Raw genomic sequence first — 57,671 nt, forward strand, 5'->3', positions numbered from 1 at the left:
TCTCGAAATGGTAGTCGGTTGCAACATCATTACTCACAAATGACACCTTATAAGTCTTCTTCCATTGTCCATCTTGAGAGGTTACTGTATAGCTCTGAGGCTGTGTAAAGTTTAATGCCGTACCGCTTTCTGGTTCAATCTTTGCACCCTCTGTAACATGAAACTTGGGTGCCAAGTGGGATAGGTCTTCCCATCCATTAACATAGAAAATTACTTCATTATTTGTTATAACAGGCTTACGGACAAGTGTTGTACCGTCAACCGTAACATCTGTAATATCTGCTTCCGCATTTAATGCTTCTTCTCTAATACAGGAAGAAAGTGCGAGTCCTGCTAACGTAGCAAGCATCATAGACTTAAATAACCTCATAAGATTATACTATTAATAATTAAATATAGACGAATTCTTTGCACAAAGATACGTAAAAAAAACTGTATAAAAGAATAATTGAGGATTATAAAGACTAATGTAAAGGAGATTTATGAGGATATTATATACAGAATAAGCTCTTTTTCGTAATTATATATCATCGTTAAAGTATATTCTATCAATAAAATAATGTATCTTTGCAGCAAAAGTATCACACCGATAAATATAAAAAAACAAATATGGCAAAAGTATTGGTAACAGGTGCCAACAAGGGTATTGGCTATGGTATCTGTAAGTTTTTAGGTAAGAGTGGCTGGCAAGTAATCGTTGGTGCACGTAATAATGAGCGTGCCGAGGAGGCTGTAAAAGCATTGAAGGCTGAAGGCGTAGACGTAATAGGCTGGCAATATGTCAACCTCTCAGACAACAAGTCATTGGAACAAACAGCAAAAGAAGTGAAAGAGAAATATCATGACTTAGCACTTTTGGTAAACAATGCAGGTATTCCTGGCAACATGGAAGTGGCAAGTTATGATTCAGCCATGCATGATGTGACCGATACGATACAAGTAAACTACATCGGAACATTCTGCTTGACAAAGGCACTTGTTCCTTTACTCGTAGCCAACAAAGGGCGAATTGTAAACATCACTGTGCCTTCTGAGGTGAGTCCCTACTGGCATCCAATGGCGTATGTAGCCAGTAAGGCAGCGCAGAACGCAATGACCAGTATTATGGCCATGGAGTTTGAGAAGAATAACTTACCTGTTGAGATATTCAATATACATCCTGGTGCAACGACTACCGACTTGAATAATCATTATACAGGGCCTGGTGCGCATTCGATAGACGTAGTCAGTGAGAAGATTTCAGCCGTTATCAATGATGGTAAGAAGCACCAAGGTGAGTTCATTGAACTGTATCCTATCGTAGACGAAGGACGATAAGCTAAAGAAAAGGAACTGTTTATTCTGAATTATCTTCATGAAAAGAAATATTTTTTTTCATGAAGATAATTATTTTTTTTCATGAAAATAAATTCTTCCAGTCATGAAAATAAATGTAAGTCATAATCTTCTTTTAGAAAAGAATACATATCTCTTCTATTTTATTCTTACTTATCTCCTTATTTAATAAGTACATATACGACTCGAATTATGACCCTTTTACGTGCCTATTTACGGTTAAAAAAGGAACATATAAAGTTTGTTTTGATAGTTTTACATCAAAAGTTTTGAATTACAAAAACTAATTTGTATTTTTACACTCGAAACCTAAACAATCATTGTTTAAACCTATCTTAATTATATATGGCACGAGAAAAACAGATTATCGAGTGTGTTCCTAATTTTAGTGAAGGACGAAACAAAGACGTAATCAAGCAGATTACTGATGAAGTAGAAAGCGTTAAAGGTGTTAAATTGCTGGATGTTGACCCAGGAGAAGCAACTAATCGTACGGTTGTAACCTTTGTTGGCGAACCATCAGTAGTTGTTGAAGCTGCTTTCCGATGCGTGAAGAAGGCTGCACAGCTTATTGATATGCGGCAGCATCATGGTGCTCACCCTCGTATGGGAGCTACGGATGTTTGTCCACTTATCCCTGTTGCAGGTATTACTTTGGAGGAGTGTGCTGTGTTGGCACGCCAGTTGGCAGAGCGTATCGCCAATGAGTTGCAAGTTCCTTGCTATTGCTACGAAGCTGCAGCGAAGACTCCAGAGCGTAAGAACTTAGCTATTTGTCGTAAAGGAGAGTATGAAGGACTTCCACAACGTATGACAGAACCAGCAGAGGCACCAGACTATGGTGCACGTGAATGGGATGAGCAGTTAGCACGAACAGGCTGTACAGCAGTCGGTGCACGTGATTTCTTGATTGCAACAAACTTCAACCTCAATACAACTTCTACACGCCGTGCCAACGCAATAGCATTCGATGTTAGAGAGAAAGGTCGTCCTATGCGTGAAGGAGGTTCGCCTGTTGGTAAGCCAATGAAGGATGAGAAGGGTGAAGTCATTATGCAACCTGGTACGTTGAAAGCTACAAAGGCTATTGGCTGGTTCATTGATGAGTATGGAATAGCACAGGTGTCAATGAATATAACAGACATCAATATTACTCCTCTCCACGTAGCCTTTGACGAGGTTTGTCGCTGTGCACAAAACCGTGGCATACGTGTTACGGGTACAGAAATAGTAGGTCTTATCCCTAAGCGTACGCTCCTTGAAGCTGGAACTTATTTCCTAAAGAAGCAGCAACGTTCAACTGGTATTCCAGAAGAAGACATCATTAAGATTGCCATTATGTCAATGGGTTTAGACGACTTAAAGCCATTTAATCCACGTGAAAAGGTGATTGAATATCTGTTGGAAGATGCCGATAAGACTCCAAAACTCATTGACTTGACAGTCAAAGAGTTTGCTAATGAGACTTCACGTGAGTCTCCAGCCCCAGGAGGCGGTACAATCTCTGCTTATATGGGCACATTAGGTGCTGCTTTAGGTACAATGGTAGCCAATCTTTCCAGCCATAAAGCAGGATGGGATGCATGCTGGGAAGAGTTCAGTAACTGGGCTGAAAAGGGTCAAGCAATACAAGCAGAACTGATGGTACTCGTAGATGAAGACACAGAAGCATTCAACCGTATTATGTCTGCTTTTGGCCTCCCTAAGGGTACTGATGAGGAAAAGGCAGCACGTTCACAAGCGATACAAGAAGCAACACTCTTTGCTACGGAAGTTCCACTGCACACCATGAAGGCCTCATACAAAGTGTTTGAACTTTGTCGAGCAATGGCAGAAGAAGGTAATCCGAACAGTGTCTCAGACGCTGGCGTTGGTGTCTTGGCAGCTCGTGCGGCTGTACTCGGTGCTGGTCTAAACGTGAAGATTAATGCTTCTGGCTTGAAAGACAAAGAGACAGCAGCACGATTAGTGGCCGAAGCAAACCAGTTGATTGAGAAAGCTAATGAGGCAGAGGCTGAGATTATGAAGATAGTTGAGGCTAAACTGTAAGGTGTCTTATTATATTATAAGGTTTCTTACACCTTATATATAATAGACATATACTACGCTCCAGCTACCTTTAGTAAGGTGAATAATATATCATTAAAAGGGCAGGTGTACTATGCCTGCCCAACTAAAAACCTACAATAACATAATGATATATAGTGATAGCTTAGTCTGTTATAGGCTTTCGCTATTACCTTTCATTTTCGTAACCTATTTAAATAACTACAACCCAAATAGATCTACTACGTAACTATGACAAAAGAAGAATTTGTAAAAGACATTTGCACAGGTATAGCTGACACGCTACCTGAGCCACAAGCATACGATACCTCTATCAATCATGCTCCAAAGCGTAAGGATATTCTTACACAAGAAGAGAAGAAATTGGCTCTGCGCAATGCCCTTCGTTACTTCCCTAAGAAGTTTCATGCAACATTAGCACCAGAATTTGCAGAGGAGTTAAGGCAATATGGCCGTATCTACATGTACCGTTTCCGCCCTACTTATGAGATGTATGCACGTCCAATCGGCGATTATCCGCATAAGTCACAACAGGCAGCAGCAATCATGATGATGATTCAGAACAACCTTGATAAGGCTGTTGCACAGCACCCTCACGAGCTGATTACATACGGTGGTAATGGTGCTGTGTTCCAGAATTGGGCACAATATCGCTTGGTGATGAAGTACTTGAGTGAGATGACTGACGAACAAACGTTAGTGATGTATTCGGGTCATCCACTCGGACTCTTCCCTTCTCATAAGAATGCTCCACGTGTAGTGGTAACGAATGGTATGGTAATACCTAACTATTCTAAGCCAGACGATTGGGAACGAGATAATGCTTTAGGTGTTAGTCAGTACGGACAAATGACCGCAGGTTCCTATATGTATATCGGACCACAGGGTATCGTTCATGGTACAACCATCACTGTTTTGAATGCAGCACGCAAACGATTGAAGGCTGGAGAGACAAGTATAAAAGGTATGCTCTTCGTTACTTCTGGCTTAGGCGGTATGTCTGGTGCTCAACCAAAGGCTGGTAACATAGCAGGTGTAGTAAGTATTACGGCTGAAATCAACCCATTGGCAGCACAGAAACGCTATGACCAAGGTTGGGTTGACGAACTTCACACCTCACTCGATGAACTTATCCCTGCAGCATTAAAAGCTGTTGAGGAAAAGCGAACAGTCTCTATGGCCTATGTGGGTAATGTCGTTGACCTTTGGGAACGCTTAGCAGCAGAAGATGTACACGTAGACTTAGGAAGTGATCAGACCTCCCTCCACAACCCTTGGGCAGGTGGCTATTACCCTGTAGGACTTTCTTTGGACGAGTCTAAGCGTATGATGGCAGATGAGCCAGCGGTGTTTAAGGAGAAAGTGCAGGAGTCTTTACGTCGCCAGGTGGCTGCTATTAACAAGCTGACTGCGAAAGGTATGTATTTCTTCGACTATGGTAATGCTTTCCTTTTAGAGTCAAGTCGTGCGGGAGCAGACATCATGAAGGAAGGTGGTAAGTTCCGTTATCCATCTTACGTACAGGATATTATGGGTCCGATGTTCTTTGATTATGGCTTTGGACCATTCCGATGGGTTTGCTCATCAGGTGACCCAAAGGACTTAGAAACATCCGACCGCATTGCAACAGAGGTGTTAGAAGAAATACGTAAGACGGCAACTCCAGATATTATCGGTCAACTTGATGATAATATTCATTGGATAAAAGAAGCAGGAAAGAATCACTTGGTTGTTGGCTCTCAGGCTCGTATCCTATATGCTGACTCGGAAGGTCGCACAAAGATAGCCTTAGCCTTTAATGAAGCAATACGTAAAGGAGTAATCTCACGACCCATAGTTCTGGGACGCGACCACCATGATGTGTCAGGAACAGACTCTCCTTTCCGTGAGACATCAAACATTTATGACGGCTCACAGTTCTGTGCTGACATGGCAGTACAGAATGTTATTGGCGACTCTTTCCGTGGTGCTACATGGGTATCTATCCACAATGGTGGTGGTGTTGGCTGGGGAGAAGTTATCAATGGTGGCTTCGGTATGGTGATTGATGGTAGTGAAGACGCCGACCGTCATATCCGTCAGATGCTCCTCTGGGATGTTAACAACGGCATAGCACGTCGTAGTTGGGCACGCAACACTGGTTCTATTGATGCTATCCGTAGGGAGATGGAACGTACACCAGGACTCTGTGTTACACTCCCTAACATCGTTGAAGATGACATTATTAATACAGCCTTTTAATCAATTAAATCTATTATTATAATCCGTAGAAACTATGAACAAAATTCATCAGATTAGTGCTGCACATCTGACAATAGAGCAGATTGGCGAGATAATAAAGAATGGCACAAAGCTTGAACTTTCTGAAGATGCACGTCAACGAATTATTCGTTGTAGAGAGTATCTCGATAATAAGATTATAGAATCAGAAACTCCTATCTATGGTGTGACAACAGGCTTTGGCTCTCTCTGTAAGATATCTATTGATAAGGATAGCCTGTCACAGTTACAGAAAAACCTTGTGATGTCTCATGCTTGTGGTGTGGGCGATCGTGTCCCTAATGAGATTGTAAAGATAATGTTGCTGCTCAAGATTCAGTCGCTCAGTTACGGCTACTCTGCTTGTCAGTTGAAGACCGTCGAGCGACTGATAGACTTCTTCAATAACGACATCTATCCTATTGTGTATATGCAAGGTTCATTGGGCGCATCGGGCGACCTTGTCCCATTGGCTCACCTTTCTCTACCACTTATAGGAATGGGAGAAGTAGAATATCAAGGCAATATCTTCTCTGGTGCTGACATCTTGAAGAAGATGAATTGGGATGCAATAGAACTTGTTTCTAAGGAAGGTCTTGCCTTACTCAACGGTACACAGAACATGAATGCCTTTGCTGTATGGGCACTCTTACAAAGTGAACGTTTGAGTGAGTGGGCTGATGTCATCGGAACAATGTCTCTTGAGGCTTACGATGGACGCATAGAACCATTCACACATGCCGTTCATGCTGTTCGCCATCACAAGGGACAGATTGATACTGCAGCACGAATAAGAGAATTGTTAGAAGGCAGTGAGCTTATTAAACAGCCTAAAGTCAATGTACAAGACCCTTATTCATTCCGTTGTATGCCGCAGGTGCACGGTGCTTCAAAGGATACGATTGCATACGTTAAGTCTGTGATAGACATTGAAGTGAATGCTGCAACCGATAACCCAACCGTTTGTCCTGATGAAGATCTTGTTATCTCAGCAGGAAACTTCCACGGAGAACCAATTGCACAACCAATGGACTTCCTTGCTATAGCACTCTGTGAATTAAGTAATATATCTGAGCGTCGAATCTACAAGCTCGTTTCTGGCACACGAAACCTACCAAGTTTCCTTGTAGCTAAACCTGGTGTAAACAGTGGTTTTATGATTCCTCAGTACACAGCAGCATCTATCGTTAGCCAGAGTAAGACTTATTGTACGCCTGCCTCTGTTGACAGTATTCCATCTTCACAAGGACAGGAAGACCATGTTAGCATGGGGGCAAATGCCGCAACAAAACTCTATCAGGTTGTATTGAATACGGAGCGTGTACTTGCTATTGAGCTCTTCAACGCTGCACAAGCACTTGAGTTCCGTCGTCCGTTGAAATCTTCTCCTACGATAGAAGCTATCCATAAGGCTTATCGTGAGTGTGTTCCTTTTATTGATACGGACGAGTTTATGGCTCCACACATCGCTAAGTCGGTTGAATTCCTGCGTAAATAAATAAGGTAAAAGGGGTTACGTCAAGATTAAATACTATCTTGATGTAGCCCTATTCCTTTTGAATATCTTATATTATTATACTTTCATTGATTAGAGAAAAAGCTTGAAATGAAAAGACTAATAGTTAAAAACATTGGCTTACTTGCTGGTATAGGTCATGAAGGAAAGCTATGTTTAAAAGGTAAAGAGATGGCAGAACTTAACACACTGTCAGATGCTTATCTTGTGATAGAGGATGGATGCTTTGTTGATTATGGTGAGATGAATGATTGTCCACCAATTTCTGATAATGAGGAAGTTGTTGATGCGAATGGAGGAACCGTTCTCCCTTCATGGTGCGACTCCCATACTCATATTGTCTATGCTGGAAGTAGAGAGCAAGAGTTTGTTGATAAGATCCGTGGGCTTAGTTATGCTGAGATAGCAAAGCGTGGTGGTGGTATCCTAAACTCGGCAGACCGCCTTCATGAATTGAGCGAAGACGAACTTTACCAGCAGGCTATGAAGCGTGTTGATGAGATTATTAGGAAAGGAACAGGTTGTGTGGAGATAAAGAGTGGGTATGGACTTAACACAGAAGACGAGCTGAAGATGCTTCGTGTTATTCGTCGTATCAAAGAGACAACACGACTGAAAGTTGTTGCTACATTCCTTGGTGCACATGCTGTTTCACGTGAATATAAAGGTAGACAAGATGCCTACGTTGATTTAATTATCAACGAAATGATACCAGCTGTGGGTGATGAGAATTTAGCAGAGTTTATAGATGTATTCTGTGACACAGGCTTCTTTACGCCAGAAGAGACTGCTCGGATTCTAAAAGCTGGTGCTGTATATGGCATGCGACCTAAGATTCATGCTGACGAGTTAGCGTCGTCTGGTGGTGTAGAGGTAGGTGTAGAATACAAGGCACTGTCAGTTGACCATTTAGAAAGTATGACAGAAGAAGAAATAGATATCCTTAAGAACAGCGAAACTATGCCAACAGCACTTCCTGGAACGTCTTTCTTCCTTAATCTTCCTTTTGCTTTGGGTCGTAAGATAATAGATTGTGGTCTACCGCTTGTCCTTGCAAGTGATTATAACCCAGGTTCTACGCCATCAGGAGATATGAAATTTATAGTTTCGCTTGGCTGTATCAAGATGCGACTAATGCCTGCAGAAGCAATTAATGCAGCAACATTAAATGGAGCATGTGCAATGGGACTGAGCAAAGAGTATGGCTCTATCACACGTGGAAAGGTTGCTAATTTCTTTATTACAGACACGATTCCTTCTATTGAATTTATTCCATACGCCTATACAACACCTATCGTAAAACGTGTATTCCTACAAGGAGAAGAGTATGTTTAGATAGTATTTAATGATAAATATACTAAGCCACTTCTTCCTTGACGATATTCATTAAGGTGTCCAAAACTCAACGTCAGTGCAGCTAATGACCGCTGTCTTGAATTAAAAAGGAGGAAGTTTCTTATTATATTCATTATCATTATAATAGCTTACTTGAAAGAGGATGTCCACTGTACGGTATCATTTTAGAAACTAATACAAAAGAAAAAGTCCATAAACTCGTGCTGAGTCTATGGACTTATACTTTAATAGCGAGCGAGGATTATGCCTCTGCTGGTGCCTCCTCTGCAGGAGCTTCAGAAGTAGTGTCCTCAGCAGCCTTAGCTGCCTCAGCCTCAGCCTGTACTGCAGCGGCAGCAGCTTTCTTGTCTGCAACCTTCTTAGCAATAGCTTCGTTTACTTTCTTCTCAGCTTCAAGGTTCTGAGCAGCAGCAGCCTTCTTCGCATCGGTTACCTTCTTCTCGACAGCTTCTGTAGCTGCAACCTTAGCTTGCTTCCATGCATCGAACTTCTGCTGGCATGCAGCCTCGTCGAATGCACCCTTCTTAACACCGCCACGGAGATGCTTCATCATGTAAACACCCTCACCCTTAAGGATGTTACGAGCAGTGTCTGTTGGCTGAGCACCTGTCTCAACCCAGTAAAGAGCACGTTCAAAATTCAAATCTACTGTGGCTGGATTGGTGTTTGGGTTATAAGTACCAATCTTCTCAGTAAACTTACCATCACGTGGTGCACGAGCGTCAGCGATTACGATGCTGTAGAAAGCATAGTTCTTACGACCACCGCGCTGCAATCTGATTTTTGTTGCCATAATTGTTTAATAAATATTTTAAAGGTTTGAATTTAATGCTATCATCTCGTGATAGCGGATGCAAAAGTACGTCTTTTTTTTCTAACAACCAAATAATCTGATGATTATATTAAGACTATAACGAGTATTCCTCATATCCTAATGCTTTATTATATGAAAGCGTCTTAGAACCATTGTAGCCTATATTGCTAAATCATCTAACCGTAATATGGAAGCAACCTTGATGTTTCTCGTGCTTTATAAAACATCTTCCTTGCGAACGGAGGTCGTTCAAAACCTCACTTAAAACCCACTTAAGTGTATCATTCCTTACCGGACGAGTAACAGCTGCATATTTATTGTACGCAATATCAAAGGTTGTTCCATATAGATGGCAACTATTTTCTGTTGCATTATGATTGTGTTTACGAAGTTTATCAACGTCTTCTTTGGTTCTTAAAACACTTGATACAAGGAACTTATTTATAGGTACGCCCTTTGTTTGCAAGCTATCCATGAAATTATGTGCAATATCTTGAAGCAGGATGGCAGCACGTGGAACAAGATATGGAATACTATTATTCAACTTCTTTAGATTGTAATAAGGATTACAGCCTATATATACTAACTCCCCTTTTCGCTTCTCTGCATCAGTGCGGTTAAGGACAGGTTTCACCCCATAACGTAGTGCTGCTTCAAGTTGTTGTGGTTGAGAGTCTGGGAAACTCTCGTCATAATCTCGAACACCTACAATTCTATTCCTCTTTTGTGAACCATCCGATTTGAAGAAATGAGATATGGTTGTGTTACTTGGAGTTGATTGCTCTTTAATCTTAGCAGAATCCGCTTTTTCAGTGACACGAGTACTATCAACATTAGATAAAGCTTTCGTCTTATCTTGTGCAATAGACGGAAACAGTAACCTAATGATGGCTAAGAATAAAGTTATTGTTATGAAACCTAATAAATAGCGCTTCTTTGTTATCTTTGATTTTCTTTTCATTGATACAAAGGTAATAAGTTTTTGCTAATTGATAATTATGAATTAGGAATAATTTGCAAGTATCATTATTTTATAGTAACTTTGCGAACAAATATAAAATAGAGGAAATTGATAGAAAAGCATATAGTTCTTGAAGATATAGACCCAGTAGTCTTCTATGGAGTTGGCAATGGTCACCTCCAAATGATAAAGTCACTCTTCCCTAAGTTGAGGATTGTTGCAAGAGACAATGTTATACGTATCTTAGGTGACGAAGAGGAGATGGTTAAGATAGAAGAAGACATTGAAACCATGCGTAAGCATGTAGAACGGTATAACACCATTACAGAAGAGGACATCCTTGATATCGTGAAAGGTCGTAAGACCAAAGCTGATGCGGTAAAGGACGTCCTTGTTTATTCTGTATCAGGTAGACCTATTAAAGGTCGTTCGGAGCATCAGCAGCAACTGATTGATGCCTTCGAGAAAAACGATATGATATTTGCTGTCGGACCAGCGGGAACGGGTAAGACTTACCTTAGTATAGCTTTAGCAGTAAAAGCTCTTAAGGAAAAAGCTGCAAAGAAGATTATCTTATCCCGTCCAGCCGTTGAAGCTGGTGAGAAACTTGGCTTCCTTCCAGGTGACATGAAGGATAAGATTGACCCCTATCTGCAACCACTTTATGATGCTTTAGAGGACATGATTCCAGCTGTAAAGCTACAGGATATGATGGATAAGCATATCATTCAGATTGCGCCATTAGCTTTCATGCGAGGAAGAACATTGAGTGACGCTGTGGTAATCCTTGATGAAGCACAGAATACAACACCAGCTCAAATCCGTATGTTCTTAACACGTATGGGCTGGAATACAAAGATGGTAATCACAGGTGACTTGACTCAGATTGACCTTCCACATGCAGAGAAGAGTGGACTAAAAGAAGCTCTTTCTATTCTGAGTGGCGTAGATGGTATCTCTGTCATCAATCTTGATAAAAAAGACATTGTAAGACACAAACTAGTTACGCGTATCGTGAATGCATACGAAGCACACGATAAAGCTAACAAGAGATAGGACTCTATAAACATAAAAACAATGAAAGCATTAACAAAAACTGAATTCCATTTCGATGGACAGAAGAGTGTTTATCACGGAAAAGTACGTGATGTGTATGACATCAACGACGATCTTATCGTCATGGTTGCTACCGACCGAATCTCTGCATTCGACGTTGTACTACCAAAGGGAATACCGTTTAAAGGACAGGTATTGAACCAGATTGCTGCCAAGTTCCTTGACCTGACAACAGACATCTGTCCTAACTGGAAGTTAGCTACTCCTGATCCAATGGTAACTGTTGGTCTGAAGTGTGAAGGCTTTCGTGTTGAAATGATTATCCGCTCAATCCTTACAGGTTCTGCATGGCGTGCCTACAAGGACGGATGTCGTGAGATTTGCGGTGTGAAACTCCCTGATGGTATGCGTGAGAACGAGCGTTTCCCAGAACCAATCGTAACTCCAACTACTAAGGCTGACGAAGGTCACGATATGAACATCTCTAAGGAAGAGATTATTAAGCAGGGTATTGTTTCTGCAGAAGACTATGCAATCATCGAAGACTGGACCCGTAAGCTCTTTGCACGTGGTCAGGAGATTGCTGCAAAGCAGGGCTTGATACTCGTTGATACTAAGTATGAGTTTGGCAAGCGTGATGGTCAGTGTTACCTCATTGATGAGATTCATACACCAGACTCAAGCCGCTACTTCTATGCTGATGGGTATGAAGAGAAACTTGAGAAGGGCGAACCACAGAAGCAATTATCAAAGGAATTTGTTCGTCAATGGCTTATCGAGCATAATTTTATGAATGAACCAGGACAGACAATGCCTGAGATTACAGACGAATATGCCGAGAGTGTAAGCGAACGTTACATTGAGTTGTATGAACATATCACTGGTGAGAAGTTCGATAAGGCTGCTGAAGATGGTGATATTGCTGCACGCATTGAGAAGAATGTAAAGCAGTACCTTGCTTCAAGAAAGTAAAAGGATAAATATGAATTCATAATCCTAAATTCATGTTTTTGATAAATTCTATACACTGATATATGTCTAATATGTTATTAGAAACTATTTAGGCTATCAAGATATAGTTATCAATATTATGAATTTAGGGTTGTGGATTATGAACTAAAGTAAGAATATGTACGAGCAGGAAAAGATTAAACCCTACGATGGTAATGGTGAGAAAGGTAAACTTATAGAAGAGATGTTTGATAACATCGCACCAACCTATGACACACTGAACCATCGTCTCTCTGGAAATATAGATAAAGGATGGCGTAAGAAGGCTATCCGACAGCTTCTACCCTATCGCCCTAAGCAGATGCTTGATATTGCTACAGGAACTGGTGACTTTGCCATTCTTGCTGCCAACGAGCTGAAGCCAGAACATCTCATCGGTGCAGATATCTCTGAAGGAATGATGGCTATCGGTCGAGAGAAAGTTAAGGCTGCAGGATTAAGCGATGTTATTTCTTTTCAGAAAGAGGACTGTCTCAACCTTTCTTTTCCTGATAATACCTTTGACGCAGTGACTGCAGCCTTTGGTATTCGTAATTTTCAAAACCTTGACAAGGGACTTGCCGAGATTTGTCGTGTACTGAAGAAGGGTGGTCATCTGAGTATTGTTGAACTAACCACACCTGTTAAGTTCCCAATGAAACAACTCTTCCGCTTCTATTCTAACACATTCTTGCTTAACTATGCTAAGTTTATCTCAAAAGATAAAAGTGCATACGAATATCTAAATAAGACTGTTGAGGCTTTCCCACAAGGCGAGAAGATGATGGAGATATTTCAAAAAGCAGGCTTCTCAAAAAGCTCTTTCCGCAGGTTGACATTCGGTATCTGTACGATGTATTTCGCAGAAAAGTAAATTATAAAATCAACTACTATTATATCTCAGTGTGAGATGTATGTCGCAGAATAAGCTCTTCCAAAACTTAGATAGACAAAGTCTACTAAAATAAGAAGATTTTCTTTCAGATGTTACCATAGCGGTATTGATTCCTTTTATTGTCATAATTAACATCTCATGTTATCTTATAAGTCATTCAACGCATTTAGCGACTGACTTGAATGAAGCCAGATATAGAGAATGTTAGTTTGTGAGTGAAATACTGACTGAGACAGTGGATGAACAAAAGAATAATTTATAGAACAAGGTTAAGATATGGATAAGTACGGACTAATTGGCTACCCATTAGGGCATTCTTTCTCAATTGGCTATTTCAATGAGAAGTTTGAGAACGAACACATCAATGCCCAATATATCAACTTTGAAATCCCATCTATAGAGGATTTTAAAGAGGTAATTGATGCTAATCCTCAATTACGTGGACTGAATGTGACCATTCCTTATAAGGAACAGGTAATTCCTTATCTTGATAGTCTTAGTCCAGAAGCTAAAGCTATTGGTGCTGTGAATGTTATTCGTGTCACTCATAAGGGTAATAAGACGATACTTAAAGGTTTCAATAGTGATGTGATTGGTTTTACACGAAGTATTGAACCTTTGCTTGAACGCCATCATAAGAAGGCACTTATCCTTGGTACGGGTGGAGCATCAAAGGCTATAAATTATGGATTAAAGTCACTTGGGTTAGAAACAATGTTTGTTTCACGTACAAAACGTCCTAATGTCTTAACATACGAAGAGATAACACCAGAGGTAATCGAAGAGTATAATGTTATTGTTAATTGTACTCCTCTTGGTATGTATCCTAAGACAGAAGAGTGTCCTACCCTCCCCTATGACGCAATGAATAGTCACACTCTACTTTACGACTTACTTTATAATCCAGATGAGACCCTCTTTATGGCCAAAGGACGTGAGCATGGAGCAGTTGTAAAGAACGGTCTTGAAATGCTTCTCTTACAGGCTTTTGCAAGTTGGGAGTTCTGGGAAGGGGAAGAACAAATATAATTTCTCGTTATGTTATCTTCTTTACGAAGCGTTAGATTAGTTCTACTTAGACCTAACTTAGTATGATCTATTGGGTTTAATAAGGAAAGTATGATATTTACATAAGTCTCTATTTAAGGTCGATACTACCCTATATTGATCACCTTATGTCAAAAGATTTGTACATTTGCGGCGTTGGTACCTTATTATATATGTGTCGTGTAGAAATATTCTAACGTAGTCCTAAACTTGTGTTTATATTTATCACGCTTAGTGTTAAGTATAAACATCAACTTATGCTGATAGCTAAAATTTCACAATCCTTTGCTCCAAAATATATCAACTTGTTGTTAATAATAAGTTGATATACTGATGTCAAGTATAAAATATCTATCTAATATCATTTTACAACTATACCCTTTCTTTCTTAGATAGCCTTTAGCTCCCTCTATTATAGAGGCTTACAAAAAAGTTAGAGAAACCTAAGTAATTACTATTTTCACGTGTTACATGTTTGTAATTAAACGAAATAAGTAATTATTTAACTTCCCCTAACCCTCTGTTTTATAACACTTGATAGATAAAAGACCGCTTAATCATCAAGCAATGTTGATGACCTAACACGGCTTAATGTCTCTGGTGTCATTTGTAAATAACTGGCTATATAAACCAATGGTGCACGTAAGACAACTTGTGGATTGAGTTTACACATTCTTTTGTAACGGGCCTGTGCAGTTTCAAAACGTACGAGGTCGGCATGAATTTGCGATGTTATAAGACTCTCTTCCAATATCTTGCGATAAAGAATCTGAATATTAACATTATGTAATGCCACCTGTTCAAGCTTCTGCTTAGGTAGTGCGTAAACCCATGTAGGCTCTAAAGCCTCTACCTGTAACTTTGTAGGTTCTTCACGGAAAAGGCTCTCTATACACATAAAGATACTTCTGTCCTCTCCTAAATGTTCGGTAATTTGCTTACCATTCTTAAAGTAGAACTGACGAATAAGTCCTTTTTCTATGTAATAGAAATGCTTACAGATTTCCCCTTCGCTGAGAATCATCTGTCCTTTGGCGAATTTCATGGGCACAAGGATACTCTCAAGTACATCTAACTCGTCATGAGTCATCGTACTATATTTACGTGCCAATTCACGTGCAATATCTCTTGTATCATTAACCAAATCCTTCATATTCCTTTCCTTTCTTATTACTTTGACTTTAATCCAACTTCAATACGGCAAGGAATGCTTTCTGTGGAACTTGTACGTTTCCAATCTGTTTCATACGTTTCTTACCTTTCTTCTGCTTCTCTAAGAGCTTACGCTTACGGCTAATATCACCACCATAACACTTTGCGGTAACATCTTTACGTACCTGCTTAACGGTTTCTCGTGCAATGATTTTAGCACCGATAGCAGCTTGTATAGCGATGTCAAATTGCTGGCGTGGTATCAAGTCTTTCAGCTTCTCACATATCCTTCTTCCAAATCCGACAGCATTACTCTCATGTGTCAGAGTAGAAAGGGCATCAACGGCCTCTCCATTCAGAAGAATATCAAGCTTTGCTAACTTGGATGAACGGAAAGAATCAATGTGATAATCAAATGAGGCGTATCCTTTAGAAATACTCTTCAATTTATCATAGAAGTCAATCACAATCTCACCCAATGGTATCATAAAGATGAGTTCCAATCTATTTCCACTCACGTAGTTCTGACTGACAAGCTCACCACGTTTATCAAGACACAACGTCATAATAGGTCCAATGTATTCACTGGAGGTAATGATAGAGGCCTTAATATAAGGTTCTTCAATATGATCAATCATAGTCTGATCTGGAAGGCCAGAGGGGTTGTGAACCTCTTTAACATTCCCTTGTTTGTCATATACCATGTAGCTAACGTTAGGTACGGTGGTAATAACATCCATATTGAACTCTCTATCTAATCGTTCCTGCACAATCTCCATGTGAAGCAATCCTAAGAAGCCACAACGGAAACCGAATCCCAAAGCTTGCGAACTCTCTGGTTGGAACGTAAGTGAAGCGTCATTAAGTTGAAGTTTCTCTAAGGAAGCACGCAACCCTTCGTAGTCATTTGGGTCGATAGGATAGACGCCCGCAAAGACCATTGGTTTTACCTCTTGGAAGCCTTCAATGGCATGTTTGCAAGGATTGACAATGTGTGTTACTGTATCGCCCACCTTTACCTCAGTAGCATTCTTAATACCAGAAATGATATATCCTACCTCACCTGTTGACAGTTGTTGGGTTGGCATCATCTCCATCTTTAATACGCCAACTTCATCAGCGGTATATTCCATACCAGTCTGTACAAACTTAACCTTATCACCTTTTTTTATGACTCCGTTCTCAACCTTGCAAAGCGTGATAATACCACGGAAAGAGTTGAAGATAGAGTCAAAGATGAGGGCCTGAAGTGGAGCGTTGACATCTCCTGTTGGTGAAGGGATGCGTTTTATGATAGCTTCAAGTATGTCTGGTACGCCTTCCCCCGTCTTTCCACTTGCTCGAATGATGTCCTTTGGGTCACAACCAATAAGGTCGACAATCTCATCCTCGACCTCTTCAGGCATTGCGTTAGGCATATCTATCTTATTGATAACAGGGATAATCTCCAAATTATGGTCGATAGCCATATAGAGGTTAGAGATAGTCTGCGCCTGTACGCCCTGCGTTGCATCAACGATAAGCAATGCACCTTCACACGCTGCAATGCTTCGTGACACCTCATACGAGAAGTCAACATGTCCTGGAGTATCAATAAGATTAAGTACATATTTCTCCTTACCTAATGTGTACTCCATCTGGATAGCATGACTTTTGATAGTTATACCACGTTCACGCTCCAAATCCATATCGTCAAGCATCTGCCCTTCAGTAATTTTTATCGTCTGTGTGTACTCTAAAAGACGATCAGCCAAGGTTGATTTACCATGGTCAATATGGGCAATAATGCAGAAATTCCTTATATGATTCATTCGTTTGTCTATATTTTCAATCTGCAAATATAATGATTTTTATTGAGAATTAAGAACGTTAAAATAAGAAATTGTTTATTTTTTCTTATCTTTGCATTGGATATATAGTTAGAAAGAAAGTTAAAAGACTGTTCTTGGTTAGATAGTCCTAAACTGTAATTAACATTAAATTAAAAGGAATGAAACATTTATTTTATGCAGCTTTATTGCTACTTTCACTCTCTGCCTGTCGTAATAGTTTAGAGGAAAGGGCAGCACAAGAATGTAAAGAATATACCGAGAAGAAATGCCCGACTCCTGTTGTTAATGACACGAGAATGGATAGCATGGTTTTTGAGGCACCTTCTCGCACTATCCATTATTACTATTCACTTGTTGGTAAAGCTGATAACGAGCAGGCTGTCCACGCTAAGAGAGCAGAGCTCAGAAAGGCTTTACGTGATGCGTTGAAGGCTGACCCTGGTTCGAAAGGGTACAAGGATGCTGGATTTAATTTCCAATATACCTATCGTTCTGGTGCTACTCCATCAAAAGTATTGCTAGATGAGACTTACACTAAAAAGGATTATTGAGCCTTGTTAGGCTTCTTGAGTAATCTCTTCTACTAATATTTATTCCAATTACTTGCCATTTAATTGAATAGCAAGTAATTGGTTAATCGTTATAACCTGCTTAGAATTTCAATTGGTTTTTCTACGAACAGAGAGCCTCCATGCTCTATTAAGAAGTCTTTATCACGAAATCCCCAAAGCACACTAATACAAGGTAAGCCACAATTCTTTGCTGTCATGATATCTACATCACTATCGCCTATATACACGGCATCTTCTTTTGATACATTTAGTTGACGCAAAGCTTCTAATACAGTGTCGGGAGCTGGTTTCTTCCTAATGTTCTCTCGCTCTCCTATTGCTACCTCTATCGTATCCGGGAAAAAATGTTTTGCAAGGTCTTGTGTGGCCGCATAGAATTTGTTACTTACAATAGCAAGGTGCTTACCACGTCGTTTTAGTTCATGTAACAGTTCTGGTACACCATCGTATGGACGTGTTGTGTCAAGATTATGTTCCATATAATGTTCTCGGAATTTTGCGTATGTTTCCTCGAACTTAGGGTTATTAACTCCCTCTGGGATAGCTCGTTCCATTAATAGCTTAACACCATTACCAACGAACATACGTACTTCCTCTATTGTTCGTTCAGGCATGCCAGCCCAACGAAGCGCATAATTTGTACTTGATGCTAAATCGTTTAGCGTACTAAGTAATGTACCATCTAAATCGAAGATATAAGTCTTAAAATCTCTCATTATCCTTTTATTAATCTCAGACAAAAGTACATAATAATATAGACATTAGGTTACTTTTTCCCTTAAATTTCGAAAAAGAGGCTATCAAAGTTGCTTGTCATTGCTCAATTAATACTTAAATATTGTACCTTTGCACCTTAGAAGAATAAATTTAAGACAATGAGTAAGAATAAAAAGAAGGGAAAAGGAACAACTTCCCGTTGGATTTTAATATCAGTTCTTGTCGTATTAGCTGGTGTAACATATTTTCTTTTCTTCTCTGGAATGTCTCGTACAGGTAATGAGACATACATTCAGATTGACGAAGATGACAATATTGACTCTGTATATGCCAAGCTTCAACCGCTCTCAACTCCTCAAGGATTTTGGGTCTTTAAGCAGATTGCTGGGGTAATGGGATATGCGAAAAAGATACGTCCTGGTAGATTTGTTGTAGGCTCTTCTGGTTCACTTCAGACATCACGTCATATTATTAATGGTTTACAAGCACCAGTGAAAGTAACTATACGGTCTGTAAGAACGATAGACGACCTTGCTACAGACGTAAGTGAAAAACTGATGTTTACACGTGCTGAACTGCTTTCACGCCTCAAATCAAAAGAGGTATGTAAGAAATATGGCTTCACGCCAGAGACTATCCCAGCAATGTTTATTCCTAATACGTACGACTTTTATTGGAATATTTCTGTCGATAAGTTCCTCGATAAGATGAGTGAAGAGAATAAGAAGTTCTGGAATTTTGAACGTAAAGAGAAAGCTAAGCAGGCTGGATTTACTGAGAGTGAGATAGTTACACTCGCAAGTATTGTGGATGAGGAGACGGATAATGAGGCTGAAATGCCAAATATTGCGGGTATGTATATCAACCGTTTGCACCTCAACATGCCTCTCCAAGCCGACCCAACTGTGAAGTTTGCTACTAAGAATTTCACTGCTCATCGTATTTATCAGAAGTGGCTTACGATAGACAATCCATATAACACCTATAAATATCGTGGTCTTCCTCCTGGGCCTATTCGCATCCCTTCAGTTGCAGCAATTGATGCTGTACTTAATTATGTACACCATGATTATATCTATATGTGTGCAAAAGAAGACTTTAGTGGAACCCATAACTTTGCTAAGACATACGAGGAGCATCAGAAAAATGCTGCAAAATATGCAAAAGCACTGAATGAACATGGAATAAATTAAGGTGGTGATATTTAGTATCCTACCCTCGCTATCGATATTACAAGTCTATCTTTTATGGCGTTATTCTCTGGCTTCTTCGTATGTTGGTGACGATTGAACAAGACATACACCCTTGACATCTGTGTTCTTCTGTGAGAGGAATAAGGCTTTATTCTTCCATAGAAGAGCACAGGGCGATTGGTTAATACGATATCATGTTACACATATATATTCTTGCAATTTAAAATGTTGTAGACGAGTATTCACATCTTAAAGTATAAAGATTAAGAGTGGAGATGAATGTAAAAAGCTCTTACAAAATATTCTTGTAAATATAATTAAAAGGAAAGGTAATTCTCGTATAAGCTAAGGTTGACAACTAACAGTAAACCAATTAGTTATAATCAGTGCAGAAGAACATGCCTAATAAGACGCAAGAAGAGCCTTAGTAACAATCAAGAAGGGCGTCTTCTTGAAGCCTATTGGGCATCTTCTTGAAGCATGAAGGGCAAGTATTGGCTTTGAAAAGTATGAAAAAGGTTTACAACACAAGCCTGCTGACTCACTATAAATCACATTCCCGTACGAGAATATCATAGATGATGAGATGATAAATTACGGTTCTAACAAACTATTCTCACAATATTCTTAACCATAACTGATAGTATATAACCTAATTCGTCTGTAACAAAATGGCAATATGGTGTAGTCCTTTACTCTTTATAAGCTAATAATCTGGGGGACAAATCTACTTATAAGGTATCATTCTGTTTGCTTTATTTTGCGTTTATTGCGGTGGTGAAAATGAAATAAAATATCTTGAATTAGTATTTTAACATTGTGTCTACTGCAAAAATTAGTTTTCTCATGATAATAGTTTCCTGCATGCTCCGCCACTATAGGGCGATGACAACGTATTTCATAATAAAATATTTTTGCTGTCATTACTGTCATTCGTTATCATACCCTAACTTGTTGGTTTACAGTAGAGTTGTGAGAAATGTTAAATATGACAGCAAAACAAAATAAAAAATATTCTTGAAATAATGTGTGTTTTTATCCTTCTCAATTGGATGGCTATTTTACTTTATTAATTGAAAAGGCTGAAGATAAGGTTAGTATAAAATACTTTCTTTATTGAACGATTATGGGCTGAAAGCCAATCTTTGAGAATTTCAGCCCATAAACTTTATCTGCTACTCGGAAGGAATAGATGTAGTATGCGGTTGCTTGTCTATAATTCCAATTAAAAATTGCCTATTGCCTGCCATAGGTTATCGTTAGGGAGAGGTGACTCAATACAAATATTCTCTTTTGAAACGGGGTGAATAAATTCGATCCGATGGCTTAGCAAACTGATACTACCATCTGAATTAGAACGTTGTGCGCCATATTTTAGATCGCCTTTTATAGGGCAATCCATGTTAGAAAGTTGGCAACGAATCTGATGATGACGCCCAGTCATTAGATTGATTTCCAGTAATGTATAACGTTCAGATTGATTGATTACTTTATAATGTAAGATAGATTTCTTGGATGTAGGGACCTGGTGGTTATAGGCGTAACTCTTATTCTGTCGTTCGTTACGTACAAGCCAGTCTGTTAATGTCGCTTCTTTCTCCAATGGTGGACGTGTAACAATGGCCCAATAAGTCTTATGCACCTCACCATTTCGGAACATATTGTTAAGTCTTGTAAGTGCTTTTGACGTTTTTGCAAATACAACTAATCCTGAAACAGGACGATCGAGACGATGCACAATACCTAAGAAAACATTACCAGGCTTCTGGTATTTGTCCTTAATCCATCGTTTGACAATCTCAGACAATGGTTCGTCACCAGTCTTATCACCTTGAACTATTTCGCCTGCTTCCTTATAGACGATTATGATATGATTATCTTCGTATAGTACTTCCATAGTCAACAATACCTTACAAGAGAGTTATAAAAACAGATTAACAATAAAAAGAGTAACTTATTAGTTGATTACTACGTATGTCTGAGTAATTAGAATAAGGTATTCCCCACCTTATATATATAAGATAAGGATTTGTAAATGTAATTCAGAGAGACATTAGTATATCTTCCTCCCTCCTATATCTGCATGATATAAGGAGAGAGGGAGAAATGTATTACATATTCATACCACCATCAACCTGGATAACCTGACCAGACACATAACTTGATAGTTCAGAGCCAAGATATACCGCTGTGTTAGCAATATCGTCAACGGTACCACCACGGCGGAGAGGAATCTTTGATGTCCATTCCTTACGAATGTCGTCGTCCAAAGCCTGTGTCATTGCGGTATCAATGAAACCTGGAGCGATAGCATTTGCACGGATACCCTTAGGACCCATCTCCTGTGCAACACTTTTAGCCAAGGCTATCATACCAGCCTTTGATGCTGCATAATTAGCCTGACCAGCATTACCATGTACGCCGACTACACTGGCCATATTGATAATACTACCATTACGCTGACGCATCATTACTGGAACACAAGCATGAATGAAGTTGAAAGCACTCTTAAGGTTCACTGCTATAACAGCATCCCACTGCTGCTCAGTCATTCGAAGCATAAGACCATCTTTTGTTATACCGGCATTGTTAACAAGAATATCAATAGAACCAAATTCCTCTTTGACCTGCTTTACAACCTCTTCTGACTGTGCGAAATCTGCAGCATTACTTGCGTAACCCTTTACTTTTACGCCCTTAGCAGCAATCTCTGCCTCTGTTGCTTTACCATTCTCATCGATAACAAGATCGGTGAATGCAATGTTTGCACCCTCTTCTGCAAACTTTAATGCGATTGCCTTACCAATACCACGTGCAGCACCTGTAATCAGAGCTGTTTTACCTTCCAATAATTTCATGTTGTTTTGATTTATATTGTTAGTTTATGAATATACAAACTGAATGATAGGTTGCCTTAGTGTTAATTATTTCAAACCATTTTTACCTAAAGCACCATATACAACCTTTGCAACAAGTGGACGTGAAGACTCCTCGGTTAAACCATGTCCTAATCGCCCATAGATAAATGGAACTTCAAGTCCCTTAATACAATAATGGGTAATATCAGCAACAAGTTCTACATTCTCTATGTCAAAGTCTCCATCCTCTTTAGCGTCAGAATAAACCTTTCGGAAAAGTTCTATCTCGTCTTCATCAAAGTTCTTTCGTGCCTTCTCTACCATCCAAATATTCCTAAAGAACTCTGCACGTAAATTACCATTACGCATAACAGTTTCTTTAATCATACTAAGATGTGTGTAAATAAGCTCGATGATTTTATCTTGAGGGCTTATACTCTTTGCTGCTACCTCGTCTAACTTATCAGATAGGCGTTCTAACTCCGACTCTATAACGGCATAATAGACATCATCTTTACTCTTAAAATAAGTATAGAGTGTACGTCTACCCTTCCCTGATGCCTTAGCAATGTCGTTCATTGTTGTGTTTGCAATGCCATTCTTCGCAAAAAGCTGGCGCGCTACATCAACGAGCTTTTGTCTTGTCTTTGATATTGACATACCCTTGTGATTATCTATTAAATCATTTGCACAACGCAAATATCATGTGCAAAAGTATAGATTATATCTGAATTTAGCAAATTTACACGTATAAAAGTTTTCTTTTTTTAATCTTTTTATCCTATATGTTGTTCGATAATGCGGATTGTTTACTTCTCTATTAGATAATATATAATCATATAGTTTACTGATGGAATGATAATAATTACTCCCATGAACTATTACTGTTTATAAGATTTTATAGATTTAAAAGGCATAAAAAAATTATCCCCCGATTCACATCGAGGGATAACAACAACACAAACACAAAATAAAGCAGGTTTCACCTGCAATACTGTTTTTGTTTACTAATCTTGACTTATATTAATCGTAAAAAAAGAAAATTACATAATTCCGTCCTCTCTTAGCTTCTCCTGCCATTTCCATGCAGAAGCAAGAACGTCAGACAAAGGTGTGTCTGCCTTCCAACCTAATACTGTGTTGGCTTTGGTGCAATCACCCCAAATCTTTTCAATATCACCTTCACGACGTGGACCATATTTCCAATTAACCTTAACACCAGTAGCCTTTTCAAAAGTGTCAACAATTTCTTTTGTTGAATTACCACTACCTGTACCGATATTAAAGTATTCTATCTTATCTGTCTCTTGGTCAAGTACACGTGCCATTGCTGCTACATGAGCTTTTGCTAAATCTACAACATAGATATAATCACGGATACAAGTACCATCTGGAGTATTATAGTCATTGCCGAAGATAGTTAGTTCTTTTCTGATTCCCATGGCAGTCTGTGTAACAAAAGGAATCAAGTTGTTAGGAACACCATTTGGCAACTCACCAATCAAGGCAGATGGATGTGCACCAATAGGATTGAAATATCTTAATACAATACTCTTAATATTCGCACCACTATGAATATAGTCTAAGATAATCTGCTCATTAATTTCTTTGGTATTACCGTATGGAGAAGTTGCTTTCTGGTGTGGAGCATTCTCTGTAACAGGAAGATTCTCAGGCTTTGGTTGCCCATATACAGTACAAGAACTTGAGAAGATGATGCCCTTAACATTGTATTCAGGCATGAGCTCCAAGAGGTTAATCAATGAAACAATGTTATTTCTATAATACATCAGAGGCTTCTGTACACTCTCCCCTACTGCCTTAGAAGCTGCAAAATGAATAATACCTTCAATTTTGGGATATTTACGAAAGACATTCTCAGTTGCCTCATGATTGCGAAGGTCCACCTGTTCGAATGCAGGACGAACACCAGTTATTTTCTCAATACCATCTAAAACCTCTATTTTAGAGTTAGATAAGTCATCTATAATAACAACTTCATATCCAGCTTCTATTAGTTCAACAGTTGTGTGTGAGCCTATAAAACCAGTCCCTCCAGTAACAAGTATTGTTTGTTTCATTTCTTTTTAGTTCCTTATTTTTAACTGATTTATGTCAATTAGTTATGCTGCAAAGATAATATATTTTTTATAACCATCAAAAAAAGAACGTAAAAAAATGTCTACATCTATACAAACTCGAAAACTTTTTGTATATTTGCCATTGTAATAAATCAACTTATAATCATTGAGATGACAGAAACCGAACAAACCCAACAACAGATTGAACGCTTTTTGAAGAAGGTTGCACAGAAGTTTACCGCTGATGATTGTGACATGCCAATGACTGATATTCATTTACGTGTATCACAAGATAGCGGTGATCTTATGGCTTTTGACGATAGTGACGTCGAGATTACTCGCTGTGTAATAGACCAATGGATTGACAACAAAAGTGATAATTTCTATCAAGAGATAGCTACTATCTTGCGCTCATCTCTCAATCGTATTAAGGATGTAGTAGAGAATATGTCTATCATGAAACCTTATAGCTTCATTCTTGAAGATGATGATAAGAATAATATTGCAGAGCTTTATCTTGTTGATGATGACATTGCAATCATTGGTGGTGATCTCATGCATGATTTAGATAATGACCTCGATAATTTCCTCAAAGATTTATTGGGTAAAGAAGAATGAAGCGATTAACCTTACTATTTGTCTATTGTTTAGTTTGTTTTTCACCTATTTCTGTTTCTGCGCAACGCCATGAAATTCATGACGAGAACTTTCGTTCATTGCAGGTTGTTGCTAATCAGAAATGGATGGACCTACCTGTCATGGTACTCAATGATGGTAAGATAAGTATAGATTTTGATGATCTTACGCATACTTATCGTCGTCTGACCTATCGTTTAGAGCATTGTGAGGCTGATTGGAAACCTTCTGTCGGACTCTTTGAAAGCGATATCGTAGATGGTTTCATTGCAGGAAATACAATAGATAATGTAAAGGAGTCTACACTAACAAACACTCTTTATACACATTATCATTTGGATATTCCCAATGATAAATGCCGTCCAAAGTTGTCTGGTAATTATCGTCTTTACATATACGATGATGATGATAATAGCTCTGCCCAGCCTTTGCTTACAGCATGTTTTATGCTTACAGAGCCTGTGGAAAGTTCTATGGGAGTAAGATTGAATATAACCACACAAACCGACCAAACTATTAATGGCAATCAACAACAAGCTGAGATGCAGGTAGATTATGGTAATTATACGGTTAGTAACCCTCAACAACAAATTAAGACAGTTGTGTTACAAAATCGTAACTGGCTTGATGCTCGTTGGAACAGTAAGCCTCAATATGTTATGTCAAATGGTCTAAGGTGGTCACATAACCAAGACTATATCTTTTGGGCGGGTAATGAGTACCGAAAGTTTGAGATTCTTTCAACAGATTATACCTCTATGGGCGTAGATAAAATTAGTTGGGATGGTAAGAACTATCATGCCTATCTCTTCCCTACTGCCCCTTTATTAAATTATCTCTATGACGAGGATGCTGATGGTGCATATTTGATACGCAACTCGGATAATATAGAGATAAATACAACAAGTGATTATATTTTGACTCATTTTCAGTTAAATGTGCCCTCACCCTACCCTTACAGAATATTTCTGAATGGCGATTGGACATATAATCGTTTGATTCTTGCTTATGAGATGAATTATAATTCTACAGGAGGATATTATGAAGCGGTAGTCCCTTTGAAGTTTGGTTATTACAACTATCAATTTCTTGCTGCTGATGAACAAGGTAGACTCTCATCTTTCAAAGTAGACGATGGTCATTACCAAACAGAAAACAGCTATCAAGCACTTATTTATTACCGCCCACAAGGAGGGCGAACCGACATGCTTGTTGGCTATACAAATATAAGATTTATCAAAAGGTAAGAGTATTTTCCGGTTGTTATAAGATTGGAATAATTCCTCCTTATTATAGAAAAAAGTTTTTATTTCGTTTGCTGTCATTTTAACATTTGGCTCTAATTTATTGTATATTAGTTTATTAAAAACTTAAAGATGATGACAGAAATGACAGGAAAAATATTTTTAATAAGTTTTGTATGATTAGAAATTAATCCTTCATAAAATTAAAGTAAACCAAAAGCATCGACCTTTATAGATTTCTACAGGACAGTACAAAAACAAAAAATGTATCAAAAGGAAACGTTCTGTTTCATACTTTTGATACATTTTTTTTATTTACTTACCTTGCTGTTTTCTGAAAGAAAAGCAAGTTTTATAATCTAATCATACTAATCATTCATTGACAATAGGAACTCTTCATTATTCTCTGTACGTCTCATACGATCGTGGATAGAGTTCATCGCCTCAATAGAATTCATATCAGCAATATACTTACGAAGTATCCACATGCGGTCAAGTGTTGTACGATCCTGCAAAAGGTCATCACGACGAGTACTTGAAGCAACCAAGTTCACAGCAGGGAAGATACGTTTATTACTTAAGCTGCGGTCAAGCTGCAACTCCATATTACCTGTTCCCTTGAACTCCTCGAAGATAACTTCATCCATCTTAGAGCCAGTATCTATCAAGGCTGTTGCTATAATCGTCAGAGAACCACCACCCTCAATATTACGTGCAGCACCAAAGAAACGCTTTGGTTTTTGCAGTGCATTGGCATCAACACCACCAGTCAATACCTTACCAGATGCTGGTGCAACAGTGTTATATGCACGTGCCAAACGAGTAATAGAATCAAGGAAGATAACAACATCATGACCACACTCAACCATTCGCTTCGCCTTCTCTAAAACAATTCCGGCAATCTTTACGTGGCGTTCTGCTGGTTCATCAAATGTAGAGGCAATAACTTCCGCATTTACAGTACGTGCCATATCCGTAACCTCCTCAGGACGTTCATCAATCAAAAGCATCATCAAGTAAGCTTCTGGGTGGTTGGCTGCAATAGCATTTGCAATATCTTTCATCAAGATAGTCTTACCTGTCTTTGGTTGAGCCACAATCAAAGCACGCTGTCCTTTACCGATTGGTGAGAAGAGATCAACGATACGTGTTGAGAGATTAGTTGTTCGTGGATCACCACAAAGACTAAATTTCTCATCTGGGAAGAGCGGAGTAAGATGCTCGAATGGGATGCGGTCGCGAACTTCTGACGGATTTCGACCATTGATTTTCTCAATACTTGTCAGTGGGAAGTATTTCTCTCCCTCATGTGGTGGACGTACGTGGCATTCCACAACATCACCCGTTTTCAAACCATATTGCTTAATCTGGTTGTTTGCAATATATACATCATCTGGTGATGACAAGTAATTATAATCGCTTGAACGAAGGAAACCATACCCATCAGGCATTACTTCAAGAACACCATTAGCCTTTATAATATCAGAGAAATCGTATGCAGCATTGTTTACCGATGGTGCATTATCATAGATAGGAACTGACGGCATCTGAGGAGGTAGTGTTGGTTGGTCAAACATATCATAGTTTGGGACAACACCTTGGTCCTCTATTGGTAAGTCTACAACAGGAATAAAATCTGTCCCATCGCCTGGATCACCAGCCCACACCCCGTCAGGTGTAGTTGCATAGCCAGCATCCATATTCATATTATGTGCATTCACTTTCTCTTGAAGACGTGCGAGCAATTCTTCTTTCCCTTCATTCTCTTCTTGCGAAGGTGTGTTAGAGAACTGGTCTTCTGGGATAAAGTCTTCTGGAACAGAAGGTTCTGCTTTCTCTTCTTGCACTTCCTCTGCAGGTTCTTCAACCTGTGGCGTCTCTTCAGACTTAGCTTTTAATGCAGCTTCAGCAGCAGCAATAGCCTCTAATTCAGCCTTTGACTTACGGCCACGATGCTTAGGAATAGATGCCAATATTTCTTCTGGAGACTTCTCTTCAGTCTTTTCCTCTTTTGATTCAGGTAGGTCTTTGAATAAAGATTGCTGACTCGCAGTCGTAGCCTTATTCTTCTGTACATCAAAGTTCTCCCCTTCTTCACCATGAACAGAATAAACTCGATCAGTATCCTTTCGTGCTATCCTGGTACGCTTACGCTTTGATTCTAAGGGGTGTGCTGTGCCTGCCTCTTCAGCTTGTCGGTCAAGAATAGCATAAACAAGCTTATCCTTGTCATCTCCTGGTGAATAGGTAGCACCTGTGCTCTGAGCAATAGTTTCAAGTTCAGAAACTTCTTTCTCTAATAATTCTTCTTTACTAAACATATAAATATGTATGGGAAATTACATTTGATTGTGTGTGGACGTTTCATAAAGTGAAACATCATTGAATGTGTCTTTTGTGTGGCAAAGGTATAATATTTATTTGAACCCTACAAGATTTCTCTTATTTTTTTTGCTGTTCATTGAAACTAAAATGCTATCCTCTCGTCTTCTTGACCATCTTTCACAAGATTATATTGTCTTATCTTTAAGAAATAAGCTATTCACTAACCAGATAGATTATCTTGGTTTTCGGCTGTTTGATGTCTTCTTAATAATAAGTTACATGTGCCATATACATCTTATCTATTATGATTAGGCTTTCGTTAGATTGGTGACTAACCTCTGCTGAAATAGTGATAAACGATAATATAATGTGTTGAAACAAGTAGATAGAAACTTTATTATGCTTATAATAAATAGGTGGTAAGGCTTAGATAAACTACTTCCCAACCAATTAGAAATATAATTTCCAACAGTTGGGAAGTATTTTATTCTTTATCTACTCAATTTAGGACTGTCCTTCTGATGTTTATTGATGCTGCTCACGCAGAAGGTCGTTGACAGTCTTTACTGGGTTGAAAGTACCGAGTGGTACTTCTACAAAGACGGTATTCCAATCACTCATCGCCCCATTCCACAATCCTGGAAGTTCTAAAGCTTTGAGTTCACGACCATTCTTCGATTTAGAGCTGATGAAGCCTGTTGTTTTATCAACATACTTTGTCAAATCAAAGGCATTACCTTTGTAGTCTTTGATGGCGCATACAAGATCGACAGGGTTAAAGTGAGTACCTTCTGTAAACATCTTCATAGATGTTTCATCGTTCTTGTCTATTTGTGAACTTTCAAGAATCTGAAGGCTTACTGTCCCATCATGATTATAAACGAGGAATGGTCCACCACCGGGTTCGCCTACATTCTTCACCATACCACATACACGCATAGGACGATTTAGCTTCTTATATAGGTATTCTGCCAGTGTTGCATCATCAAGAGAAGACCTGTCGTGTTTCTCGCAAGAAAGTTCTTTCTGTAGGAAATCAGCCATCTCTTCAAGCTCAGATCGAGAACAATTGCCCTGTTCTAATTTGTGGAGATAAGCAAAAGCGCGCTCCTGTAATTCAACAAGTTTACCTGCAATAATCATCTTCCAGCTAATGGTTTCGTCCTTCAGGCGGTCGGGCACCACATTATCTATATTCTTGATAAAAACAACATCAGCATCCAGATCGTTCAAATTCTCAATGAGTGCACCGTGACCAGCTGGTCGAAAGAGTAACGAACCATCCTCATTACGGAAAGGAGTATTATCAAGGTTTACGGCTATCGTGTCTGTACTCGGCTTCTGTTCAGAGAAAGAAATATCAAAGCTAACACCGTACTTAGCCTCATATCCAGTCTCTTTGTCAGCTACCTTTTGCTTGAAGAAGGCCAAGTGTTCATGTGATACAGTGAAATGTACGTGTGCCTGCTTGTTACTTTCTGCATAACGTGCTGCTTCAACCAAATGTTCTTCCATTGGCGTTCGTGCTCCGTCAGCGTATGAGTGGAATAGAAGCAATCCCTTAGGTAGCTGTCCATAATTCAAGCCCTCCTTATTTAATAAGGTGGCAACAATTGTTTTATAGTGTCCTTCCTCTAATAGTTCGTCCGCACTTTTACCCTTTAACTGTTGGCATTTAGCTGATAATTCATTGAAAAACGCAAAGTCATGGATGTTAGAAAAGAACTCTTTCTCAAAGTCACTCACTGGTGCATCATTGCTACCATTGAGGAATGCGAACAAATCCTTAAACATACGGCTGGCTGCACCAGACGCAGGAACAAACTTAACAACCTTATGTCCACTTGTTTGATAGTTTTTCCATGCACGGCAAACATCCTCACAAGCATCCTTGTCAAGTACTGTAATACCCTTCTTTGGGGTTGCAGCACCTTCAAGTTTCAAATAAGGAAAACCTCTCTTGAAGTCTTCTAATTGCTTACTAATCTGTTCCTCACTTATTCCTTTATCATGAATTTGTTTTAGGTCTTCTTTCTTTAACATAATGGTAAGGTATTAAAAAGATTGTATTATATCTGCAAAAATAACGAATTAAACCGAAAGAAAGAAACTCTTTGACACATTTCTTTCTCATTATTTCAATTTTCTTTGTATCTTTGCCTTGGTTAATAGATATATTATGCCTATGGAAGAGAAATTCATTTATACGGATAAAGAGAAGGAGTTGTCTGAAAAGATACTCGAAGAACTTAAGGAAACACTTGGCCAAACATTCTACGAGAATGATCTTCCAAAGCTGCGTGACCATCTGAATAAGACGATTGCTGATAACCGTATTCAGCGTAATGTCTTTAAGTTAAACCCTATTTTATGTTCTCTACAGACAGCTGCTATCGCTGTTAAGGATATAGGGTTGAATCGCGACTCAGTTATTTCAATCCTTTTGTATCAAAGTGTCGAAGAAGGAGAAATAACTCTTGACGAGATAAGTAAGCTATATGGTGAAGGCGTTTCGAAGATTATTCATGGTCTTATCCGTGTACATGCACTTTACAAGAAGACGCCAGTTATCGAAAGTGAGAATTTCCGCAACCTTCTGTTATCATTTGCAGAAGACATGCGAGTTATCTTGATTATGATAGCCGACCGCGTCAATCTCATGCGTCAGATACGTGATGTAGAGAATAAAGAAGCCCAGCGCAAGGTATCTGAAGAGGCCAGTTATCTTTATGCCCCATTGGCTCATAAGTTAGGACTTTACCAGCTTAAGAGTGAACTTGAGGACTTATCGCTGAAATATCTGGAGCATGATGCATATTATCATATAAAGGAGAAGCTCAATGCCACTAAGAAGGTGCGTGATGCTTATATAAGTAGTTTCATCACTCCGGTCAGTGAACAGCTTAAAGCTGCAGGACTTAAATTCCACATAAAAGGTCGCACAAAGTCTATTCATTCCATCTGGCAGAAGATGAAGAAGCAGAAGTGTGCCTTTGAAGGAATCTATGATCTCTTTGCTATCCGCATCATTCTCGACTCACCAGAGGATAAAGAAAAGATGCAATGTTGGCAGGCATACTCCATTGTGACGGATATGTATCAGCCTAACCCTAAGCGACTGCGCGACTGGCTATCTGTACCAAAGTCGAATGGTTACGAATGTCTGCACATCACAGTACTTGGCCCTGATAAAAAGTGGGTCGAAGTACAGATTCGTACCGAACGTATGGACGAGATTGCTGAACACGGTCTTGCTGCTCACTGGAGGTACAAGGGAGTGAAGGCAGAAGGTGGAATGGACAACTGGTTGGCTTCTATTCGTTCAGCACTTGAGGCCGGTAACAACCTGGAGGTGATGGATGAGTTTAGATCTGACCTTTATGAAAAGGAGATTTATGTGTTCACACCAAAGGGCGATTTGCTTAAGTTTCCTAAAGGAGTTACTGTACTCGACTTTGCTTATCATATTCATTCCAAGATAGGAAATCAATGTGTAGGTGGAAAGATTAATGGTAAGAATGTTTCTTTCCGTACCGAGTTACATAGTGGTGACTCTGTTGAGATACTAACTTCGTCGACACAGAAGCCTAACCGTGACTGGTTGAATATCTGTAAGTCTTCGCGTGCAAAGGCTAAGATACGTCTTGCACTGAAAGAAACACAGGTTAAGGATGGCCTGTATGCAAAGGAACTACTCGAACGTAGGTTTAAGAACAAGAAGATTGAGATTGAAGACTCCACAATGGGACAGCTCATTCGCAAATTAGGGTTCAAGGAAGTCTCTGAATTCTATAAGCAGATTGCTGATGAGAAACTTGACCCTAACTATGTTATCGAGGAGTATCAGAAGACTTATAACCATGCGCACAACCTCAATCAAGCAAAGGAAACGGAGAGCGCAGAGAACTTTGAGTTTGAAAATCCTACGACAGAATATCTGAAGAAGAATGATGATGTACTCGTTATAGATAAGAACCTCAAAGGCTTAGACTTCTCACTTGCAAAGTGTTGTCACCCAATTTATGGCGACCCTGTCTTTGGCTTTGTGACAGTCAGCGGAGGAATAAAGATTCACCGAGAGGATTGTCCGAACGCACCAGAGATGCGCAAGCGTTTTGGCTACCGTGTTGTTAAGGCACGTTGGAGCGGTAAAGGTTCCTCTCAGTATGCTATTACGCTGCGTGTCATTGGTAATGACGATATTGGTATTGTAAGTAATATTTCCAATATCATCTCAAAAGACGAGAAGATCGTGATGCGTTCTATCAATATTGACTCTAATGATGGCCTTTTCTCTGGTAATCTTGTAGTCCTGTTGGATGATAATTCCAAGTTGAATATGCTTATCAAGAAACTCAGAACGGTGAAGGGTGTTAAGGAGGTAATGAGAATATAAAATAATCTAATATGCTTTGCTCTCATTCTCTAACCTTGTTTTTAAGGAGAGAGAATGGGGGTTTTTTGTTTTATATCATTCATTTTAGCGGATTATGAGACTGATATAGTTAGCGAAAAAACGATAATACGCCTTTATGAATATTTATTACAACGAGGAGCTATTACGTCCCTTATTTTGAGAGTTAGAAGTCTTTTGTAAGCAAATGGTAACTATCAAGTAATTAAGAGGTTACATACCTCATTAGAAGAAGACGCCTAATTAGTTTTAAGAAGGGCGTTTTCAATAGGCAAGAAGGGCGTCTTCTGGGAGGTAGAAGACGCCCTTCTTGAGCGTTGATAAGCATCTATTGGATACTACTCCATGATTTTTTATTACAAACCACGGTTTATTTAGTGATTGTGTTAATACGTTCAATGCGCTTTGCCATAGCTTGTGACTTCGGGCTCAGTTTACCTTTAAGATACTTTTCCATAATCAAGCCTGCTATAGGAGCAGCTACATCAGCACCAAACCCACCATGTTCTATATAAACAGAAATAGCAATCTTTGGATCATTCATAGGAGCAAAACCAATAAAGACAGAATGGTCTTTACCAGAATTTTCGGCTGTTCCTGTCTTTCCGCAGACCGGATAAGTTGTTCCATTAAGGACTGTTGCAGTCCCCTTGGTTACAGCCAAGCGCATTCCTTTGATGACATCTGCATATATATAAGGTGGTACTTTCGTTTGTCGAGGGGTTGTAAAGCGTGAGGACAGAGGTGACCAGTCAACATTCTTATGAATGTGTGGTGTGAAGAAATAGCCTCGATTAGCGATAGAAGCCGCTAAGTTACAGAGCTGAAGCGGTGTGACTGTGATGTCTCCTTGTCCCATACCAGCCCACATGATGGTCTTCGGGTCCCAATTATTCTTATATCTACGCGATAGATAGTTCACATTAGCAACCAATCCACCCTTTTCTCCAGGCATATCAATTCCTACAGGTCCACCAAGTCCCATACTTACAATGTATTCCCACCATGTTGTAACAGCCTTTTCCTTGCTTCCATACTTCTGTGTATTACCTAACATAGATAGATAAGACTTCAAGAACCAAGTGTTACAAGAGACAGCCAATGCGCCCGCCAATGCTTCTGGTGAGTAGTGAGGATGGCATTTCACCTTTATATTCCCATCACGAAAGCCGTCATGGCAGGCTATCTTTGTGTCTGGCTTGACGATTCCTTCTGAGAGGAATACTAATGCTTGAGCAGGCTTGATAGCTGAGCCTGGAGGGTAAGCTGTCGCTATCGCAAGGGCATCATTTGGTCCTGTAGGTGAATTAGTGACCATGCAAAGAACCTCACCTGTAGCTGGGTCAACGGCAACAATACTCCCCTTCTTCCCTTGCAGCAATTCTGTTCCAAGCTCTTGCAGCAAAGGTCGGAATGTTAATGGTGGCTCTTCATGGTACTCTTGTGCTTGAACACTATGCAACGTAAGTAACATCAGTGCAAGTATCACAGTACGAAAAGATATAATTCCTTTGTTAATATTTATTTTACGCATATTTGTTAAATTCTTACTTAATAGATTTTTTTCCATTAATGATTGGGATTTATAGCTTATAAAACTGTTGATATTTCTTCTTTGAAGAGGCTGTTATATACTCCTATATTTCTTTTGTAAAGTGTGACGTTGGCTCGTTCTAAGCTTTTAAACGTTACAAATGTACAAACAAATTATGAGTTGGAAACATCCTTTTATTTGTTTATAATAAATTTACAGCAATCCCAAATAATTGTAAACAGCTACAGGCGAATAGACGAAAGGGAGGTTCCTGACATAAATCTGTCAAGGTCGACATTACCATGAATACCACGTACTCTTCCCCGATCGGTAAACTGCCAGATATTATGTCGGCCTACTCCTTTAATGGAAGGACGCTCAGAACTATATCTACTTAAGAAGAGAAAGTACTTGTTATAGCGTGGTGTAAGATGAGAATTATAAAAGTTTACATGTGAATATATAAGCGGTTTCTTTCCATACTTACGCTCAATGAGTTTCGCAAATAAGGCTACACTATCTTGTACCTGCTTCTTACTCCAGCGTTTTACGCCTTCATGCTCTATGTCAATCATAGGAATTAAGTCTTGTTTATGTCCTCGCATAGCCTTCTGAAAATTACGAAATTGAGACCTAACAGAGGTTAAGCAGGAAAGATAATGGTAAGAACCGCAGCGTAAACCTTGACGACGTGCCCCTTTAATGTTCTGTTCGTAGTTCTTATCTTTTATACTTGTTCCTTGCGTTGCTTTGATATATACGAACTTAATTTGTTTGTCTTTAGCCACTTCTTTCCAGTCTATCTTGCCCTGATGATGCGACACATCGATACCATCATATTGTCGTTTGATATTTTTATGAGACTTATGAGAAGTGGTTGCAGCAGACGCTATAACACAAAAAGCAGATAGAAAGAGGGTATGAAAAGTACGTGAAAAAATAGTTGACTTCATTATTTGAATATTTGAAACATTTTGAATAAGACGCTATTCGAACCTAAATTATCCTGTAATAGTGCTTGAAAAGCACTGCAAAATTAGTATATTTTTCTTGAACAAACCCATAAAATATCGATAATAATCATTATCTTTGCAACGTAATTACATCTCGAAATAGTATCAATGAGTAAACAAGACATCACTCATCAACTCATACAGACTGTAGATGAGCTTTCTGAACCAGAAGCGATGCAGGGTATTTGCCATGAACACCGTGATGGAGACCCCTTGCCATCGGCTAAAGAATTGGAAGAGATAATCGAACTCTCACGTTCTATTCTCTTCCCAGGCTTTTATGGAAGGTCGTCGGTTAATTTTGCGACTATCAAGTATCAAATAGGTATGAGTGTTGAACGACTGCATAAACTGCTTTCTCGACAGATTATGGCTGGTCTCTGTTTTAACGAAGATTGTCATTGTCCTAATGCCGCAGACACTCGTCTTTGTATGCAAGAAGAGGCTAACAAGATAGCAGGACGTATCATAGAGAAACTCCCAACCTTACGTAAGATACTTTCAACTGATATACAAGCAGCCTTCGATGGAGACCCTGCAGCAGTCAACGTAGGTGAAGTGATTTCATGTTATCCAGCTATTAAGGCTGTTATTAACTATCGCTTGGCACATGAATTAGTATTAGAGAATGTACCTCTTATCCCACGTATGATTACTGAGATGGCACATTCAGAAACGGGTATCGATATCCATCCTGCTGCAACCATTGGTACACATTTCACTATCGACCATGGTACGGGTGTCGTTATAGGTGCTACTTGTGTTATTGGTAATCATGTGAAACTTTATCAAGGTGTAACTTTAGGAGCGAAAAACTTCCCACTCGATAAAGATGGTAAGCCTATTAAAGGGATTGCTCGTCACCCTATTCTAAAGGATGATGTTGTTGTCTATGCCAATGCCACTATCCTTGGTCGTATCACTATTGGAAAGGGATGCATCATAGGTGCCAATGTCTGGGTCACACGGGATATGCGTCCACGAACGAAGAAATACAAACAAAATAAGACCGATATATTAGATATCGACTTTGAATATGGTGGAGGAATATAAAGGTACTACCCCGCTCTCATCTTGAAGAGGAACAAATAGATGCTTGTTTAGTAAGATAACAGGCTGTTTCCATGGATGTTAAGAGTGAAGACCTCCCTACTAATCATCATAAAAATTCGTATATAAATATCTATCACATAAATGCAAGAATTTGAACTCATCGCCAAAACCTTCATGGGTTTGGAGCAAGTATTAGCAAAAGAACTGACACAGTTAGGTGTCAATAACGTACAAATAGGACGCCGAATGGTGTCGTTTACTGGTGACAAGGAAATGATGTATCGTGCTAATTTCCAGTTACACACTGCTATTCGTATCCTTAAACCTATCGCACATTTCAAGGCGAAGAGTGCTGAAGATATGTATGAGGAGGTGATGAAGATTGATTGGAGTAAGTATATCCTCCCTGGTAAGACTTTCTCTGTTGACTCTGTCGTTTATTCAGAGGAGTTCACGAACTCACGCTTTGTTACTTATAAGGTGAAAGACGCTATCGTTGACCAATTTAGAGAGCGTACTGGTACTCGTCCAAATATCTCTGTTAGTAATCCTGATATCCGTTTGAATATCCATGTTGCAGAGGATAATGCAACGTTATCATTGGACTCAAGTGGTGAATCTCTGCATCGTCGTGGTTATCGTCAGGAGAGTGTTGAAGCGCCATTGAATGAGGTTCTTGCAGCAGGTATGATACTTATGACGGGTTGGAAGGGTGAAACAGACTTCATCGACCCAATGTGTGGCTCAGGTACATTGCCTGTTGAGGCCGCACTTATTGCTCGTAATATTTCTCCAGGAGTGTTCCGTAAGGAGTTTGCCTTCGAGAAGTGGCCTGACTTTGACCAAGATCTGTTTGATATGATATACAATGATGACTCTCAGGAACGTGAGTTCACACATCATATCTATGGTTATGACACTGATATGAAGGCTGTCAACACGGCACGTCTGAACGTGGCTGCGGCTGGCTTGTCAAGGTATGTAACCATCGAGCAACAGGATTTCAAGGATTTTACTCAGCCTAAAGAGAAGAGCATGATTGTAATGAATCCTCCATACGGCGAGCGTATCTCTACACCTAACTTACTTGGTACTTACAAGATGATAGGTGAGAGATTGAAGCATCAGTTTATGGGTAATGAGGCTTGGATATTGTCTTATCGTGAGGAGTGCTTCCGTCAGATTGGTTTAAAACCAAGTATTAAGATTCCTGTTTACAATGGTTCTTTGGAGTGTGAGTTCCGTCGCTACCAGATGTTTGATGGTAAGATGAGTAATTTCCGACACGAGGGTGGCATCATTAAGACCGAAGAAGAGAAACGAGAGATGGCTCAGAAGCATCGTTTTAAGAAGGAGCGTGAGTTTAAGAAACGCCTGGATGAAAATGAACAAAACGCTGAGGCTGATATTCGTTCATTCACGTTTCATAGCTTAGAGCGCAATAAGTTCGCTGGTGGTAAGTTCCGTGAAGACCGTGAACGACGCCCTCGTTTCGACCGAGATACCGAAGACCGCAAACGTTCCTTTAGAAGAGGAGACGATGATAGGAAGCGTTCATTTAGGCATGATGACGACCGTAAGCGTTCATACAACCGTGATGATGATCGCAAATATGGTGGTAAACGATTCGATAAATCTAACAAACGCGGAGGATTCCGTGGTAAAAACACGTATAGTCATGAAGATTAAATCATTCATCAGTCTTGTGGGCATTTGTGCTTTCACAGGACTTTTATGTCCTACTCAGAGTATGGCACAAAAGCAGTTCACACTTGAAGACTTGAACTTTGGTGGTAACAACTTCTACAACATGCGCCCTGAAGCACGTTATCTAACGTGGTGGGGCGGTAAATTGGTGCGTCAAGATTATAACAGTTGTTCGCTGGTTGACCCCGTAACAGGTAAGGAGACGCAACTGTTCACTCTCGATGACATCAACAAATGGGCAGGGTTGTCTACTTCAAATGAGGTTGTACGCCACCTCTATGGAGCTGAGTTCCCTTATTCTGACCGTCCTATTGTAGTGGTACAGAACGGTAATGAGGACTTATATGTGAACTTTAAGACACAAAAACTTGAGCAACGTCAGAATCGTCCAAGCGGTCTTCAGGCACATGAATGGAACAAGTTATCTGGTGCAACAGCGTTTGTAAAAGACCATCAATTATATGTCACGGATGCAAAAGGTGCTGAGCATAAGTTGACATCAGATGGTTCTCGCAACATCGTATATGGTCAGAGTGTACATCGTGACGAGTTCGGCATTAATGGCGGACTCTATTGGAGTCCAAAGGGAAACCGTTTAGCATTCTACCGTATGGACCAAAGCATGGTTGCTGACTACCCTCTTGTTGATGTTCCAGAGTTAGATTGGAAACCTGCCAAGGGTGAGTCACGTGCTGCTAAGGTTGATTTAATCAAATACCCTATGACTGGTGAGACCTCTCATAAGGTGACTGTCGGTGTATATGACCTTGCTACAGGTAAGACTGTATACCTCCAGGCGGGTGATCCAACTGATCGTTACTTTACGAACATAGCATGGAGTCCTGATGAGAAGACAATTTATATGTTTGAACTCAACCGTGATCAGAATGATTGTCGTTTAGTATCATACGATGCAACCACAGGTGCCAAGCTAAAAGAACTTTATCGAGAGACAGATGCAAAGTATGTTGAACCATGTCACCCTATTCAGTTCTTGCCATGGAATGATAATGAGTTTATCTTACAGAGTCAGAAGGATGGCTACAATCATCTTTACCTCTTTAATAAAGATGGACGTCAGCTTAAGCAGATAACAAGTGGTAAGTGGGTTGTAATAGACGTACTTGGTTTTAACAACAAGCAAAAGAGTATTGTCTATGTATCTAACGAGTGCAACCCTATTCAGCGTAATACATGGCTTGTAAATGTAGGTTCTGGCAAGCGCACATTGCTTGACAATGGTCGTGGCTATCATTATCCAAAATTGAGTGAAGATGGTAATGCAGTGATGGATAGCTACAGTGAGCCATCTGTACCCCATAAGTATGAGGTCATTAGTTTGACTGGTAAGCCACAACGTCACGATTACTTCACCTCAGCAAACCCTTGGAAAGGATATACAGTCCCTGAATATACAAGTGGATCTCTTAAGGCAGCAGATGGCAAGACAGACTTATACTGGCGTATGGTAAAGCCTGTCAACTTCGATGCGAATAAGAAGTATCCTACAGTAATCTATGTCTATGGCGGTCCTCATGCGCATAATGTTGAGGCTTCATGGAACTGGGGTTCACGTGGTTGGGAGACTTACATGGCACAGAAGGGTTACTTACTTTTCATCCTTGATAATCGTGGTAGCGAACATCGTGGTAAGGAGTTTGAGCAAGCAACATTCCGTCATCTTGGCCAAGAAGAGATGAAAGACCAGATGGAAGGCGTCAAATACTTAAAGTCTCTACCATACGTTGACCAGAACCGCATAGGAGTTCATGGTTGGTCATTTGGTGGTTTCATGACTACATCATTGATAACCAATTACCCAGATGTGTTCAAGGTTGGAGTTGCAGGTGGCCCAGTGATTGATTGGAAATGGTATGAAGCGATGTATGGCGAGCGTTATATGGATACGCCACAGTCTAATCCTGAAGGCTATGCACAGACCTCCCTCCTTACAAAGGCAAAGGATCTCAAGGGTAAACTACAAATTATTATAGGATTGAACGACCCTGTTGTTGTTCCACAGCACGCTTACTCCTTCTTAAAGGCATGTATTGCTGCTGGCACACAACCCGACTTCTTCGTTTATCCTGGTGAACCTCATAATATGCGCGGACATCAGAGTGTACATCTACACGAACGCATCACACAATATTTTGAGGATTATCTGAAACCCATAAAATAGTATTTATGTTTGTGCGTTATAACACATATAAACGCAATTAACTGATAATATATAACCCTGTGCGGTAAGTCTGCACTTCCCCTCCATTGTTGGAGGGGCTAAAGAAAACCTTTATGAGAATATTACTTTTAGGCAGCGGCGGTCGCGAACACGCCTTGGCATGGAAGATTGCACAGAGTGCAAAGTGTAGTAAACTCTTCATTGCACCGGGTAACGCTGGTACTGAAGCTGTTGGTGAGAACGTTGCAATTGGAGTAAACGACTTCGATAGACTGAAGGATTTTGTCGTTGAAGAGAAGGTTGACATGATTGTTGTTGGACCTGAAGACCCATTGGTTAAAGGTGTCTACGACTGCTTTAAAGAGGATAGCCGCACTGCTAACGTTCCTGTGATTGGACCATCAAAGGCTGGTGCAGTACTTGAAGGGTCAAAAGACTTTGCCAAAGCCTTTATGAAACGACATAATATACCGACTGCAGCTTACGAGACTTTTGATGGTACAACCATTGAAGAAGGAATGCAATTCCTCGAAACTCTCAAGGCTCCTTACGTCTTGAAAGCCGACGGCTTGGCTGCTGGTAAGGGCGTACTCATTCTTCCTACACTCGAAGAGGCTAAGAAGGAACTTCGTGAGATGCTTGGTGGTATGTTCGGTAATGCTTCTGCCAAGGTTGTTATCGAAGAATTTCTTTCTGGTATAGAATGCTCTGTATTTGTACTTACAGATGGAACTCATTATCAGATATTACCTGAAGCAAAGGATTATAAGCGTATTGGCGAACATGATACAGGCTTGAATACTGGAGGTATGGGTAGTGTTACTCCTGTCCCATTTGCTACGAAAGAATGGATGGCAAAGGTTGAAGAACGTATTATCCGTCCTACCGTTGAGGGCTTGAAGGCCGAGGGTATCGATTATAAAGGTTTTATCTTCTTCGGCTTAATCAATGTTGATGGTGAGCCAATGGTTATCGAATACAATTGTCGCATGGGTGATCCGGAAACTGAAAGTGTGATGTTACGATTGAAGAGTGACATCGTTGACCTCTTTGAAGGGGTTGCAGAAGGAAATCTCAACCAACGACAGATAGCGTTCGACCCACGTTCTGCAGTTTGTGTAATGCTTGTCAGCGGTGGTTACCCAGAGACATATAAGAAAGGCTATCCAATCACAGGACTTGACAAGGTTGAAGGTTCCGTGGTCTTCCATAGTGGTACTGCTGTAAAGGATGGCCAGATTGTAACTGCAGGAGGTCGTGTTATTGCCGTGTCTTCTTATGGTGAAAACAAGGAAGAAGCACTTAAGAAGAGTTTTGCAGAAGCACAGAAGATTGATTTTACGGATAAATACTTTAGAAGAGATATAGGACAAGACTTATAGTCTTTAGTTCTTGAACGAATGGAGATAGTCTCTAATAACAGTATTAAGTCTATCTCCGTATTTCACAATTATGCAACAAAAACGCATTCAAAATCGAATATCAGAAAGCCGCTGGACACAAGTGTATGTTGTCTCAGCGGCTACTCTTGTATGGACTATAGCTGGGTTATATAACACTTCGGTAATCGTACCAGGTGTTTGTATCTTGTTGGCTACCTATCTTATGATGGAGTTGAATAATGCTAATGCGCTCATTCGTATCTATAGTAGAATGGTGTCATGCTCATTCTTGGTCTTTGCTACTATGGCTGCCTTCATGTTTCCATCTATTCAGACGGCTATCATCATGTTAGGTTTTGTGGGTTTCTACACCTTTGCCTTTCGTTGCTATCAACACACACATGCGCCAGGTTGGACTTTCTATGCGTTCTTCTGCATCGGTATGGCAAGTATCGTATGGGTACAAACACTTTTCTTTCTACCCGTACTATGGATTATTATGCGTACAAATACGCTCTCTATGAGTCCTCGTAACTTTGTTGCATCACTTCTCGGCATAGTATTACCATATTGGTTTTATGCTGGATACTTAGCTGCAAAAGGTGATATAACATTACTGATAAGCCACTTTGAGAAGATTGCAGTGTTTGCTGAACCATTCAATCTTAAGTTATTGAGCTTTAGTCAGGTATTAACACTATCCTTAGTACTGGTTTGCGCTATCATTGGTATTGTCCATTTCATGAACCAAAAGCGTAACGATAATATTCGAACACGTTTGTTTTATCAGGTTTTTATAACGATAGACCTTGCAACTATCGGTTTTCTTTTACTTCAACCTCAGCACTATGAGGCATTGCTGAGTATAATGATTGTTGCAACAGCACCGCTCATTGCACATTTTTTTGCGCTGACACGTACAAAGATAACCAATTGGATGTTTCTTATTCTCTCTTATTCAGCTATCATCATCACCCTATTCAACTTATGGAATCTCTTACACAAATACTTGTAGACTATGGTTATTGGGGAATGTTCTTATCCGCATTCCTTGCAGGAAGTTTCTTACCTTTTAGTAGCGAGGCAGTAATGCTTGGTCTACTTGCGGCTGGTGTCGACCCCGTTCTTTTGCTCGTTTATGGTAGTATAGGTAACGTTTTAGGAGGTATGTTAAACTATGGACTTGGCAGATTGGGTAAGTTGGAATGGCTTGAGCGGTATTTTCATGTCAAACAAAAGTCTTTAGATCGAGCCTATCGCTTTATGGATGGACGTGGAGCATGGATGGGTTTCTTTGCTTTTCTCCCAATCCTTGGTAGTGCAATTACCATCGTTTTAGGACTTACACGTGCTAATATTGTATTATCTGTATTAAGTATTACCTTAGGTAAGGTGCTCCGTTATATCGTTTTGATTTGGGGTGCAACCTCCTTGTTTTAGTCTTCTTTCGTCGAAGACTATATCCACATGTAGCTTGAAAACGTAAAGATTTTTCAGTAAACACACTCTCCTCTATTTGAAGATAGGCCAGAGATGAGGCAAGAAGAGGCCTAATTACATTCAAGAACATGCTCTTCTTACGTGTTGAAGACGCCCTTCTTAAAGCAAGAAGGGCGTCTTTTTTGACATTGCTTGTAACTTTCTGATTTGATGAAGGTTACAAACTGATTATTAAGAAGTAATATACCCATATTCTAAAGTTGTTTGACATTGATCTGTGTAATGATAATTTACTCTCCTACTGGTGCCCTCAGAATTTAGGTTGAGGACCAATATTCCACAAAGAAAGTCTCACATACGAATTGAGGAAAAACTCCAAGGCCATAAAGAATATATGAAAAAGCACCCAAAAGGTCTGATAAGTTTTTAATCTCCTTAGGTTATACTACAAACACCTAATAATTATATTGTTGCATCTTCAATGTTTTTACAAGGCGTAAAGGCTCCTATCTAATTGTTTCAAAGCATTTACACGTCGATAAAAAAGTGTTTAAGTGAGTCAAATTCGGCATTATAAGATAGGTTGACGATAGCTTATAAGCATCTGTTTACACACTCAATGGAATGATGACAATCTCATCGTAAGTAGCTCAATAGAAAGGATAAAGGACAGGTTAATATTCGGCAGAACTAAAAACAATGTCATAATACTTAAAAACAAATAAACTTTTTTTTCGCAAGAAATGGTTATATTCAAAATTATTTTCTATCTTTGCGACGATTACTTAATATAAACAATTTAACTATGAAATCTGACATTGAAATTGCACGCTCATGTAGTATGAAGCGAATAGAGGATGTAGCCGCTACAATTGGTATATCGGCTGACTCGTTAGAACATTATGGTAAGTATATGGCGAAGGTGCCTCTTTCATTAATAGATGAAAAGAAAGTCGCATGTAACAACCTTATTCTTGTCACATCAATCTCCCCTACTCGTGCCGGAATTGGCAAAACCACAGTAAGTATTGGGTTGTCAATGGCACTTAATCGAATAGGTAAACGTTCTGTTCTTGCACTACGTGAACCAAGTCTTGGACCTTGCTTTGGTATGAAAGGTGGTGCTGCTGGTGGCGGATATGCTCAGGTTGTACCTATGGAGAAGATTAACCTCCATTTTACGGGTGATTTCCATGCTATCACGAGTGCACATAATATGATTGCCGCCCTGCTTGATAATTATCTTTATCAGCATCGAAGTGAAGGCTTCTCATTGAAACAAATCCTTTGGAAGCGTGTCTTAGACGTGAATGACCGTAGTCTTCGCAACATCGTTACAGGCTTAGGTGCTTCCACAGATGGCTTACCATCGCAGTCTGGATTTGACATTACGCCAGCGAGTGAGATTATGGCTGCATTATGTCTTGCCGACAGTGAGCAAGACCTTCGACGCCGTATTGAGAGCATGGTATTGGGTATTACCTTTGAAGATAAACCATTTTGCGTACGCGACCTCGGTGTTGGTGGTGCTATCACAGTATTGTTGCTTGATGCTATAAAGCCTAATCTTGTTCAGACACTTGAGGGGACAGCGGCTTTTGTTCATGGTGGTCCGTTTGCGAATATAGCCCATGGTTGCAACAGTTTGTTAGCTACTAAGATGGCGATGTCATTGAGTGATTATGCTATTACTGAGGCTGGTTTCGGCGCCGATCTTGGTGCAGAAAAGTTCTTAGATATAAAGTGTCGCAAGGCAGGAATTCATCCTCGTGCTACTGTCCTTGTAACAACTCTGCGTGGTTTGAAGATGCACGGCAATCTTGCTGATAGTGCTACGCCAGAACAGGAACGCCAAGCTCTCATAGACGGATTGGCTAACCTTGAGCGTCATGTGGAGAATATGCAACGCTTTGGACAGCCAGTTATCGTCACACTCAATAGGTATGGCGATGATACCGAGGATGAAATAGCTATTCTTGCTAACCATTGTAAAGAGTTAGGAGTCGGCTTTGCAGAGAATAATGTATTCACTAAGGGAGGCGAAGGAGCTGAGGATCTTGCTCGTCTCGTAGTAGATACTATCGATAAACATGGCGCTAAGGATATCAAGATGGTCTATAATGACGACGATAGCATCGAAGAGAAAGTAAATAAGATTGCTAAAAATATTTACGGTGCACGTTCGGTCATTCTCAGTAAAACGGCTGTAAACAAACTGAAACGTATTCACGCTTGGGGGATGGATAAGTTCCCTGTCTGCATTGCAAAGACACAGTTCTCGTTCAGTGAAGACCCTAAGCAGGTGGGTGTAGCCAAAGACTTTGATATAACCATTCGTGATTTTGTCATCAATGGAGGCTCGGAGATGATTGTTGCTATTGCTGGTGACATGATGCGTATGCCTGGACTACCGAAGGTTCCACAAGCTGTGAAGATTGATATCGTTGATGGTGAGATTGAAGGATTAGCTTAATAAGCATTCTCGTCTTCACTTCATCCATACTTGTATAGATTCTCTATGACTCATAGATTATCTATACAAGTAGACTATTGGCATAAGCTATTACTATTACCAGATAAATCTTAGACTGTTAACACATATAATATGAAGAAAAAGACAATATTATTAATCATCTTTTCCATTGTCCTTGTCGGTGCAATCATTTGGTGCGTAAATACACCTTACCGTGAAGTAAATCTGAATGACACCTTAGAAACAATTCAGAAGAATGACACCTGTATCACTGTCCATGACTTATACAAGGATAAAGAATGGGATAAGATGGTCATTATTAAGCCGTATGATAAGCGTACGGCGTCTGACGAAAAGATAGATATGGGATATACTGGGGATCGCGAAGCAATACTTGATAACACATTGTTTGATAGTATCTGTACGATTCTATTCCTTAAAGGAAATCAATTAGTTGCCTTCTCAAGTGTCTATCGCAATGTAATTGACTTTAGCCCATTAAATAAGAAAACCTATAAGTCGTCTGATAAGATTTGTATTATTAATAAGGTAGCAACTGATTGTTGACAGATAAGTCCCCTATTCTTTATTTTGGCATCTTAAAATCATCTACTGTAACCCCCTCACGTAGCTGATTGATGTCTACGTATGTCCATATTCCATGTACTCGCCCACGCTTACTAAACTGCCAGATATCATGTTTAGTATCAGGTATTTCGGGGCTTAGACTATAGTTCGCAATGAACAAATGGTATCGATTGAACTCTGGATACAGATTTTTATGATAGTAAGACTCATTCGTATAAATCATTGGGTAATGGCCTGTCCGTTCCTTAATTAATCGGATAAACTCAGCAAGATTCTTTTGAATTAAGTCACGTCCCCACTCACGTGTACCGTCTTTTTCAACGTCGACAAGTAAGAGTAAGTCTTGCTTACTGAGGTCAATATGATCAAGGAAATTAGTAACCTGACGCTCCATGGAGGTCCGATAGGTTAAGAAGTGATAAGACCCTACTAACAAGCCCCTTTTCTTTGCTGCTTTAAAGTTCTTCTTATAGAAAGGGTCAACGACTGAGCTTCCCTCTGTAGCCTTGATATATACGAACTTTAATTGCGGATTTTTCTCTACCAGTTCATCCCAATGTATCCTGCCTTGATGGCGTGAAATATCAAGGCCATCAAAGTCTTTTGTGTAGACTCCCTTGGTTATGTCATTATAAGGCCATTGGTCGCTAACAACAATTCGGTGTTTTCGCCATGGCTTAATATCAATGATAAGAATGACTACCAGTACGGCTAAAGCAGCACATAACCACCACCAAATACTGTACTTATTGCGTTTTTGATTTTTGCGCCTATGTTTACGTTTTATCATATATTGTCTTCAGTTATAGAGTCTGTATGGAATACCGAGCATATTAAAGCCCTATAAGCTAACAATATGCTGTTTCAAAGGTTAAAAACCATCACAAAGATATACATTCTTTTTCATTACCACAAATTGTAAATATGGAAAATATAATAAGATTTCATCGGTCTTAAGCCCCAACAATCAACTGTTTAACATAAAAGTCATTCATCCCTAACTTTACATATTAAACGTTAAATACTTGTATATCAGGAATATTTTTTGTATCTTTGCAGCGTTAACATGAAACTGAGGCGTGGTGGTAACTCATTCTCACATAGGAACACGCCGTAGAGAGTAGCTCATTTGAACTACCCTTCCAAGGTTTCGGAAATTTATTAATGATGAGAATCTTAAAAGTAGTAAGTATTTGTTTCTTAATGATTTTTGCTTCAACTCTTGAAGCATCAGCCAAGAAAGATGGCTTTGATTGGGAACCTGTAATGAACGCAATCATTCAAATTGAAAGCAAGGGCAATCCGATGGCCGTAAATGGTTCGTACGTTGGCGTACTTCAGATTTCCCCAGTTCTGGTTAAGGAGTGCAACAACATCCTCAAAAGCTCTGGTAGTAATAAGCGCTATTCACTTGCAGATCGTTTTAATGCTACCAAGTCTAAGGAGATGTTTGTCATTATTCAGAGTTTCCACAATCCGTTAAACAGCGTTGAAAAAGCTATTCGCTTATGGAGCGGTGGTATTCGTTACAATGTATCGAAGACACAAGCTTATCTCCGCAAGGTGATGCGTCTCATGAACTAATAAGCGTAACAATTAATTAAGAACCCTCTTATTAAAAAGTCCGGCTATCTTTTTCTTTGGAATAGATAACCGGACTTTTCCTTTCATATCTCTTACTTTTTTCTTAATTTTGCAGTAGAAAAAAGAATCAATTTCAGACTTAGTATACTGATGATTTGATATGCTATACAAGAATAAATATGAAGAATAAATTATTATTTTACCTCATTCTTTCTATTACTACCCTATCAATACATGCGCAGGGCATTACTTATCATGGCTCAAAACATTATAATATAAAAGTGAATCAATTCAATAAAGAAGGCTCTTTACCAGACAATGCTATTGTCATGTTAGGCGATAGTCATTCTGAATATGGGAATGATTGGAATCGTTTCTTTCCTAACGCAAGAATGATATTCAATAGGGGTATTATCGGTGATGACAGTCGAGGAATCTTTAAACGATTAAACCAAATTCTGCCATATAAGCCCAGTAAGATCTTCTTTGAGTGTGGAACAAATGACTTAAGCCATGGTTGGACAGTCGAACGCATCTTCCAAGGGGTAGTTAATATTATTGAGACTATTCGCAAATCATGCCCACAAACGAAACTTTATGTACAAAGTCTTTTGCCATTAAACGAAAAGATTGGAGCATGGAAACTACTTAAAGGTAAGGAGGATATGATTATTCAGTTAAATGAGAGATTGAAGAACTATTGTAACAGCAATAATCTTGTATTTATCGACCTGTATCATCCTCTCTTAGGTACCAACACTAAGGAGATGCATCATGAATATTGTCGGGATGGACTTCATCTTACTAACAAAGGTTATGAGGTTTGGGCAAATATTATCCGTAATTATATCAATGAATAAACGCTGTTATTTAACCAAGTAAGGATTGTAATCACGAGGAAGAAAGCTATTTCTTAATCGTGTGCTAAACTGTTAATTTAAGAGTAGACTCTTTTCAGATAGACCGCTCGTGAATGTAAGTCATTATCAATTTTATCTATCTACAACCTTGATAATTGCCTATTATACTCATCAATCATAGCCTTCTGTTTGTAATATAAATTCAAGACCTAAAAACAAATAGATGCTTAATAACATTAAAGAAAACGCCCTTTTAGTTTGTAGAAGATGCCCTTCATCGCCCAAGAAGACGCCCTTTTAAGAGCTTACTAAGCACCTTCTTAAATATAGTTTATAATCTACTGGTATAGTGTTAGTTACCTATACAATAAATAACGACTATCGTGAACTTAAATAGAGTTCATTAGCCGTTATTCATGTAATATATTTTCGCAATCCACTATAGGATGTGATAATTAGAACATCAAAATTTAGAATGGTACTGTCGTATCTCCTGTAGGGAAAGGAGGTATTGGCTCATCATTCATCTTACTACCAATAATCTCACCACCCAGCGGGTCATTAGGAAGTGGGGCAGCCATATCAAGGTCCTCAGGGTTAGCAAATCGTGTGTATTCACCACGGAAATTGAGTAATACATCACCTGTTGCACCCTTACGGTGTTTAGCGATAATAATCTGAGCCATACCATGAAGGTCATTGCCATGGTCGTCTTGAAGAATATGATAGTATTCTGGACGATGCACAAAAAGTACCATATCGGCATCTTGCTCAATGGCACCAGACTCACGCAAGTCACTTAATTGTGGGCGTCTTCCTTCTTTTGGGTCACGCTGTTCGACAGCACGACTCAACTGTGACAAAGCTAATATAGGGATATCCAACTCTTTTGCAAGTCCTTTCAAAGAGCGGCTAATAGTAGAGACCTCTTCTTGACGGCTATTGAAGCGCATACCGTTTGCATTCATCAGCTGTAAATAGTCAATCATTAGCACCTTTATATTATGTTCACGAACCAATCGGCGCGCCTTAGTTCGAAGTTCAAAGATAGAAAGACCAGGAGTATCATCTATATAAATAGGTGCACCCTGCATCTTTCGAATATTCGAGTCAAAACGCTCCCATTCATCGGGTGTGAGCTGACCATTAAGTATCTTATTACCAGGAATAGAACAAACATTAGAGATGAGACGGTTAACAAGCTGTACGTTGTTCATCTCAAGGGAGAAGAAAGCTATTGGCTGACGATAATCAATAGCTATATTCTTAGCAATACTAAGCGCAAAAGAGGTCTTACCCATGGCCGGACGTCCTGCTATAATAACCAAATCAGACGCTTGCCAACCAGCTGTAATCTTATCCAAGTCGTGGAAACCACTTGGAACTCCTGTCAATTTATCTTTACTACCTGCTGCCTTGAGCAGTAATTGGTGTGCTTGTTCAACGATGGTATCAATCTGCACATAGTCTTGAAGCATGTTCTTCTGAGAAATCTCAAAGAGAGTTCCCTCTGCTTTCTGCATTAACTCGTCAACATCTACGGTTTCATCGAAGGCATCTGTCTCAATCATTGAGGCAAACTGAATAAGTTGTCGTGCCAAAAACTTCTGTGCAAGGATGTGTGCATGATACTCTATATGCGCTGACGAGGCAACATTAGAACTAAGTTCAACGATATACGCTGCTCCACCTACTTCTTCGAGTGTCCCCCTATGACGAAGTTCTTCAACAACAGTCATAATGTCCACAGGTTTTTCCTGTAGATTTAATGATTGCACTGCCTCGTAAATCTTTTCATGACGAGACTCATAGAATGTTTCTGGTTTAATAATCTCAGAAACAACTAAAAAGGCATCCTTATCGAGCATAAGAGCACCTAAAACAACCTTTTCAATATCAGTTGCTTGTGGTTGAAGATGACCGAATGTGGTGTCGATAGGAGCTTGTTTGGACCTTCGACTACTCTTACTGTTACTATTTCTTTCTAGCATACGCTGGCAAAAGTACAAAAAATATTCCATTTCTAACATCATTCTTCTTAGCTTTTATTATCTTTGCAAAAAGAAACTTCTAATTATATTTTTGACTATGATTACTTTCCCATGCTGTAAGATCAACCTTGGATTAAATATAGTAGCAAAGCGCTCTGATGGATATCATGACCTTGAAACAGTATTCTACCCTATTCCATTATGCGACGCCTTGGAAATAAAGAAGATGGATGAGGAATTTCCATCACCAACACCTATAGACTTAAAGGTGACTGGCAATGTTGTCGAATGTGATGAAAGCAAGAATTTGGTTGTTAAGGCTTATCATCTTCTTGCACAAGATTACGAACTTCCTCGTGTTCATGCTCATCTTGTCAAGCGTATTCCTATGCAAGCAGGACTTGGTGGAGGCTCTGCTGATGCCGCATATATGATTCGTTTGCTTGATGAACGATTTAGATTGAACATGGGTAATGCTGAAATGGAACGTTATGCGGCTAAGTTAGGTGCAGACTGTGCTTTCTTTATCCGTTCAGAAATAGCTTTTGCTACGGGAATCGGAGATATCCTCGAACCTGTTGACAACGAGGTCAATGGATTAGAGGGCTATTATATTGCACTTGTAAAACCAGATGTAGCTGTGTCAACAGCAGAGGCTTACGCTGGTGTAACACCAAAGAAACCTATAAAAAGTTGTCGGGATATTGTTCGTCAACCTATTGATACATGGCGAGAGGAACTGACTAATGATTTTGAAGAATCTATTTTTGAGAAGTATTCTATTCTGTCTGAAGTGAAAGAAAAACTCTACAATAATGGTGCTGTATATGCCCAGATGTCGGGAAGCGGTAGTACTATCTTTGGTATCTTTGGTCAAAAGCCTAAGAACATTAAAGAACTGTTCCCCAATATGTTCACTTATTGCGTAAGACTATAATTATTAATCATTTAAACCTATACTAACTCAGCATGGAACAAGCATTAACAGTATATAAAGCATCAGCAGGCTCTGGTAAAACCTTTACTTTAGCTTCGGAGTATATAACCTTGGTAGTTAAGAATCCGCAGGATTATAGAAGTATTCTTGCTGTAACTTTTACGAACAAGGCGACGCAGGAAATGAAGACTCGTATCCTTTCTCAACTGTATGGTATTGCGCATAGTTTGCCTGATTCAGAGGCATATTATGAACAAGTTCGCATGAAAACAGGATTTTCAGAACAGACAATTCGAGAGAATGCTGCCAAAGCTTTGTCATTACTTACACACCATTATAATGATTTCCGAGTACAGACAATTGACGCTTTCTTTCAGTCTGTATTACGTAACCTTGCCCGTGAATTAAACTTAACAGCTAATCTTCGCGTAGACTTAAATGATGAACAAGTGGAAGCACAGGCTGTCGATGAGTTAATCAATAGCCTTGAAGAAGGCGAGGAGGTGCTAAATTGGATTCGTGATTATATCGATAAGAATATAGAAGATGATAAGGGTTGGAATGTTATAAGCCAGATAAAGGACTTTGGTAAGAATATCTTTAAGGATTTCTATAAGGATCATAAAACCGAACTGGACAATAGATTTAGTAATAAGTCATTCTTTAATGGTTTCATTACAGACTTGCGCAAAAGGCGTACACGTATATTAAATCGTCTGAATGAGCATGCAAAGCAGATGTATCAGAAAATACGTGATGCTAACTTGGACAATCCAAATCTATTTAATGGGAAAACAAAGGGGCTTCTTCCACATATTATTAAATTAACAAAGGGTACGCCTTCAAATGATGCTACTCCACAATACGTACAATCATGTATAGATTCTGCTGAAAAGTGGCCTGCAAGTAAATGTCCTGCAGAGGAGAAGGCAGCAATCATTGAACTTGCTTCAGCATCATTGTGTAGTGATTTAAAAATCTTAAATGAATATAGGATAAATGATTGGAGAGAGTACCAATCTTGTAATCTCACGCTTAAACATCTTTCACAACTTCGCCTACTTCATGCCATCTCAGAAGCTGTTGATGAGATAAATAAAGACACTAACCGCTTTATGCTAAGTAACACTCAATCATTGCTTTGCACATTAATGAAAGATTCAGATACACCTTTTGTATTTGAAAAGATGGGCGCTTACCTAAAACATATTATGATTGATGAGTTTCAAGATACAAGTACTATTCAGTGGAATAATTTCCGTAAATTACTTGATAACTGTATGGCTCAGGTCGACTCTCATAACTTGATAGTAGGTGATGTGAAACAAAGTATATATAGATGGCGCCAAGGTGATTGGAAACTACTGAACAACATAGAGCATGAATTTACTAAGGAACAAATAAAGATAGAGCCACTTGACACTAACTATCGCTCTGAAGAGAATATAATAAGATTTAATAATACATTCTTTAAGCAGGCTGTTTTACAAACAGTTAATGAATTAGAGAGCGAAGAAATACAGGGTGCTACAGAATTGGTTGAAGCTTATAAAGAGATTGAGCAGAAACCAAGGAAAGATAACGGTAAGGGTTGTGTACGTATAAAACTCTTTCGTTATGATTCTAAGAATGCGTCAGATTATAAACAAAAAATCCTCAATGAGTTAATAGAAAACATCCGTCAACTATTAGATCAAGGGTATAAGCAAAAGGATATTGCTATTCTTGCACGTTCAAAGACAGTAATACCTGATATCGTAGACAGCTTCCAAAATATAGATAAAGATGTAAGTCTTGTTTCTGATGAGGCTTTTCGCTTAGATGCTTCATTAGCTGTTAATGTGATTATTGAGGCCCTTCGACTACTCACACACCCACATGATAAACTTACAGAAAGTAAGTTGGTCAAACTTTACCAACAGCAAGTAATCAAGACAGGGAAAGATATTAATGATTTGTTTGTAGGTGAGAATAGTACAGAATTAAAGTCTTTCTTACCAAGTGGTTATATCGATAAGTTTGAGTCTTTATCAAGGTTATCACTAATAGATCTCGTAGATGAGATTTATTCACTGTTTAGTCTTGATAGTCTTGAAGGCCAGAGTGCATACGTATGTACATTCTACGACACCCTAAATGAGTATTTACGCGATCATCCTGCAGATATTGACGATTTCATCGAAGAGTGGGAAGACACGCTCTCAAGCAATACTATACAGAGTGATGAAGTAGATGGAATACGATTGATAACCATTCACAAGAGTAAAGGTCTTGAATATGATAATGTTCTAATACCCTTCTGTGATTGGGAATTAGAGAAGACAAACGGCATAACAATATGGTGTTCTGGTGATGATAAGGAAAAGCCTTACGGAGAATTACCATTAATTCCAGTTGATTACTCGTCAAAGATGTTGGGTACAGTATTTGAAGATGATTATAAAGAGGAGCATCTTCAAAACACAGTTGACAATATGAATTTACTTTATGTAGCCTTTACTCGTGCAGGTAAGAACCTATTTATTACAGGTAAAAAGTATAAAGAAAGAACAAGTGGGAAAAGTGAGCGTTCACATATCATCCAATATATTATTGAAGAACTTGCCAAAGAATTGCCAGGAGCAATTATTGATGATGCTGGAGATAACGGACCAATCAGCTTTGAACTTGGAACCCTTTCGACTTGTGAAGAGCGTGTAGAAAAGGGGAAAGCAACAGAGAATCCTTTTGAACTATCGCCTAAGACTCACAAACTAAAGATTGAAACATTCCCCCACCCTGTCAGTTTCCGACAGAGTAATAAAAGTCATGACTTCATTAAAGGTGAGGACATCGATCCATCAGATGCAAGACGTTATATTAAAGTAGGTAATGTTCTTCATCAGCTCTTTTCTACTATTCTTACTGAAGCTGATATTGAGCCACGTTTGAAAGAGTTAGAACAAGCAGGAATCATATATAATGATGACATTACATCAAGAGAATTACAGAATAAGATATCATGTGCTCTAAGCGATGAAAAGGTGAAAAATTGGTTTAGTCCACGTTGGAAGTTATTCAATGAATGCACTATTCTTGACTACGATAAGGAGACTGGGGATGTATATGAGCATCGTCCAGACCGAGTAATGACAGATGGTAAAGAGATGATTGTTGTTGACTTCAAGTTTGGTAAGCCACGAGATGAATATCACGAACAAGTACAACGCTATATGCGTTTACTTATGCGCATGGGATATAAGCAGGTTTCTGGTTATATCTGGTATGTTTTAAGAAATGAGATAGTACCAACATCACTTCCCTCCTAATGTGTCAATAACAGTTTACTAACTATATTTTATTCTTAACAAGAGCTTCAATTTCCATTATGAATACATTTCTCGAACACGTAGCAACAGACTTATTGAATAAGTATGGGACCGATATGGCGCATATTACAGTAGTCTTTCCTAATAAGCGTGCTGCACTTTTTCTTAATCAAGCACTTGCTCGATTGGCTGATGGTCCTGTATGGAGTCCAGTATATATGACTATCTCCGATTTCTTCCGGCAGCACTCAGAACTAACCATTGCAGACCCAATTAAAAATATATGCGACCTATATAAGAGTTACATAGAGGTAACAGATAATACGAATGAAACCTTAGATCACTTCTATGGATGGGGGCAATTACTCTTAGCTGATTTCGATGATATCGATAAAAATATGGCTAATGCTCATGTTGTATTCTCAAATATTAATAACCTTAAAGAGTTAGATGATATAACCTATCTCACCGATGATCAGAAAAAAGAATTACGTCGTTTTTTCGCTAATTTTGACGATAATCCAGAGGGGATTAGAGAACGATTTATGGCCTTGTGGGCTAAGTTAAATGATATATATAACAATTTCAAGCAAAGACTTAGAGCACAAGGACTTGCATACGAAGGTATGTTATACAGAGAGGTGGTTGAAAATCAGCAGATCAAAATAGACTCTAATCATTATGTTTTTGTAGGATTCAACGTACTTCAGAAAGTAGAACAGCAACTCTTCAAACGCTTTTTAAAGGAAGAGCGGGCAAGTTTCTATTGGGATTATGACTATTATTATATGCAGTCGACCAACGAGGCAGGGAATTATATTCGTTCTTGGCTTGATAAATTCCCTAATGCCTTACCCAATGACAACAATGAGTTATACGACAATCTGGGTAAAGGGAAGAATATCAGCATTATCTCTGCACCAACAGAGAACATGCAAGCGCGTTATATAACCGAATGGTTAAAGGAGGATAATAGATATAAAGATGGCAAACGAACAGCCATTGTTCTCTGTGATGAACATCTATTACAGACCGTGATTCATTGTATCCCAAATGAAGTAGAGAGCTTAAATGTGACAACAGGTTACCCGTTACAACAAACGCTGATAGCTTCGATGGTTTCGCAGCTTTTGACCTTACAGATGGAGGGTTACTCTATTCAAGAACAAAGCTTTAGGCTTCATTACGTAAACAGAGTATTGCGACATCCATACGGAAAGTATCTTATACCAGAAGTAGCCGAAATCATCGAGAAATTAAATAAGGAACGACAGTACTATGTGAAACCTGAAGAAGGTTTACCATTAAGTTACTATTCAAGTGATAGGCAGAACTTACCAGCCTTAGTCAATTGGTTATCAGAAACCATCCGTTTCATCGGTATGAATGGAGCAGCTGACAAGGATCCGCTCTTCGAAGAGTCAGTATTCCGCATGTACACCCTACTCACGCGTCTATCAGAGCTGATGGCAAATGGTGATTTAGAGGCAGACAAGGTCATCTTTCGTCGACTTTTGACACAGCTGATTGCGTCTACAAGTATTCCTTTTCATGGTGAACCAGCCCAAGGTGTACAAGTGATGGGCGTGCTTGAGACGCGTAATCTTGATTTCGACCACGTTCTTGTCTTATCATGTAATGAGGGAAATATGCCAAAAGGAATAGATGATGCCTCTTTCATACCTCATCTGATACGTAAAGCATACAACCTCACAACCATTGACAATAAGGTATCTATTTATAGTTACTATTTCCATAGCCTGATTCAACGAGCCAAGGATGTCACCTTCCTATATAATAATTCGACACAAGGTAGTCATACTGGCGAAATGAGTCGTTTCATTTTACAGTTGATGGTAGAGTGGAATCACCCAATTCATCGACTAACTTTACAAGCAGGGCAAGACCCAATGTGTGTTGAAGCTAAGGTTGTTGAAAAGAATGAAGCTGTATTGAGAAAACTCGATGAAATGAGTTATTTCTCACCAACAGCCATTAACACCTATATAACTTGCAAACTAAAGTATTACTTTAAGTATATTGCAGGTATTAAAGAGGCCGATGAAATCGATGTTGACGACGTTGATAACCGCATCTTTGGTAATATCTTCCATACAGCAGCTCAGCTCATGTATGAGAAGCTACTACCAAGAGAAATCATCACAGCTAAGGACATTGATAAACTATTAAAGACAGGTAAGAGTACACAATCACTGACCTCCGGGAATGCAGACCTCACCTTAGATGACATTGTAGATGAATCGTTTGCACAAGAGTTATTTAATCAACAACCAGGCAC

The 57,671-nt window shown here is 39.3% G+C and carries 43 protein-coding genes (2 of these 43 running past the window's edge); 27 read left to right on the forward strand and 16 right to left on the reverse strand.

Features of this window, described 5'->3' with window-relative positions:
• On the reverse strand, positions 1-370 hold the start of the coding sequence (locus CHB62_RS00425) for a PCMD domain-containing protein (protein ID WP_089365219.1). The gene continues 713 nt to the left of window position 1, outside the view; 370 of the gene's 1,083 nt are visible here — the first part of the coding sequence; the start codon lies at positions 368-370; the stop codon falls past the left edge of the window.
• Between the two features lie 239 nt (positions 371-609).
• Between CHB62_RS00425 and CHB62_RS00430 the strand changes: the two genes are divergently transcribed.
• The 5 genes from CHB62_RS00430 (at position 610) to hutI (ending at position 8,512) form a co-directional block, all read left to right on the forward strand.
• Positions 610-1,317 carry an SDR family NAD(P)-dependent oxidoreductase gene (locus CHB62_RS00430; RefSeq protein WP_089365220.1) on the forward strand — a complete coding sequence of 236 codons (708 nt, stop codon included), beginning with the start codon at positions 610-612 and terminating at the stop codon, positions 1,315-1,317.
• Between the two features lie 363 nt (positions 1,318-1,680).
• On the forward strand, positions 1,681-3,384 hold the full coding sequence (gene ftcD, locus CHB62_RS00435; protein ID WP_089365221.1) for a glutamate formimidoyltransferase: 1,704 nt from the start codon (positions 1,681-1,683) through the stop codon (positions 3,382-3,384).
• Positions 3,385-3,633: 249 nt separating this feature from the next.
• Entirely contained in the window at positions 3,634-5,643 is a 2,010-nt protein-coding gene (gene hutU, locus CHB62_RS00440; RefSeq protein ID WP_089365222.1) for a urocanate hydratase, read from the forward strand.
• A gap of 34 nt (positions 5,644-5,677) precedes the next feature.
• Positions 5,678-7,159 carry a histidine ammonia-lyase gene (hutH, locus tag CHB62_RS00445; RefSeq protein ID WP_089365223.1) on the forward strand — a complete coding sequence of 494 codons (1,482 nt, stop codon included), beginning with the start codon at positions 5,678-5,680 and terminating at the stop codon, positions 7,157-7,159.
• A 108-nt stretch (positions 7,160-7,267) separates the two neighbouring features.
• The gene (hutI, locus tag CHB62_RS00450; protein WP_089365224.1) at positions 7,268-8,512 is read left to right on the forward strand and encodes an imidazolonepropionase; all 1,245 of its coding nucleotides are present in this window, start codon (positions 7,268-7,270) and stop codon (positions 8,510-8,512) included.
• A 262-nt stretch (positions 8,513-8,774) separates the two neighbouring features.
• On the opposite strand, the gene CHB62_RS00455 is transcribed toward hutI, so the two are convergent.
• Positions 8,775-9,326, reverse strand: a complete 552-nt coding sequence (locus CHB62_RS00455) for a 30S ribosomal protein S16 (protein ID WP_089365225.1) — start codon at positions 9,324-9,326, stop codon at positions 8,775-8,777.
• 193 nt (positions 9,327-9,519) lie between these two features.
• The gene (locus CHB62_RS00460) at positions 9,520-10,308 is read right to left on the reverse strand and encodes a DUF5715 family protein (protein ID WP_089365226.1); all 789 of its coding nucleotides are present in this window, start codon (positions 10,306-10,308) and stop codon (positions 9,520-9,522) included.
• A gap of 108 nt (positions 10,309-10,416) precedes the next feature.
• Here CHB62_RS00460 and CHB62_RS00465 point away from each other — a divergent pair, with 108 nt between their 5' ends.
• The 4 genes from CHB62_RS00465 to CHB62_RS00480 all read left to right on the forward strand — a co-directional run bounded on the left by CHB62_RS00465 (position 10,417) and on the right by CHB62_RS00480 (position 14,278).
• Positions 10,417-11,364, forward strand: a complete 948-nt coding sequence (locus tag CHB62_RS00465; RefSeq protein WP_089365227.1) for a PhoH family protein — start codon at positions 10,417-10,419, stop codon at positions 11,362-11,364.
• A 21-nt stretch (positions 11,365-11,385) separates the two neighbouring features.
• Entirely contained in the window at positions 11,386-12,336 is a 951-nt protein-coding gene (locus CHB62_RS00470) for a phosphoribosylaminoimidazolesuccinocarboxamide synthase (protein WP_089365228.1), read from the forward strand.
• Between the two features lie 157 nt (positions 12,337-12,493).
• Positions 12,494-13,228 (forward strand): bifunctional demethylmenaquinone methyltransferase/2-methoxy-6-polyprenyl-1,4-benzoquinol methylase UbiE, encoded by a 735-nt coding sequence (gene ubiE / locus CHB62_RS00475; RefSeq protein WP_089365229.1) that lies wholly within the window; start codon positions 12,494-12,496, stop codon positions 13,226-13,228.
• A 297-nt stretch (positions 13,229-13,525) separates the two neighbouring features.
• Positions 13,526-14,278: a shikimate dehydrogenase family protein gene (locus tag CHB62_RS00480; protein ID WP_089365230.1), complete on the forward strand. Its 753-nt coding sequence runs from the start codon at positions 13,526-13,528 to the stop codon at positions 14,276-14,278.
• A gap of 571 nt (positions 14,279-14,849) precedes the next feature.
• Here CHB62_RS00480 and CHB62_RS00485 read toward each other — a convergent pair.
• Together CHB62_RS00485 and lepA are read right to left on the reverse strand one after the other, a co-directional pair.
• Complete coding sequence (locus CHB62_RS00485) at positions 14,850-15,449, reverse strand: Crp/Fnr family transcriptional regulator (protein WP_009010746.1); 600 nt, start codon at positions 15,447-15,449, stop codon at positions 14,850-14,852.
• 28 nt (positions 15,450-15,477) lie between these two features.
• Entirely contained in the window at positions 15,478-17,259 is a 1,782-nt protein-coding gene (lepA, locus tag CHB62_RS00490) for a translation elongation factor 4 (protein WP_089365231.1), read from the reverse strand.
• Between the two features lie 179 nt (positions 17,260-17,438).
• On the opposite strand from lepA, the gene CHB62_RS00495 reads away from it, so the two are divergent.
• The gene (locus CHB62_RS00495; RefSeq protein WP_089365232.1) at positions 17,439-17,831 is read left to right on the forward strand and encodes a DUF8479 domain-containing protein; all 393 of its coding nucleotides are present in this window, start codon (positions 17,439-17,441) and stop codon (positions 17,829-17,831) included.
• Positions 17,832-17,920: 89 nt separating this feature from the next.
• Here the strand turns inward: CHB62_RS00495 and CHB62_RS00500 are convergent, their stop codons facing one another.
• Positions 17,921-18,568, reverse strand: a complete 648-nt coding sequence (locus tag CHB62_RS00500) for an HAD family hydrolase (RefSeq protein WP_009010742.1) — start codon at positions 18,566-18,568, stop codon at positions 17,921-17,923.
• A 159-nt stretch (positions 18,569-18,727) separates the two neighbouring features.
• Here CHB62_RS00500 and mltG point away from each other — a divergent pair, with 159 nt between their 5' ends.
• Entirely contained in the window at positions 18,728-19,762 is a 1,035-nt protein-coding gene (mltG, locus tag CHB62_RS00505) for an endolytic transglycosylase MltG (RefSeq protein WP_089365233.1), read from the forward strand.
• Positions 19,763-20,987: 1,225 nt separating this feature from the next.
• On the opposite strand, the gene CHB62_RS00510 is transcribed toward mltG, so the two are convergent.
• The 4 genes from CHB62_RS00510 to galE form a co-directional block, all read right to left on the reverse strand.
• On the reverse strand, positions 20,988-21,659 hold the full coding sequence (locus CHB62_RS00510; protein WP_089365234.1) for an RluA family pseudouridine synthase: 672 nt from the start codon (positions 21,657-21,659) through the stop codon (positions 20,988-20,990).
• Between the two features lie 214 nt (positions 21,660-21,873).
• On the reverse strand, positions 21,874-22,620 hold the full coding sequence (gene fabG, locus CHB62_RS00515; protein WP_009010738.1) for a 3-oxoacyl-[acyl-carrier-protein] reductase: 747 nt from the start codon (positions 22,618-22,620) through the stop codon (positions 21,874-21,876).
• A gap of 66 nt (positions 22,621-22,686) precedes the next feature.
• On the reverse strand, positions 22,687-23,280 hold the full coding sequence (locus CHB62_RS00520; protein WP_009010737.1) for a TetR/AcrR family transcriptional regulator: 594 nt from the start codon (positions 23,278-23,280) through the stop codon (positions 22,687-22,689).
• Positions 23,281-23,663: 383 nt separating this feature from the next.
• Positions 23,664-24,701, reverse strand: coding sequence for a UDP-glucose 4-epimerase GalE (gene galE, locus CHB62_RS00525; protein ID WP_089365235.1), 1,038 nt, complete (start codon positions 24,699-24,701; stop codon positions 23,664-23,666).
• Positions 24,702-24,872: 171 nt separating this feature from the next.
• Here galE and CHB62_RS00530 point away from each other — a divergent pair, with 171 nt between their 5' ends.
• Positions 24,873-25,319 carry a hypothetical protein gene (locus tag CHB62_RS00530; RefSeq protein WP_089365236.1) on the forward strand — a complete coding sequence of 149 codons (447 nt, stop codon included), beginning with the start codon at positions 24,873-24,875 and terminating at the stop codon, positions 25,317-25,319.
• Positions 25,316-26,584 (forward strand): type IX secretion system plug protein, encoded by a 1,269-nt coding sequence (locus tag CHB62_RS00535; protein ID WP_089365237.1) that lies wholly within the window; start codon positions 25,316-25,318, stop codon positions 26,582-26,584. Before CHB62_RS00530 ends, CHB62_RS00535 begins: the two co-directional genes overlap by 4 nt.
• Before the next feature lie 365 nt (positions 26,585-26,949).
• On the opposite strand, the gene rho is transcribed toward CHB62_RS00535, so the two are convergent.
• Both rho and CHB62_RS00545 read right to left on the reverse strand, forming a co-directional pair.
• Positions 26,950-28,902, reverse strand: a complete 1,953-nt coding sequence (gene rho / locus CHB62_RS00540) for a transcription termination factor Rho (RefSeq protein WP_089365238.1) — start codon at positions 28,900-28,902, stop codon at positions 26,950-26,952.
• Between the two features lie 529 nt (positions 28,903-29,431).
• Complete coding sequence (locus CHB62_RS00545) at positions 29,432-30,949, reverse strand: DUF4301 family protein (RefSeq protein WP_089365239.1); 1,518 nt, start codon at positions 30,947-30,949, stop codon at positions 29,432-29,434.
• Positions 30,950-31,091: 142 nt separating this feature from the next.
• Here CHB62_RS00545 and CHB62_RS00550 point away from each other — a divergent pair, with 142 nt between their 5' ends.
• A complete protein-coding gene (locus CHB62_RS00550) occupies positions 31,092-33,302 on the forward strand; it encodes a RelA/SpoT family protein (protein ID WP_089365266.1) in 2,211 nt (736 codons plus the stop codon).
• 388 nt (positions 33,303-33,690) lie between these two features.
• Here the strand turns inward: CHB62_RS00550 and CHB62_RS00555 are convergent, their stop codons facing one another.
• Both CHB62_RS00555 and CHB62_RS00560 read right to left on the reverse strand, forming a co-directional pair.
• A complete protein-coding gene (locus CHB62_RS00555) occupies positions 33,691-34,854 on the reverse strand; it encodes a penicillin-binding transpeptidase domain-containing protein (protein WP_089365240.1) in 1,164 nt (387 codons plus the stop codon).
• Between the two features lie 242 nt (positions 34,855-35,096).
• Complete coding sequence (locus CHB62_RS00560; RefSeq protein WP_089365241.1) at positions 35,097-35,807, reverse strand: glycoside hydrolase family 25 protein; 711 nt, start codon at positions 35,805-35,807, stop codon at positions 35,097-35,099.
• Between the two features lie 168 nt (positions 35,808-35,975).
• On the opposite strand from CHB62_RS00560, the gene CHB62_RS00565 reads away from it, so the two are divergent.
• The 8 genes from CHB62_RS00565 (at position 35,976) to CHB62_RS00600 (ending at position 46,671) form a co-directional block, all read left to right on the forward strand.
• Complete coding sequence (locus CHB62_RS00565) at positions 35,976-36,920, forward strand: serine O-acetyltransferase (protein ID WP_089365242.1); 945 nt, start codon at positions 35,976-35,978, stop codon at positions 36,918-36,920.
• A 141-nt stretch (positions 36,921-37,061) separates the two neighbouring features.
• Entirely contained in the window at positions 37,062-38,609 is a 1,548-nt protein-coding gene (locus CHB62_RS00570) for a THUMP domain-containing class I SAM-dependent RNA methyltransferase (RefSeq protein ID WP_089365243.1), read from the forward strand.
• Positions 38,599-40,809 carry a S9 family peptidase gene (locus tag CHB62_RS00575; protein ID WP_089365244.1) on the forward strand — a complete coding sequence of 737 codons (2,211 nt, stop codon included), beginning with the start codon at positions 38,599-38,601 and terminating at the stop codon, positions 40,807-40,809. Before CHB62_RS00570 ends, CHB62_RS00575 begins: the two co-directional genes overlap by 11 nt.
• 113 nt (positions 40,810-40,922) lie before the next feature.
• Positions 40,923-42,191: a phosphoribosylamine--glycine ligase gene (gene purD / locus CHB62_RS00580; RefSeq protein ID WP_089365245.1), complete on the forward strand. Its 1,269-nt coding sequence runs from the start codon at positions 40,923-40,925 to the stop codon at positions 42,189-42,191.
• Between the two features lie 70 nt (positions 42,192-42,261).
• Entirely contained in the window at positions 42,262-43,206 is a 945-nt protein-coding gene (locus CHB62_RS00585) for a hypothetical protein (protein ID WP_089365246.1), read from the forward strand.
• Entirely contained in the window at positions 43,179-43,631 is a 453-nt protein-coding gene (locus CHB62_RS00590) for a YqaA family protein (protein WP_009010723.1), read from the forward strand. The genes CHB62_RS00585 and CHB62_RS00590 overlap by 28 nt, the downstream gene beginning before the upstream one ends.
• A gap of 805 nt (positions 43,632-44,436) precedes the next feature.
• The gene (locus CHB62_RS00595) at positions 44,437-46,104 is read left to right on the forward strand and encodes a formate--tetrahydrofolate ligase (protein WP_089365247.1); all 1,668 of its coding nucleotides are present in this window, start codon (positions 44,437-44,439) and stop codon (positions 46,102-46,104) included.
• Between the two features lie 132 nt (positions 46,105-46,236).
• Entirely contained in the window at positions 46,237-46,671 is a 435-nt protein-coding gene (locus CHB62_RS00600) for a hypothetical protein (protein ID WP_089365248.1), read from the forward strand.
• Between the two features lie 19 nt (positions 46,672-46,690).
• Here CHB62_RS00600 and CHB62_RS00605 read toward each other — a convergent pair whose 3' ends face one another.
• Positions 46,691-47,482, reverse strand: coding sequence for a glycoside hydrolase family 25 protein (locus CHB62_RS00605; RefSeq protein WP_089365249.1), 792 nt, complete (start codon positions 47,480-47,482; stop codon positions 46,691-46,693).
• A gap of 374 nt (positions 47,483-47,856) precedes the next feature.
• Between CHB62_RS00605 and CHB62_RS00610 the strand changes: the two genes are divergently transcribed.
• Both CHB62_RS00610 and CHB62_RS00615 read left to right on the forward strand, forming a co-directional pair.
• Positions 47,857-48,276, forward strand: coding sequence for a transglycosylase SLT domain-containing protein (locus tag CHB62_RS00610; RefSeq protein ID WP_042855899.1), 420 nt, complete (start codon positions 47,857-47,859; stop codon positions 48,274-48,276).
• A 179-nt stretch (positions 48,277-48,455) separates the two neighbouring features.
• Positions 48,456-49,136: a GDSL-type esterase/lipase family protein gene (locus tag CHB62_RS00615; RefSeq protein ID WP_089365250.1), complete on the forward strand. Its 681-nt coding sequence runs from the start codon at positions 48,456-48,458 to the stop codon at positions 49,134-49,136.
• 470 nt (positions 49,137-49,606) lie between these two features.
• Here the strand turns inward: CHB62_RS00615 and dnaB are convergent, their stop codons facing one another.
• Positions 49,607-51,127: a replicative DNA helicase gene (dnaB, locus tag CHB62_RS00620; RefSeq protein WP_089365267.1), complete on the reverse strand. Its 1,521-nt coding sequence runs from the start codon at positions 51,125-51,127 to the stop codon at positions 49,607-49,609.
• Between the two features lie 97 nt (positions 51,128-51,224).
• On the opposite strand from dnaB, the gene ispE reads away from it, so the two are divergent.
• The 3 genes in view from ispE to CHB62_RS00635 are tightly spaced (at most 59 nt apart) and all read left to right on the forward strand, a layout consistent with a single transcriptional unit that may run on beyond the window.
• On the forward strand, positions 51,225-52,064 hold the full coding sequence (gene ispE, locus CHB62_RS00625; RefSeq protein ID WP_089365251.1) for a 4-(cytidine 5'-diphospho)-2-C-methyl-D-erythritol kinase: 840 nt from the start codon (positions 51,225-51,227) through the stop codon (positions 52,062-52,064).
• 32 nt (positions 52,065-52,096) lie between these two features.
• Positions 52,097-55,372: a UvrD-helicase domain-containing protein gene (locus CHB62_RS00630; protein WP_089365252.1), complete on the forward strand. Its 3,276-nt coding sequence runs from the start codon at positions 52,097-52,099 to the stop codon at positions 55,370-55,372.
• Positions 55,373-55,431: 59 nt separating this feature from the next.
• Positions 55,432-57,671, forward strand: the 5' portion of a protein-coding gene (locus CHB62_RS00635; RefSeq protein ID WP_089365253.1) for a PD-(D/E)XK nuclease family protein. Its footprint extends 637 nt past the window's final position; the window shows 2,240 of its 2,877 coding nt (coding positions 1-2,240); it begins with the start codon at positions 55,432-55,434; the stop codon falls past the right edge of the window.

It is taken from the genome of Prevotella jejuni, assembly GCF_900187995.1.
Lineage (GTDB): Bacteria > Bacteroidota > Bacteroidia > Bacteroidales > Bacteroidaceae > Prevotella > Prevotella jejuni.

What these genes read in the sequence shown, in the direction of transcription:
- CHB62_RS00430 (WP_089365220.1), top strand. Translation starts at nt 610, where the DNA reads ATGGCAAAAGTATTGGTAACAGGTGCCAACAAGGGTATTGGCTATGGT.
- ftcD (WP_089365221.1), top strand. Translation starts at nt 1,681, where the DNA reads ATGGCACGAGAAAAACAGATTATCGAGTGTGTTCCTAATTTTAGTGAA.
- hutU (WP_089365222.1), top strand. Translation starts at nt 3,634, where the DNA reads ATGACAAAAGAAGAATTTGTAAAAGACATTTGCACAGGTATAGCTGAC.
- hutH (WP_089365223.1), top strand. Translation starts at nt 5,678, where the DNA reads ATGAACAAAATTCATCAGATTAGTGCTGCACATCTGACAATAGAGCAG.
- hutI (WP_089365224.1), top strand. Translation starts at nt 7,268, where the DNA reads ATGAAAAGACTAATAGTTAAAAACATTGGCTTACTTGCTGGTATAGGT.
- CHB62_RS00455 (WP_089365225.1), bottom strand. Translation starts at nt 9,326, where the DNA reads ATGGCAACAAAAATCAGATTGCAGCGCGGTGGTCGTAAGAACTATGCT.
- CHB62_RS00460 (WP_089365226.1), bottom strand. Translation starts at nt 10,308, where the DNA reads ATGAAAAGAAAATCAAAGATAACAAAGAAGCGCTATTTATTAGGTTTC.
- CHB62_RS00470 (WP_089365228.1), top strand. Translation starts at nt 11,386, where the DNA reads ATGAAAGCATTAACAAAAACTGAATTCCATTTCGATGGACAGAAGAGT.
- ubiE (WP_089365229.1), top strand. Translation starts at nt 12,494, where the DNA reads ATGTACGAGCAGGAAAAGATTAAACCCTACGATGGTAATGGTGAGAAA.
- CHB62_RS00480 (WP_089365230.1), top strand. Translation starts at nt 13,526, where the DNA reads ATGGATAAGTACGGACTAATTGGCTACCCATTAGGGCATTCTTTCTCA.
- CHB62_RS00485 (WP_009010746.1), bottom strand. Translation starts at nt 15,449, where the DNA reads ATGAAGGATTTGGTTAATGATACAAGAGATATTGCACGTGAATTGGCA.
- lepA (WP_089365231.1), bottom strand. Translation starts at nt 17,259, where the DNA reads ATGAATCATATAAGGAATTTCTGCATTATTGCCCATATTGACCATGGT.
- CHB62_RS00495 (WP_089365232.1), top strand. Translation starts at nt 17,439, where the DNA reads ATGAAACATTTATTTTATGCAGCTTTATTGCTACTTTCACTCTCTGCC.
- CHB62_RS00500 (WP_009010742.1), bottom strand. Translation starts at nt 18,568, where the DNA reads ATGAGAGATTTTAAGACTTATATCTTCGATTTAGATGGTACATTACTT.
- mltG (WP_089365233.1), top strand. Translation starts at nt 18,728, where the DNA reads ATGAGTAAGAATAAAAAGAAGGGAAAAGGAACAACTTCCCGTTGGATT.
- CHB62_RS00510 (WP_089365234.1), bottom strand. Translation starts at nt 21,659, where the DNA reads ATGGAAGTACTATACGAAGATAATCATATCATAATCGTCTATAAGGAA.
- fabG (WP_009010738.1), bottom strand. Translation starts at nt 22,620, where the DNA reads ATGAAATTATTGGAAGGTAAAACAGCTCTGATTACAGGTGCTGCACGT.
- CHB62_RS00520 (WP_009010737.1), bottom strand. Translation starts at nt 23,280, where the DNA reads ATGTCAATATCAAAGACAAGACAAAAGCTCGTTGATGTAGCGCGCCAG.
- galE (WP_089365235.1), bottom strand. Translation starts at nt 24,701, where the DNA reads ATGAAACAAACAATACTTGTTACTGGAGGGACTGGTTTTATAGGCTCA.
- CHB62_RS00530 (WP_089365236.1), top strand. Translation starts at nt 24,873, where the DNA reads ATGACAGAAACCGAACAAACCCAACAACAGATTGAACGCTTTTTGAAG.
- CHB62_RS00535 (WP_089365237.1), top strand. Translation starts at nt 25,316, where the DNA reads ATGAAGCGATTAACCTTACTATTTGTCTATTGTTTAGTTTGTTTTTCA.
- rho (WP_089365238.1), bottom strand. Translation starts at nt 28,902, where the DNA reads ATGTTTAGTAAAGAAGAATTATTAGAGAAAGAAGTTTCTGAACTTGAA.
- CHB62_RS00545 (WP_089365239.1), bottom strand. Translation starts at nt 30,949, where the DNA reads ATGTTAAAGAAAGAAGACCTAAAACAAATTCATGATAAAGGAATAAGT.
- CHB62_RS00550 (WP_089365266.1), top strand. Translation starts at nt 31,092, where the DNA reads ATGGAAGAGAAATTCATTTATACGGATAAAGAGAAGGAGTTGTCTGAA.
- CHB62_RS00555 (WP_089365240.1), bottom strand. Translation starts at nt 34,854, where the DNA reads ATGCGTAAAATAAATATTAACAAAGGAATTATATCTTTTCGTACTGTG.
- CHB62_RS00560 (WP_089365241.1), bottom strand. Translation starts at nt 35,807, where the DNA reads ATGAAGTCAACTATTTTTTCACGTACTTTTCATACCCTCTTTCTATCT.
- CHB62_RS00565 (WP_089365242.1), top strand. Translation starts at nt 35,976, where the DNA reads ATGAGTAAACAAGACATCACTCATCAACTCATACAGACTGTAGATGAG.
- CHB62_RS00570 (WP_089365243.1), top strand. Translation starts at nt 37,062, where the DNA reads ATGCAAGAATTTGAACTCATCGCCAAAACCTTCATGGGTTTGGAGCAA.
- CHB62_RS00575 (WP_089365244.1), top strand. Translation starts at nt 38,599, where the DNA reads ATGAAGATTAAATCATTCATCAGTCTTGTGGGCATTTGTGCTTTCACA.
- purD (WP_089365245.1), top strand. Translation starts at nt 40,923, where the DNA reads ATGAGAATATTACTTTTAGGCAGCGGCGGTCGCGAACACGCCTTGGCA.
- CHB62_RS00585 (WP_089365246.1), top strand. Translation starts at nt 42,262, where the DNA reads ATGCAACAAAAACGCATTCAAAATCGAATATCAGAAAGCCGCTGGACA.
- CHB62_RS00590 (WP_009010723.1), top strand. Translation starts at nt 43,179, where the DNA reads ATGGAATCTCTTACACAAATACTTGTAGACTATGGTTATTGGGGAATG.
- CHB62_RS00595 (WP_089365247.1), top strand. Translation starts at nt 44,437, where the DNA reads ATGAAATCTGACATTGAAATTGCACGCTCATGTAGTATGAAGCGAATA.
- CHB62_RS00600 (WP_089365248.1), top strand. Translation starts at nt 46,237, where the DNA reads ATGAAGAAAAAGACAATATTATTAATCATCTTTTCCATTGTCCTTGTC.
- CHB62_RS00605 (WP_089365249.1), bottom strand. Translation starts at nt 47,482, where the DNA reads ATGATAAAACGTAAACATAGGCGCAAAAATCAAAAACGCAATAAGTAC.
- CHB62_RS00610 (WP_042855899.1), top strand. Translation starts at nt 47,857, where the DNA reads ATGATGAGAATCTTAAAAGTAGTAAGTATTTGTTTCTTAATGATTTTT.
- CHB62_RS00615 (WP_089365250.1), top strand. Translation starts at nt 48,456, where the DNA reads ATGAAGAATAAATTATTATTTTACCTCATTCTTTCTATTACTACCCTA.
- dnaB (WP_089365267.1), bottom strand. Translation starts at nt 51,127, where the DNA reads ATGCTAGAAAGAAATAGTAACAGTAAGAGTAGTCGAAGGTCCAAACAA.
- ispE (WP_089365251.1), top strand. Translation starts at nt 51,225, where the DNA reads ATGATTACTTTCCCATGCTGTAAGATCAACCTTGGATTAAATATAGTA.
- CHB62_RS00630 (WP_089365252.1), top strand. Translation starts at nt 52,097, where the DNA reads ATGGAACAAGCATTAACAGTATATAAAGCATCAGCAGGCTCTGGTAAA.